At 55.4% G+C, this 56,625-nt stretch carries 56 protein-coding genes and 5 pseudogenes (1 of these 61 only partly in view); 20 read left to right on the forward strand and 41 right to left on the reverse strand.

Annotated elements, in window-relative coordinates; translation table 11 throughout:
- Window positions 1-225 precede the first annotated feature (225 nt).
- Complete coding sequence (locus ACP96_RS12700; RefSeq protein ID WP_050033564.1) at window positions 226-1,482, forward strand: RNA-guided endonuclease InsQ/TnpB family protein; 1,257 nt, start codon at window positions 226-228, stop codon at window positions 1,480-1,482.
- 764 nt (window positions 1,483-2,246) lie between these two features.
- On the opposite strand, the gene ACP96_RS12710 is transcribed toward ACP96_RS12700, so the two are convergent.
- Window positions 2,247-2,927, reverse strand: coding sequence for a winged helix-turn-helix domain-containing protein (locus ACP96_RS12710; RefSeq protein WP_237561648.1), 681 nt, complete (start codon window positions 2,925-2,927; stop codon window positions 2,247-2,249).
- A gap of 464 nt (window positions 2,928-3,391) precedes the next feature.
- Here ACP96_RS12710 and ACP96_RS19750 point away from each other — a divergent pair, with 464 nt between their 5' ends.
- Window positions 3,392-3,514: a hypothetical protein gene (locus ACP96_RS19750; protein ID WP_272913229.1), complete on the forward strand. Its 123-nt coding sequence runs from the start codon at window positions 3,392-3,394 to the stop codon at window positions 3,512-3,514.
- A 135-nt stretch (window positions 3,515-3,649) separates the two neighbouring features.
- On the opposite strand, the gene hepT is transcribed toward ACP96_RS19750, so the two are convergent.
- From hepT to ACP96_RS19550, 7 genes are all read right to left on the reverse strand, one after another.
- Window positions 3,650-4,108, reverse strand: a complete 459-nt coding sequence (hepT, locus tag ACP96_RS12720; protein WP_050033567.1) for a type VII toxin-antitoxin system HepT family RNase toxin — start codon at window positions 4,106-4,108, stop codon at window positions 3,650-3,652.
- Window positions 4,105-4,593: a type VII toxin-antitoxin system MntA family adenylyltransferase antitoxin gene (gene mntA, locus ACP96_RS12725; RefSeq protein WP_050033568.1), complete on the reverse strand. Its 489-nt coding sequence runs from the start codon at window positions 4,591-4,593 to the stop codon at window positions 4,105-4,107. The genes hepT and mntA overlap by 4 nt, the downstream gene beginning before the upstream one ends.
- Window positions 4,594-5,678: 1,085 nt before the next feature.
- Window positions 5,679-6,134 carry a hypothetical protein gene (locus ACP96_RS17810; protein ID WP_082222524.1) on the reverse strand — a complete coding sequence of 152 codons (456 nt, stop codon included), beginning with the start codon at window positions 6,132-6,134 and terminating at the stop codon, window positions 5,679-5,681.
- On the reverse strand, window positions 6,135-6,755 hold the full coding sequence (locus ACP96_RS19545; protein WP_050033570.1) for a DUF7342 family protein: 621 nt from the start codon (window positions 6,753-6,755) through the stop codon (window positions 6,135-6,137).
- Window positions 6,756-6,994: 239 nt separating this feature from the next.
- The gene (locus tag ACP96_RS12740; protein ID WP_050033571.1) at window positions 6,995-7,477 is read right to left on the reverse strand and encodes a hypothetical protein; all 483 of its coding nucleotides are present in this window, start codon (window positions 7,475-7,477) and stop codon (window positions 6,995-6,997) included.
- A 3-nt stretch (window positions 7,478-7,480) separates the two neighbouring features.
- Entirely contained in the window at window positions 7,481-8,071 is a 591-nt protein-coding gene (locus ACP96_RS12745; RefSeq protein WP_050033572.1) for a DUF7342 family protein, read from the reverse strand.
- A 449-nt stretch (window positions 8,072-8,520) separates the two neighbouring features.
- Window positions 8,521-8,739 (reverse strand): HepT-like ribonuclease domain-containing protein, encoded by a 219-nt coding sequence (locus ACP96_RS19550; RefSeq protein ID WP_082222525.1) that lies wholly within the window; start codon window positions 8,737-8,739, stop codon window positions 8,521-8,523.
- A gap of 181 nt (window positions 8,740-8,920) precedes the next feature.
- Between ACP96_RS19550 and ACP96_RS12750 the strand changes: the two are divergent.
- Window positions 8,921-9,751 (forward strand): annotated as a pseudogene (locus ACP96_RS12750) (RNA-guided endonuclease InsQ/TnpB family protein); the annotation flags it as partial.
- A gap of 596 nt (window positions 9,752-10,347) precedes the next feature.
- Here the strand turns inward: ACP96_RS12750 and ACP96_RS17830 are convergent.
- The 4 genes from ACP96_RS17830 to ACP96_RS12755 all read right to left on the reverse strand — a co-directional run bounded on the left by ACP96_RS17830 (window position 10,348) and on the right by ACP96_RS12755 (window position 12,091).
- Window positions 10,348-10,884 carry a DUF7342 family protein gene (locus tag ACP96_RS17830; protein WP_082222527.1) on the reverse strand — a complete coding sequence of 179 codons (537 nt, stop codon included), beginning with the start codon at window positions 10,882-10,884 and terminating at the stop codon, window positions 10,348-10,350.
- A 104-nt stretch (window positions 10,885-10,988) separates the two neighbouring features.
- On the reverse strand, window positions 10,989-11,156 hold the full coding sequence (locus ACP96_RS18725) for a hypothetical protein (RefSeq protein ID WP_154020467.1): 168 nt from the start codon (window positions 11,154-11,156) through the stop codon (window positions 10,989-10,991).
- A 138-nt stretch (window positions 11,157-11,294) separates the two neighbouring features.
- Window positions 11,295-11,762, reverse strand: coding sequence for a hypothetical protein (locus ACP96_RS17835; protein ID WP_082222528.1), 468 nt, complete (start codon window positions 11,760-11,762; stop codon window positions 11,295-11,297).
- Window positions 11,759-12,091, reverse strand: a complete 333-nt coding sequence (locus tag ACP96_RS12755; protein ID WP_050033573.1) for a ribbon-helix-helix domain-containing protein — start codon at window positions 12,089-12,091, stop codon at window positions 11,759-11,761. The genes ACP96_RS17835 and ACP96_RS12755 overlap by 4 nt, the downstream gene beginning before the upstream one ends.
- A gap of 126 nt (window positions 12,092-12,217) precedes the next feature.
- On the opposite strand from ACP96_RS12755, the gene ACP96_RS17840 reads away from it, so the two are divergent.
- Window positions 12,218-12,490, forward strand: a complete 273-nt coding sequence (locus ACP96_RS17840; protein WP_082222529.1) for an AbrB/MazE/SpoVT family DNA-binding domain-containing protein — start codon at window positions 12,218-12,220, stop codon at window positions 12,488-12,490.
- 1,190 nt (window positions 12,491-13,680) lie between these two features.
- Here ACP96_RS17840 and ACP96_RS12765 read toward each other — a convergent pair.
- The 5 genes from ACP96_RS12765 to ACP96_RS12785 form a co-directional block, all read right to left on the reverse strand.
- Entirely contained in the window at window positions 13,681-14,592 is a 912-nt protein-coding gene (locus ACP96_RS12765; protein ID WP_050033575.1) for a hypothetical protein, read from the reverse strand.
- 46 nt (window positions 14,593-14,638) lie between these two features.
- Window positions 14,639-15,403: a hypothetical protein gene (locus ACP96_RS12770; protein ID WP_050033576.1), complete on the reverse strand. Its 765-nt coding sequence runs from the start codon at window positions 15,401-15,403 to the stop codon at window positions 14,639-14,641.
- Window positions 15,400-16,257: a hypothetical protein gene (locus ACP96_RS12775; RefSeq protein WP_050033577.1), complete on the reverse strand. Its 858-nt coding sequence runs from the start codon at window positions 16,255-16,257 to the stop codon at window positions 15,400-15,402. The genes ACP96_RS12770 and ACP96_RS12775 overlap by 4 nt, the downstream gene beginning before the upstream one ends.
- Window positions 16,258-16,424: 167 nt before the next feature.
- Complete coding sequence (locus ACP96_RS12780; protein ID WP_050033578.1) at window positions 16,425-16,901, reverse strand: hypothetical protein; 477 nt, start codon at window positions 16,899-16,901, stop codon at window positions 16,425-16,427.
- Window positions 16,898-17,215 (reverse strand): hypothetical protein, encoded by a 318-nt coding sequence (locus tag ACP96_RS12785; RefSeq protein ID WP_050033579.1) that lies wholly within the window; start codon window positions 17,213-17,215, stop codon window positions 16,898-16,900. The genes ACP96_RS12780 and ACP96_RS12785 overlap by 4 nt, the downstream gene beginning before the upstream one ends.
- Window positions 17,216-17,708: 493 nt before the next feature.
- On the opposite strand from ACP96_RS12785, the gene ACP96_RS12790 reads away from it, so the two are divergent.
- Both ACP96_RS12790 and ACP96_RS12795 read left to right on the forward strand, forming a co-directional pair.
- Entirely contained in the window at window positions 17,709-17,942 is a 234-nt protein-coding gene (locus tag ACP96_RS12790) for a MarR family transcriptional regulator (protein WP_321163869.1), read from the forward strand.
- 329 nt (window positions 17,943-18,271) lie between these two features.
- Complete coding sequence (locus tag ACP96_RS12795; protein WP_050033580.1) at window positions 18,272-18,685, forward strand: winged helix-turn-helix transcriptional regulator; 414 nt, start codon at window positions 18,272-18,274, stop codon at window positions 18,683-18,685.
- Window positions 18,686-19,136: 451 nt separating this feature from the next.
- On the opposite strand, the gene aglF is transcribed toward ACP96_RS12795, so the two are convergent.
- Together aglF and ACP96_RS12805 are read right to left on the reverse strand one after the other, a co-directional pair.
- Window positions 19,137-19,916, reverse strand: a complete 780-nt coding sequence (gene aglF / locus ACP96_RS12800) for a UTP--glucose-1-phosphate uridylyltransferase AglF (protein WP_050033581.1) — start codon at window positions 19,914-19,916, stop codon at window positions 19,137-19,139.
- Between the two features lie 117 nt (window positions 19,917-20,033).
- Window positions 20,034-20,408: pseudogene (locus ACP96_RS12805) on the reverse strand (GDP-mannose 4,6-dehydratase); the annotation flags it as partial.
- Window positions 20,409-20,503: 95 nt separating this feature from the next.
- Between ACP96_RS12805 and ACP96_RS12810 the strand changes: the two are divergent.
- Window positions 20,504-21,733 carry a glycosyltransferase family 2 protein gene (locus tag ACP96_RS12810; protein WP_202593951.1) on the forward strand — a complete coding sequence of 410 codons (1,230 nt, stop codon included), beginning with the start codon at window positions 20,504-20,506 and terminating at the stop codon, window positions 21,731-21,733.
- Window positions 21,734-22,295: 562 nt separating this feature from the next.
- Here the strand turns inward: ACP96_RS12810 and ACP96_RS17855 are convergent.
- Window positions 22,296-23,435: a glycosyltransferase gene (locus ACP96_RS17855; protein WP_161785362.1), complete on the reverse strand. Its 1,140-nt coding sequence runs from the start codon at window positions 23,433-23,435 to the stop codon at window positions 22,296-22,298.
- Between the two features lie 112 nt (window positions 23,436-23,547).
- On the reverse strand, window positions 23,548-24,498 hold the full coding sequence (locus ACP96_RS17860; protein WP_082222532.1) for a glycosyltransferase family 2 protein: 951 nt from the start codon (window positions 24,496-24,498) through the stop codon (window positions 23,548-23,550).
- 307 nt (window positions 24,499-24,805) lie between these two features.
- Here ACP96_RS17860 and ACP96_RS20030 point away from each other — a divergent pair.
- Window positions 24,806-24,983, forward strand: a pseudogene (locus ACP96_RS20030) (ISH3 family transposase); the annotation flags it as partial.
- A gap of 228 nt (window positions 24,984-25,211) precedes the next feature.
- A pseudogene (locus ACP96_RS17870) lies at window positions 25,212-25,942 on the forward strand (ISH3 family transposase); the annotation flags it as partial.
- 53 nt (window positions 25,943-25,995) lie between these two features.
- On the opposite strand, the pseudogene ACP96_RS12815 reads toward ACP96_RS17870, so the two are convergent.
- Window positions 25,996-26,820, reverse strand: a pseudogene (locus tag ACP96_RS12815) (IS5-like element ISHla3 family transposase).
- A gap of 335 nt (window positions 26,821-27,155) precedes the next feature.
- Between ACP96_RS12815 and ACP96_RS17875 the strand changes: the two are divergent.
- Both ACP96_RS17875 and ACP96_RS12820 read left to right on the forward strand, forming a co-directional pair.
- Window positions 27,156-28,055, forward strand: coding sequence for a hypothetical protein (locus ACP96_RS17875; RefSeq protein ID WP_082222533.1), 900 nt, complete (start codon window positions 27,156-27,158; stop codon window positions 28,053-28,055).
- Window positions 28,056-28,118: 63 nt separating this feature from the next.
- Window positions 28,119-29,330, forward strand: coding sequence for an O-antigen ligase family protein (locus ACP96_RS12820; RefSeq protein WP_050033582.1), 1,212 nt, complete (start codon window positions 28,119-28,121; stop codon window positions 29,328-29,330).
- A 561-nt stretch (window positions 29,331-29,891) separates the two neighbouring features.
- On the opposite strand, the gene ACP96_RS19565 is transcribed toward ACP96_RS12820, so the two are convergent.
- Window positions 29,892-31,298, reverse strand: coding sequence for a hypothetical protein (locus ACP96_RS19565; RefSeq protein WP_237561653.1), 1,407 nt, complete (start codon window positions 31,296-31,298; stop codon window positions 29,892-29,894).
- A 186-nt stretch (window positions 31,299-31,484) separates the two neighbouring features.
- Between ACP96_RS19565 and ACP96_RS18730 the strand changes: the two genes are divergently transcribed.
- From ACP96_RS18730 to ACP96_RS17880, 5 genes are all read left to right on the forward strand, one after another.
- Window positions 31,485-32,441, forward strand: coding sequence for a hypothetical protein (locus tag ACP96_RS18730; RefSeq protein ID WP_154020468.1), 957 nt, complete (start codon window positions 31,485-31,487; stop codon window positions 32,439-32,441).
- Between the two features lie 118 nt (window positions 32,442-32,559).
- Window positions 32,560-33,270 carry a phytanoyl-CoA dioxygenase family protein gene (locus ACP96_RS12830; RefSeq protein WP_050033583.1) on the forward strand — a complete coding sequence of 237 codons (711 nt, stop codon included), beginning with the start codon at window positions 32,560-32,562 and terminating at the stop codon, window positions 33,268-33,270.
- A gap of 163 nt (window positions 33,271-33,433) precedes the next feature.
- Window positions 33,434-34,183 carry a cytidylyltransferase domain-containing protein gene (locus ACP96_RS12835; protein ID WP_050033584.1) on the forward strand — a complete coding sequence of 250 codons (750 nt, stop codon included), beginning with the start codon at window positions 33,434-33,436 and terminating at the stop codon, window positions 34,181-34,183.
- The gene (locus ACP96_RS12840; protein ID WP_050033585.1) at window positions 34,183-35,187 is read left to right on the forward strand and encodes a PseG/SpsG family protein; all 1,005 of its coding nucleotides are present in this window, start codon (window positions 34,183-34,185) and stop codon (window positions 35,185-35,187) included. The genes ACP96_RS12835 and ACP96_RS12840 overlap by 1 nt, the downstream gene beginning before the upstream one ends.
- Window positions 35,188-35,255: 68 nt before the next feature.
- Window positions 35,256-36,512 carry a methionyl-tRNA formyltransferase gene (locus ACP96_RS17880; RefSeq protein ID WP_082222534.1) on the forward strand — a complete coding sequence of 419 codons (1,257 nt, stop codon included), beginning with the start codon at window positions 35,256-35,258 and terminating at the stop codon, window positions 36,510-36,512.
- Window positions 36,513-36,517: 5 nt separating this feature from the next.
- On the opposite strand, the gene ACP96_RS17885 is transcribed toward ACP96_RS17880, so the two are convergent.
- Window positions 36,518-37,195, reverse strand: a complete 678-nt coding sequence (locus tag ACP96_RS17885) for a PIG-L deacetylase family protein (protein ID WP_082222535.1) — start codon at window positions 37,193-37,195, stop codon at window positions 36,518-36,520.
- Between the two features lie 92 nt (window positions 37,196-37,287).
- On the opposite strand from ACP96_RS17885, the gene ACP96_RS19915 reads away from it, so the two are divergent.
- Window positions 37,288-37,827 (forward strand): GNAT family N-acetyltransferase, encoded by a 540-nt coding sequence (locus ACP96_RS19915; protein ID WP_082222536.1) that lies wholly within the window; start codon window positions 37,288-37,290, stop codon window positions 37,825-37,827.
- On the opposite strand, the gene ACP96_RS12850 is transcribed toward ACP96_RS19915, so the two are convergent.
- The 9 genes from ACP96_RS12850 to ACP96_RS19920 form a co-directional block, all read right to left on the reverse strand.
- Window positions 37,824-38,819: an N-acetylneuraminate synthase family protein gene (locus ACP96_RS12850; RefSeq protein WP_237561654.1), complete on the reverse strand. Its 996-nt coding sequence runs from the start codon at window positions 38,817-38,819 to the stop codon at window positions 37,824-37,826. The two genes, ACP96_RS19915 and ACP96_RS12850, sit on opposite strands and share 4 nt — an antisense overlap.
- Before the next feature lie 163 nt (window positions 38,820-38,982).
- On the reverse strand, window positions 38,983-40,170 hold the full coding sequence (locus tag ACP96_RS12855) for a DegT/DnrJ/EryC1/StrS family aminotransferase (protein ID WP_050033588.1): 1,188 nt from the start codon (window positions 40,168-40,170) through the stop codon (window positions 38,983-38,985).
- Entirely contained in the window at window positions 40,167-41,120 is a 954-nt protein-coding gene (locus ACP96_RS12860; protein ID WP_050033589.1) for a dTDP-glucose 4,6-dehydratase, read from the reverse strand. The genes ACP96_RS12855 and ACP96_RS12860 overlap by 4 nt, the downstream gene beginning before the upstream one ends.
- Window positions 41,113-42,135, reverse strand: a complete 1,023-nt coding sequence (locus ACP96_RS12865) for a polysaccharide biosynthesis protein (protein WP_050033590.1) — start codon at window positions 42,133-42,135, stop codon at window positions 41,113-41,115. The genes ACP96_RS12860 and ACP96_RS12865 overlap by 8 nt, the downstream gene beginning before the upstream one ends.
- A 100-nt stretch (window positions 42,136-42,235) precedes the next feature.
- Window positions 42,236-44,041 (reverse strand): ABC transporter ATP-binding protein, encoded by a 1,806-nt coding sequence (locus ACP96_RS12870; RefSeq protein ID WP_050033591.1) that lies wholly within the window; start codon window positions 44,039-44,041, stop codon window positions 42,236-42,238.
- 368 nt (window positions 44,042-44,409) lie between these two features.
- Complete coding sequence (locus ACP96_RS19570; protein ID WP_237561655.1) at window positions 44,410-44,742, reverse strand: hypothetical protein; 333 nt, start codon at window positions 44,740-44,742, stop codon at window positions 44,410-44,412.
- Window positions 44,743-45,069: 327 nt separating this feature from the next.
- On the reverse strand, window positions 45,070-46,329 hold the full coding sequence (locus ACP96_RS12880) for an RNA-guided endonuclease InsQ/TnpB family protein (protein ID WP_050033592.1): 1,260 nt from the start codon (window positions 46,327-46,329) through the stop codon (window positions 45,070-45,072).
- 1 nt (window position 46,330) lies between these two features.
- Window positions 46,331-46,723: an IS200/IS605 family transposase gene (gene tnpA / locus ACP96_RS12885; protein WP_050033593.1), complete on the reverse strand. Its 393-nt coding sequence runs from the start codon at window positions 46,721-46,723 to the stop codon at window positions 46,331-46,333.
- 482 nt (window positions 46,724-47,205) lie between these two features.
- Window positions 47,206-47,568: a hypothetical protein gene (locus ACP96_RS19920; protein ID WP_394296551.1), complete on the reverse strand. Its 363-nt coding sequence runs from the start codon at window positions 47,566-47,568 to the stop codon at window positions 47,206-47,208.
- Window positions 47,569-48,173: 605 nt separating this feature from the next.
- On the opposite strand from ACP96_RS19920, the gene ACP96_RS12900 reads away from it, so the two are divergent.
- The gene (locus ACP96_RS12900) at window positions 48,174-49,370 is read left to right on the forward strand and encodes a Cdc6/Cdc18 family protein (RefSeq protein WP_050033596.1); all 1,197 of its coding nucleotides are present in this window, start codon (window positions 48,174-48,176) and stop codon (window positions 49,368-49,370) included.
- Between the two features lie 365 nt (window positions 49,371-49,735).
- Window positions 49,736-50,986, forward strand: a complete 1,251-nt coding sequence (locus ACP96_RS12905; protein ID WP_050033597.1) for an RNA-guided endonuclease InsQ/TnpB family protein — start codon at window positions 49,736-49,738, stop codon at window positions 50,984-50,986.
- Between the two features lie 1,036 nt (window positions 50,987-52,022).
- On the opposite strand, the gene ACP96_RS12920 is transcribed toward ACP96_RS12905, so the two are convergent.
- From ACP96_RS12920 to ACP96_RS19580, 5 genes are all read right to left on the reverse strand, one after another.
- On the reverse strand, window positions 52,023-52,361 hold the full coding sequence (locus ACP96_RS12920; protein ID WP_202593952.1) for a hypothetical protein: 339 nt from the start codon (window positions 52,359-52,361) through the stop codon (window positions 52,023-52,025).
- 232 nt (window positions 52,362-52,593) lie between these two features.
- On the reverse strand, window positions 52,594-53,049 hold the full coding sequence (locus ACP96_RS12925; protein WP_050033601.1) for a hypothetical protein: 456 nt from the start codon (window positions 53,047-53,049) through the stop codon (window positions 52,594-52,596).
- An 11-nt stretch (window positions 53,050-53,060) separates the two neighbouring features.
- Window positions 53,061-53,621, reverse strand: coding sequence for a DUF7342 family protein (locus ACP96_RS17910; RefSeq protein ID WP_082222537.1), 561 nt, complete (start codon window positions 53,619-53,621; stop codon window positions 53,061-53,063).
- A gap of 152 nt (window positions 53,622-53,773) precedes the next feature.
- Window positions 53,774-54,208, reverse strand: coding sequence for a sugar phosphate nucleotidyltransferase (locus tag ACP96_RS17915; protein WP_082222538.1), 435 nt, complete (start codon window positions 54,206-54,208; stop codon window positions 53,774-53,776).
- Between the two features lie 221 nt (window positions 54,209-54,429).
- Complete coding sequence (locus ACP96_RS19580) at window positions 54,430-54,735, reverse strand: hypothetical protein (RefSeq protein WP_154020470.1); 306 nt, start codon at window positions 54,733-54,735, stop codon at window positions 54,430-54,432.
- A 268-nt stretch (window positions 54,736-55,003) separates the two neighbouring features.
- Between ACP96_RS19580 and ACP96_RS12945 the strand changes: the two genes are divergently transcribed.
- Window positions 55,004-55,252, forward strand: a complete 249-nt coding sequence (locus ACP96_RS12945) for a nucleotidyltransferase domain-containing protein (RefSeq protein ID WP_050033603.1) — start codon at window positions 55,004-55,006, stop codon at window positions 55,250-55,252.
- Between the two features lie 194 nt (window positions 55,253-55,446).
- Here ACP96_RS12945 and ACP96_RS12950 read toward each other — a convergent pair whose 3' ends face one another.
- The 3 genes in view from ACP96_RS12950 to ACP96_RS19585 are tightly spaced (at most 60 nt apart) and all read right to left on the reverse strand, a layout consistent with a single transcriptional unit that may run on beyond the window.
- The gene (locus ACP96_RS12950) at window positions 55,447-55,950 is read right to left on the reverse strand and encodes a metal-dependent hydrolase (protein ID WP_050033667.1); all 504 of its coding nucleotides are present in this window, start codon (window positions 55,948-55,950) and stop codon (window positions 55,447-55,449) included.
- Complete coding sequence (locus ACP96_RS12955; protein WP_050033604.1) at window positions 55,943-56,458, reverse strand: hypothetical protein; 516 nt, start codon at window positions 56,456-56,458, stop codon at window positions 55,943-55,945. The genes ACP96_RS12950 and ACP96_RS12955 overlap by 8 nt, the downstream gene beginning before the upstream one ends.
- Window positions 56,459-56,518: 60 nt before the next feature.
- A protein-coding gene (locus ACP96_RS19585; RefSeq protein WP_237561656.1) for a hypothetical protein crosses the window boundary here: on the reverse strand, window positions 56,519-56,625 show its 3' portion. It continues 88 nt past the right edge of the window; 107 of the gene's 195 nt are visible here — the last part of the coding sequence; its start codon lies beyond the right edge, outside the window — the gene reads right to left on this strand; it ends in the stop codon at window positions 56,519-56,521.

A 56,625-nucleotide genomic window follows, 5' to 3' on the forward strand; every position in this document is an offset into this window, starting at 1 on the left:
CTTTTGTTTTTGGTGTGGCGGGGAGCAACAGCTGTCTTCTGAGAGCGGTTTGAGCGATGGCCACAGCGGAAAGCAACCAGATCTTTGACTCTTTTCCCAGTCTCTGTAGTGCCAAAAGTGTCCTTCGTCTCGTTTCGGCGCTCTCACCATGTCAGACCAGCCTCTTGCTGCCGCCGCTATCGAGAGAGTGGACAACTAGCGATAATGTATTATGAAGTCAGTTCGATGCTGGAGACAACCCGCACCTACGTCGCCCGAATCACGAACCACTCACAGGTTCGTGACGACCTTGACCAGTGCGGGTTCTCTGCATCCAAACTGTGGAACGTCGGCCGCTACTACATCCAACAACGGTGGGACGAAACCGGTGAGATACCCGACGAAGCCGAGCTGAAGTCGGAGTTGAAAGACCACGAACGCTACAGTGACCTGCATTCTCAGTCAAGTCAGCGAGTTCTCGAAGAACTTGCTGAGGCGTTCACGGGCTGGTACAACTCTGACGACAGCAACAACCCACCGGGCTACCGGAAACGTGGCGACGACCATCCACGCTCGACCGTCACATGGAAGAAACGAGCCATCAAGCACGACGACAAACACGACCAACTTCGGCTCTCAAAAGGTTTCAACCTGAAAGAGAGTCGGTCTGACTTTATCCTCGCCGAGTACGAAACCCGCCCTGACGTAGAAGTTGAGAACATCCAGCAGGTGCGTGCCGTCTGGAACGGTGACAAGTGGGAACTCCACCTCGTCTGTAAGAAAGAGATTCCCGTCGAGGACGCCCCGGGTGACAAGACAGCGGGTATCGACCTCGGAATCAGCAACTATCTCGCCATCGACTACGAAGACGGCGCGGGTGAGTTGTATCCGGGGAACACGCTGAAAGAGGACAAACACTACTTCACTCGTGAGGAGTACCAGACTGAAGGTGAGAATGGCCCGTCGAAGCGAGCGCGGAAGGCTCGGAAGAAACTCTCTCGACGCAAAGACCACTTCCTCCACACCCTTAGCAAACACATCGTTCAGCGGTGTGTCGAAGAGGGCGTGGAGAAGATAGCGGTTGGCGATCTTAGTGACATCCGCGAGGATGAGGACGGTGACTCGCGGAGCTGGGGTGCGTCGGGGAACAAGAAGTTGCACGGCTGGGAGTTCGACCGATTCGCCCGCCTCCTTGAATACAAGGCCGAGGAACACGGCATCCTCGTTGATCGTGTAGACGAGGAGAACACCTCGAAGATGTGTTCGTGTTGCGGGCAGATTCGAGATAGCAACCGTGTGGAGCGTGGTCTGTACGTCTGTGAGTCGTGCGAGACGACGATGAACGCGGACGTGAATGGTGCGGTGAACATCCGGCGAAAGATAACTCAGAGTCCCCCGACGGGGGATATGAGTAACGGCTGGTTGGCACAGCCCGGAGTCTTCCTGTTCGACCGCGAGAGCGGACGGTTCACACCGAGAGAGCAGGGAGACTGTAAACCCTAATATCCCAACGCTCGGGATTCCTCCGGCTTTAGCCGGAGGAGGATGTCAATGAGCTATAGATGCTTCGACACCGTGAGAAGAGCGCACCAGCGCAGATGTCGCTCACGGCCTACGAGGAGTCGAAATCCTCTACCAGCGACGACAAACTGGTATTCCCCATGCGTGGGAAGCCTCGCCGTTTACGGCGAGGAGAATGTCACTGACCAACACAGCCCAGCGTGAAGAGCCTCAGTCAGGTTCGGCAACTACTGTTCAGGGCTGGGAGGAAGTCAATGCGTCTGCTTTCCTAGACTACGGCAAGCCATTCTGCGCGTTCACCAAGCTCTCATCACCGTTCTGGACCGCTGTCCACCACGTCTTCAGTACAGCAATTGTGACAAGCTTAGGCGGTTGTTCAATCCCGATACTGGATTGCGTATGTGCGTCGAGATTGCTTGGCGGATGAAAATGCCGTACCGGCTTCTTGGTGGTTTCATTCGCTGCCTCGCGCCCGAACCTGAATTCCAGTCCGTCCTCTCGATAGTGGTATTTGTAGTCTCCATTCTCCCACCACTGAATATCGAAATACCCACCTCGCCCATGGATTCCTGGGGTGACAGTGACCCGTGCTGCTCTGAGATCTTCTCCGTCCCGCTGTTTGAACGGGTGACCTTTCTGATACCGGAATCGGACTGTGACGACTCCGTTGCCGAGTTGTTGGCACATCTGATCCACGCTCTCATCAATCGCTTCCGAATCAATTGGAGAGCCGTTCCCCATCCCCATTACTGGAGTGGGGGCTGATTGCCAGCGGGGGTCGTTGTCTGATTACCCGTCTGTCTGTCTCCCGGTTCAGTTACGGTGGATACCTGTTCTTTTGCCTCTTTGAGGCGGTATGCCGCTCTGAGGTGGCTGAGTTCTCGTTTTGCTGTCCGCCAGTGAGAGACGTCATCGAGTTCATTCTGGGTGAGTTCCGTGTCTGAAATCAGGAGTTCCTCTGGATCGGTTGTGTCATATTTGGCCCTGTACTCTGCGAGTTCCTGTTTTACCCGCTGAATTTGATCGACGAGCGTGTCGCTCCCGGCGAGTTTCCTAATCTGCTTGAGAAGATGCCACTCTGGGTCTCGAGCGTACAGCTTTCCAGAGTCTGTCTGCTGACTTCTCACGATACCTTCTTCAGCAAGCTTGTTGAGTGTGGCTCTGGCTTTTGTTTCTGAGACGAGCGCGGTCTCCGCGATGTCGGCCGCCGATTTCGGAGTCGTCGTTCTGTCGATCACCGTGCGAATTCGCTCGTTCGCAGTGGTCTCGTTTTTCCACTCTGCGCCTGCGAAGTCATCGATGTCCTCGAAGTCATCGTCATCAACAGTAAATGGGTCAATATCATCCACGGTTACCGGTTCGTCCGGTAGTTCCGCTTCGGTGGGGAACTCGTCAGGGCCGTCAGGAGATGGTGGCTCGTCGGTCATACACTACGCTATACTCTGGGCACACATATATTTTACTGGCTCGCATATGTGTGCTATAGGTTTTTGATCTCGATAGTCTTGACAGTACCTGACCGAGACCGACTCGACGAGAAGTCGTCTGGTCGCCACACGCCTGATCGCGGGCGATGGTCGATCATCGGTGTCCACGGCTGGTGGGTGTACGTGGCTTCGTGGTCGGTGCTGGGGTGGTCTGTGAGGGATCTGTCGCTGGGGACTCGACGTGTCGGTGTGTGCGCTGTCCAGGTTGTTGACCGGGTATTCGCGCTTGCCATACGATCTGTTGTGAATTCGGTTCCAGATTCATCAGAAGTGGAGTCTGGTGAACTGTATCACCGTCGAGTGCTGTGGCTGTCGCTATTCGCACCTGAACACGCCACCAGTTCGCTGTGTCGTCGTGGCTACACCTGCTACGGACGGTGGTCGGAGCGCTGTTTCGGCCGGGTGTGATCGGGTGTCGAGGCGTCACCAGCGGGGCGGTGGTGTGTCTCCTGTTCGACGGCTTCGACTCTGGTGGCACCCACGCCGTGGTCCGCGTGGAGGCGTCGTCGACGATCCATCGCCGATGACCGTCTACGTGAACGGCGCTCACACGCTCGAGGGCACGGACGTCGCTTATCCGACGGTCATAACAGGCCTCTCGAAGAGCCAGCGTGGGGTTCGATCTTTGTTTGAGCGCCTGTAGATCGTTTCGCGACACAGCGTCAGCCATCGAGTACGTCGCTGGATTCAAGATATACTCGAACCGCCTCCACGAAGCTTCGATACCGCTCCAAATCTTGTAGCGCATTGTACACCACGTCGTGTTTGATAATATGCCCGTAAGTGTGAGACAGCACGTTCCGAAATCGAGCTCCCTGTGCCATCTCCTCGGCCAGTGATCCTGACAGAATGCCCATTTCACCGAGTCGACGCATTGACGCCGGGTTGCTTGCTGGTGGAGTGCCCTGTTCGTGTTTGACTATCTCTTCGGCGATATCGATAGCTGCTTCTGTCATCTTCACAAAGCGTCGTTCGACGATATCGCGTGTGTCCGAGTCTGTTTTGTAGTCCGCACGATTCACGGCCTGTTTGCGAGCAAGAACACCAAGACTCTCTTCGATTGTTTCGATAGCAGTGAGTATCTTGTTGAGCCTATCTGCCGGGAGGTCCTCATCCGTCATCCGTCGCTCTCCACCTCACCAGTGGCAGGGAGTCCAGAATCATCAGTATCAAGATGATCGTTAATTCGATCAAGAGCCGTATCAAGCCGCTCACGAGGCGTTTGCTGGTCGTTCTCATCCGTTGTAAGTTCACGGCGTCGTTCAGCGGCGTGGTCGCTGTTTCCGATCAAGAGGATCCCATTCTCGAATATCGCAGTTGCGAGTGGTGGTGAGACTGCGTGGAGGTCAACGAGATCGATGTCATCCGTGTTCAGTTCGTCACTAAGATCGACGCTTAGCCCAAGGAAGATTTCGTTGTATCCTTGATCTGCTGGTTCGTGTCCGTCAAACTCGACCGCAATATCGATATCGCTCGTATCGTGGGTCGTCTCGGTGGCGTGCGAACCGAACAAAATCGCGAGCCGGACTGGATGCTCTCGGAGAACAGCCCGGACCGCCTCAATATCGAAGTGGCTCTTGAGAGAGGTCGACTCAACGGTTCTCATTACTCCGAGGTACATTCTCAGATAACATAAAACGCAGGTGGAATCCCCGCAGTCTTGTCTGAATGCGGGTGATAGCCTCGAAACCCACGACCTCGCCGGGCATGAGGACGACCCTGCGTTCACTGAGGACGCCTAACTGGCAGACCTGACAACGACGCACCGTTTGCGTCACCATGCGCTTGATCGCGGGTAATATTCGATCATCGGTGCCCACCGCGAGTCGGCGTACATGGCTTCGTGATCGATGCTGCCGTGGTCTAGAGAACTCTGTCGCTGGGGACTCGACGTGTCGGTATGTGCGCTGTCCGGGTTGTTGACCGGGTATTCGCGCTGACCACACGATCTGTTGTGAATCTGGTTCCATCGGAAGTGGGGTGTGGTGCGCTGTATCGCCGTCAAGTGCTGTGGCTGTCGCTATTCGCACCTGAATCTGCCACCAGTTCGCTGTGTCGTTGTGGCTACACCCGCTACGGACGGTGGTTGAAGTACTGTTTCGGACAGGTGTGTTTTGGTGTCGAGGCATCACCAGCGGGGCGGAGGTGTGTCTCCTGTTCGACGGCACCGTCGCTGGTGGCACCCACGCCGTGGCCCGCGTGGACGCGTCGTCGACGATCCACCGTCGGTGACCGTCAACGTGAACGGCGCTCACACACTCGAGAGCGTGGACAGCACTCAGGCGACGGTCATAGCTGCTCGCGGAGATACCGGCCCGGTCGATCAGCGCTGAGCGGCCGAGTGGCTGGTCCGCTTTGAGGAGCGTTGCGTACAGCTTCGTCGCTGTCGGGGTGAGGTCGGGTCGGAAGCGCTCACTCGGGAGGGTGGCCGCCGCCCGTTCGACCGCGGCTGGTGTCGGTGTTTGCACCTCGGTCAGCGCTCGACGGAGGCTTGTCACGACATCGTACGGACACGCCCTTCGTGAGGTGTCCGATGGGCCGAACGAGTGGAGACATAGCCGCACGAGCCGCTGTCGCTCGCTGGGCGACCACTGGGCGTCGTGGGCCGTCGCGATGTTGTCGATCACCCGGGATGAAGCCGACAACTACCACCGATGATGGAGCTGGTCGCGGCGATCGGTCACGAGGATGTCAAGGTGGGTTTTCTGCTTCGTTCAACTGTGTAAGCGAGTTCTGCTCGTATGCACGCCGCCAGAGAAAGTGTACCGCACGTGTCACCAGTCTGGGCTCTATCGCAGTGATACAGGAACGTTGCGGGCGCTCTGACAGTGCTTCGGGTGGAGAATGAAAATGCTTGTTCGGAGCGTCCGGCTTGGGATGGAAGTCAAATCGGAAATTAACATCCTGCTCGTCGGTATGGTGAAAATTGTAGTATCCTGTTTGGTACCATCGAACATCGAACCGACACGACTCCGCACCTCCGATGCCGTCATCGAGTCGTACGACGAGTTTGGTTGGATCCAGTAAACTGTCGAACCCTGCTTCGATGACGAGCCCATCCAGCGTGGTGAACTCATCTCGAATCTGCTCTAATGCGGTCTCATCTAATGGCCCGACTTCTCCCTCGACATCTGTATCAGGCTCCATCTACGCTGTTGATCGTTCGCTATCATCGCTGAGTGCTCCGTGCTCATCCGATCCAATAACACGGCTGGAGTCAGCAACACGAGCCGCAGCAGCGTGGCTATCATCAGGATCGAAATCGTAGAGAGAGAGCGCCGCCTGTGCAACTTCGAGATTCTGTTCGATCTGTTGCCAGCGGGTGATATCTTGCCAGCCATCATCCCCAGGTTCCAGCTCGAGAGTGAGTTCATCAACGTCAGCAACGTCGTACTGCTCTCGGAAGCTGTTCAGTTCCGTCTTGAGGTCTCGAATTGTGTCTCGTATTTCGTTCTTGGTATGTTCGCGATGAATCGCTGCGATACGCTTCATTGCCAGCATTTGGGGAGCACGCATATACCGGGTTCCGGAATCCGTGTTAATTACTTTGACGCGGCCAGTCTCCGCCAGCATGGAGAGGTATTTTCGCGCAGTCGGTTCACTCACATGTGCTCGTTCGGCTATTGTACTGACAGCCTGCGGCTCGGTGGTGACGTCACTGACGTGCCGGACGCGGTCGAACGTGGTTGTATCCGCCTTCCACTCCTCAATAGCGGCCTCATTCACGTCTCCCTCCCACAGTTCGTAGGGAGCGTCAGTTGTGGTCATGTGTATCAGCGACTACCGTCTCCAACGATAAAATACTTTCCTAGAAAAAATTAATATTTGTCTCGGTCTCCCCGGCACGAGCGGGAGGATGCCAAGCCGATGGTATCGTGGGAGTCTCGTAGCCAACCGGATGTTTCGGGATCCGCGGGTTTACCCTGTTCTCCGATCCTGTGTCTGGAAATTCTGAGCTTCTACAGGCGGTTCGAGGCGAGTGCCTCGGGGGGTTGCCCCGAGGCGGTTCACGGCGGGTTTTGACTCGCATTGAGCGGCGCATACGAGTCCGTGTGGTAGGCGACCCGCCAGAGTTTGCAGACGGCGCGAGTGACCAACTCTTCGGGAGGTTGTGTGATACAGGACTCTTCGACCTCGTCCGGATCTGATCTCGCAGTCGGCGGCGGATGATAGTGTTCGAACCCACTGACGTTGCTGTAGTCTCCCGCATGTGGATGTTTTCCCCACCGGAAATTCACCCCCTCCGTGTCTGTGTAGTGAAATTTGTAGTCAGCCCGTGTCGTCCACTGGATGTCAATCCGAGCCTCGTCTGCCGTACACAACCCGTCGTCGAGTGCAACTTCGAGGACAGATGGATGAAGATAGTCGTCGAGTTCGGCTGTCGCAAGCGGTTCCATCTTCTCGATAACGTCGCGAATCGTCAGGAGTGCCGGACGGTCCGTTGCCCCGCGAAGCGTATGGCGTTCTGCTCGATCAGGCGCATCCTCCATCGCTCAGGCCGGAACGTTCTCGTCAGTCGAACGACGATCACTGTCGACGAACTGCTCGGCGTTGCCGATCGAGAGGGCAGCGTTCGCGAACGCGAGGTTCCGACGGAGCGTCTTCCACTCACGAATCCTCTCTCGATCGATTTTGTCCGGTAGGGATCCGGACTCGGCGAGAGCCTGATTCGTTTGGTTGACGGCCAACTCTTCAGGGGACTCGACACCGAATTCAGCCTGATACTCGGTGAGCTGCTCGCGCATCTCCTGGATACGTGTGGCCAGTTCGTCAGTCGAGACGTGTGCAAGGATGTCGGCAGCCTGTTCGACGACGAGCGATTCGGGTGAGCGACGATAGAGCGTGCTACCGTGTTCGCCGGGTGTCGTCTCGACGAATCCCTCGTCTGCGAGTGTGTTCAGATGCTTTCGAGCGGTCTTCGGAGCGGTCCGTGCATCGTCAGCGACCGCATCAGCTGAGAGAGGGCTATACGTATGCGCAATGACGTGTCGAATGCGTTCGTAGGGCGTCGTTTCCGATTCCCATTCCTCCCCAACCGCCTCGTTGACATCTGTAAACTCTTCTGGTGGGCTTCGGTCGTTCATGTGGACATGCACGACTTAGAGGACTATAGTATTTTGGTGTAGTACTATACTCTCCTATTTCCTGATCGAGATAGACTCGACGACGAGAGGTCGTCTGAGTCGCCACACGTCTGATGCGGGCGATAGTCGATCATCGGTTCCCACCGCGAGTCGGTGTGTGGCTTCGTGGTCGATACTGCGGTGGTCTGGGAGGGTGATTCTGTCGCTGGGGGCTCGACGTGTCGGTGTGTGCGTTGTCCGACTTGTTGGCCGGGTATTCGCGTTTGCCACCCGATCTGTCGTGTATCCGGTTCCATCGGAGGTGCGGGGTGGTGTGTCGCTGTAGCTGTCGCCATACGTGGCTGAACACGCCACCAGTTCGCTGTGTCGTCGTGGCTACACCCGCTACGGGCGGCGATCAGTCGAATCCCGAACTGTCTCGCTGTGAGCCCACCGTTCGAGGGATGTATTCAGCTTGTCTTCCGCATCCATTGTGCGACCTGTTGGATAAATGTATCGTACACGGACAGACCTGTTTGGAGGGATTCATACACTTCGTCGTGGTTGACATGTCCGTACTCGTGTGCGAGCACATTCCGAAAGCCGATCGCAGCGACGAGCGTCCCAGCCGTCTCCCCGCCGATAACCGTTCCTATTTTCGGCAGTAAACAGCAGTCGCTCTCGTGAATTGAGAGGTGCTGTGTGTCGCTGGTCTTGACACTGAATCTTTACCGAAATTGAGGCGAGAATGCCCCTTCCTCCACGAGCGAGTACCGCGAGCGAGTAGGGAGGGGATGAATCGCCGCACACCAGTATAAACCATTAAATCGACACATCTCGAATCAAGAGACAGCGATGGAGTACAGTCACCGCTACCACCGTGAGATCCCCGACGAAGCAGCCATCAAAGAAGTCACCATCAAAAAAGAGACGACCGGCGAGTGGTTCGTCTCGTTCGGCCTCGAAACTGACGAGGCAGACCTACCCAAGAAACCGGACGTGGAGACGCTCGATACGAGTAACAGCGTAGGTATCGACCTCGGCATCCTAAACTACATCCACACGTCGGACGGCAAAACCGTGGACTGGCTCGACCTCGAAGACGAGTACGATCGCCTCCGTCGAGAGCAGCGAAAGCTCTCGCAGAAGGAACACGGGTCGAACAACTACGAGAGCCAGCGCGAAACGGTTGCGAAGGTCAACCGCCACATCCGCCAGAAGGTGCTGGACTACCAGCACAAGCTCACGACGTGGCTCGTCACAGAGTACGATGCGGTGTTCGTGGAAGATCTGAACGTTGCTGAGATGCTTCAGGCCGACGAGAATGCGCGGAACAAGCAAGATGCTGCGTGGCGACAGTTCATCACCTTGCTCGAATACAAGGGTGAGCTGTACGGGACACACGTGGTGCAAGTCGAAGCGAGAGGAACGACGAAAGAGTGTGCGAAGTGTGGTGTGGAGACGGCCAAACCCATCTGGGTACGAGAACACTCGTGTCCCAGTTGTGGATTTGAATGTGGCCGTGACGCGAACGCGGCGATGAACGTCCTGCAACGCGGATTTTCTGAACTAGGGCTGGGATGGCCCAAATCTACGCCTGTGGAGACTGCGCTCCCTACGGACACTATTTCGGTGTCTGCAAAGCGCGTCATCGAAACAGGAAGCCCCACCCTCAACGAAGCCACGCCAGTGGCTGAGTAGGGTGGGGTAGTTCACTGACGTGAATTTTGCGGTGGACATCCATGAGCGGACGATTGCGGACGCACCGTACCAGCACGATGAGTGAGGAGCACCCGTCGCCGTTTCCGAGTGCCCTTGTGCTTGATTCGTTGGTGAGGTCGTTAATGGAGATTCTTTGCTACCGGCCAGATGTATCCCACAGATCCTCGATCCGGGCTCGGATGTTGGCGAACGTTCGTGCGAACATCGCCGAAGGATGGTGATCGGAGGGAGAATCGGGAATCGCATCACTTGACTGGGCTGCTGGCGGCGGGTGAAAATGCGTTCGGGACGTATGCGGATTCGGGTGCCGATCCCATCGACAGTGCCAACTCTCCCCAGAAGCGTGCGTCTCTGTGTAATGGAAGTTGTAGTCTCCGTTCGTATACCACCGGATTTCTAGCTTCGCCTCTTGTATTCGATCAGGATACTGATCGAGATCGAATGTCACACGGACTACAGTGAGTGTTCCACCAGTCCGGTCTCCGGTGACTGTCTCGACCAACGGATGGGTCTGGGATCGTTCAAAGAAGCGTTCGACAACGGGTTCGTCGATGGGTGCTGCTGGACCCATCGATTCAGGCCGTGAGCCGGTCGTCTGTTCGACGGGCGATCCGAATCGCCTCCTTGTGCCGGTCCATTTCTTCACGCACCGTTGCCCACTCTGAGAGCGTCTCCAGTTGTGCTTCTATCTCGGCGTGTGTTGCCTCAGATGGCAGATAAACATCGGAAGGTGCCGAAGCGTTGAACTGTTCTTGGAACTGGTCGTGTGTTGTTTCTAGGCTGGCGAGTTCATCGAGGAGTTCCTCAAGACTGTGTGAGACGGCAAGTTCGTTTGCTCGCCGCCAGTGAACGTACGCTTCGTTGCGTGCGTATCGTGTTCCAGCCGATTGTTCGTGTTTTCGAATGATTCCAAGAGTCACAAACTCCTCGAGATGAGTCCGTGCAGCGTTCGCCGAACACTGTGCGCGATCGGCGATTGTCGCCACCGTAGCGGGCTCATGGAGTCCCAAGACGACAGTTCGGATTCGGCTTCGCGTATTCGTCGTTTCCGTCCACACCTCTTGCTCTTTTGTGAGTGCGTCGTCGGGCGGCGCAGGATCGAATGTAGGCATATTGGTTATTTGAGTCGCTACCGCAAATATGTTTGGGGAAGTTATGTTGTACGCGCTTCATGACAGCGACGTGATGAAGTAGATCACCAAGCTGGCACCCAATCTTACTCGAAGTCGTAGTCGCTGTGGTATGCACTGACGTACTTGTCGTTGCCCTCTCGATCCGGCACGTAACACGGAACCTGCCCACTAGCGGAGAACTCCGGTACCTCGATGTTGAGATCACTCCGTCGGTCCAACAGCGGTGGAATGTCATCTCGAAATTCGCTCACACGCGGCTCTCGGCGGGTGCGGAACGTTCCCCCCCAGTGGTCGATGCTCCGTGAGCGGTGGGAGCGACTCTTTGGTGAAGTCGCCGATGGTGACGATTCGGACATCGAGTAGTTGGACGAGAGACCACACGGGAGTGGTCACGAAATATGAGTAATAGTAATCTCAGGAAGTGAGTGTGCTGCCGGCTCAAATTCGGCGAAGGACTCGTCGTTCGTGAAGATGGTTGGTTCGCGATCACGATGCTCAAACGCCAACACAAGGATTGGAACGTCTTTCGGCTGGATCCCACAGACACGGGCCAGTGTTCGTACTGTGGGCGCCGACCGTTGTTCTCGGAGGAGCGCATCGCTCGTATCACGACTTGATGGCGCTTCGATGAGACCCGTCATCCGGGTGAGCCGCGTCACAAAATTGGTTTTGACGGTGTCTCGTTCTGTCGCAGAGAGGCCCTTCGTGCGATCGAATGCGGCCAACGCCTCTTGGAGCATATACGCGCTGATCGCCGATGTTGTCTCACCGCGATCGATTGCTGTAAGCAATTCGGTTGCCTCCTTGTTGGTTCGCAGTGTCCCGAATACCCACAGATTTGTATCGAGAATTTTCACGAATCAGATCCATACACTTGCGTGGCTGTCTCTTCACGGGCCTCTTCGACGGCCTGTTCAAGATCGTCTGGATCGACTTTCTCGCCGAGTGCGGTAAGCTCAGCGTTGATCTCCTTATCTGATTGGTGGCTCTGTTCAGCCTGTGCGAGCAGTTGCTCTAGGCGAAGCGCAGTGATTGCCGCGTCGTCATTAAGTTCGCGAAGATGTGATCGGCAGGCTTCCTTGATGAACTCGCTTTTGTTGGTGTAAATACCCGTCTCATCGAGGAACCGCTCGATCTCGGTGTCCAACTCAACCGGGAATTTGACACTGACACTCGCGTACTTCATGGTAGTACGATCGTACTACAATAACATAAGTCTATGGCCGACAGGGGTTTGACCCCTTCAGCATCGCTGGTATCCGACTGAATATGTGGCACAACAGCTACCATTCCACGGTGGGTACTGCTGCGTATGTCACCCGAAATCCCGCCCGAAGAAACAACGGTCAGCGATGGGGGGATGGTCACGATCCCGGCAGCACTCCGCCGCCGGCTTGATATTGAGGCTGGCGACAAACTCCGCTGGACCGTCACCGACAGCGGGGATCTCACCGTTGAGGTCGTCCGACAACGCTACGGCGCGTTCGAAGATGACGACCGCAAGGCCCCGATGGGTGGTGATAGTCTCGAAACCCACGACCTCGCCGGGCAGGAGGAATATCCTGCGTTCAACGAGGACGCCTAACTGGCAGACCTGACGATACCGCATCGTCTGAGCCACCATGCGCTTGATCACGGGCGATGGTCGATCATCGGTGTCCACCGCTGGTGGGTGTACGTGGCTTCGTGGTCGGTGCTGCCGTGGTCTGTGAGGATGATTTTGTCGCTGGGGACTCGACGTGTCGGTGTGTGCGCTGTCCAGGTTGTTGACCGGGTATTCGCGCTGACCACACGATCTGTTGTGAATTCGGTTCCATCGGAAGTGGGGTGTGGTGCGCTGTATCGCTGTCGAGTGCTGTGGCTGTCGCTATGCGTGTCTGAACACGCCACCAGTTCGCTGTGTCGTTGTGGCTACACCCGCTACGGACGGTGGTCGGAGCGCTGTTTCGGCCGGATGTTGTGGGCTGTCGAGGCATCACCACTGGGGCGGTGGTGTGTCTCCTGTTGGACGGCCACGCCGCTGGTGGCGCCCACGCCGTGGCCCGCGTGGAGGCGTCGTCGACGATCCACTGTCGGTGGCCGTCAACGTGAACGGCGGTCACGTGCTCGAGAGTCTGGACATCGCTCAGCCGGCGATCGTAACTACTCGCGGAGATACCGGCCCGGTCGATCAGTGCTGAGCGGCCGAGTGGCTGGTCCGCTCTGAGGAGCGTTGCGTACAGCTTCGTTGCTGTCGGGGTGAGGTCGGGCCGGAAACGCTCACTTGGGAGGGTGGCCGCTGCCCGTTCGATCGCGGCTGGTGTCGGCGTTTGTCCCTCGGTCAGCGCTCGACGGAGGCTTGCCACGACGTCATAGGGACACGCACGCTGGGAGGTCTCGGACGGACCGAACGAGTGGAGACACAATCGCACGAGTCGCTGTCGCTCACGCGGCGACCACTGAGCGTCGTGGGCCGTCGCGACTTCGTCGATCACCCGCCGGATGGCGGGGTACGTCGTGCCGTCTCGGACGGGGATCGCGAGAGTGGGCACCTGTTCGGTGCCGTCGGCGATCGCTTCCCGTACTGTGGCGAGTTCCTCGGTGAGCGCTGCGGTGATCTCGTCGTTGAGGGCAGTAACTGTCGGGCCAGCAAGCACCCACGACATCGTGAGATCGAACTGTGACTGTGCGTCGACCTCGTAGCAGTTGTTGGTAATACGATTTCTTTAATCAGTCTGCCCCGCGAACATTTGTCAGGCGATTCATCGTCGTTCATGGATTGATTCACCAGTGTAGTCAGCGCTCTTCCGCTGATTCTTGATACTGATCGGTGAGGGGCTTCAGCCGCAGTTCCCCGAAGCCGTATCGAGAGTGCGATCCGACTCGGTGGAGGCCGTTCTTTGCGGTCTCCACCGGGCGGTCTCCGAGGTACTTCACGACTTGTCCGTGGTCCACCGTCTCCAACCTGAATACCTCGCACTGTTCGAGGAGCTTCTCCTCACGGAGCCGGAGATCGTCGCGGTTCTCCGCCCACCACCACGGAATAACGCAGTCGTCCGCGTCGGGATACTCCGTCTCCACCACGAACGGTGTTACGAGCTCGATCAAGTACGTCTCCGCGTCTTCGAGCCGGGAGTAGTCAAGGTCATCCAGATCCACCATCTGCGTGTCCTTCAGCTGAACCTCGCCGTAGCCGTAGTTCCGTTTGCCACCGAACTGAAGACCCTCAAGCATGTCCTCGCCGAGCGGGAGCACCGCCGGGTCATCAGCGTGGAGGTAGGCGTGAACGTACCACTTGGTTGTCTGCTGTTGCTTCCATTGGTCTTCCTGGCGGCCCATGATGGTTTCGTGGGCGAGCGCCGGATGGCCGCCGTGGACGCGAATACCGTGCGTGTTCAGCGCGTCTCGAGCGCGGGTGTCGAGAAGCCACGGGTGAATGGCTTCCCGCTGGAGGAAGAGGTCGTCGTAGGCCTCGACGTCTGGCAGACCACTCCCAAGGTACGGGCGGACGCCCGACTGTGTGTGTTCTTCTGGGAACGCCCCGAACTGACCAGGGACGAACACACCGTGGCTGGCCGATACTGCCGCGTGCGTCTCGGGATCGAGTCGCTGGCCAAGCGCGTGTAAGATGGCGTTTCCACTCACGTAGTACGGGTGGCCGATGTAGTCCATCCGCAGTTCCCACAGGACTTGCTGAATCGCCATCATCGGTCGGGCCTCCAATTCTCGAAGTCCTCGATGTAATTCATATTGGTTATGCGATTTCTTCAGTAGGTTTGTGTGGTCTGTAGCTCCAGTCCGCGAAGTCCTCGATGTATTGGAGTGCGGTACTCCACGACTGTATCCGCCGAAGATTGGCATCGAGCGTCATGTCGTACTTGTCGCGGTCGGTATCGAGCGGGTGCGCAGTCAGGCGGTTCCACGTCGATGCCCACGACCGCCACGGGCGACTCCCGAGACGCGCCGACGGATTCCCGTCTGTGCTCACGTCGATCCGGAGCGCGAAGCGGTCGCCGTCGAAGACGGTTCGGAACGGAACAACGTCACCGGCTGTGTCAACAATGAGCCGAAGGTTGCCGAACTCGTGATCGGCACGGTAGTTGTCCAAGAGGGCTGCCACGAGCAGCGTGTGGAACTTCAGCGAGGTGTATGGATGATACACCGACTCGTTGAACGCGGCGGCGACGTCACTTTTGATCCACCGTTCGTGGGCCGTCTCTGCGTCCTCGATGCCGAGGAGGTTCGATACCTCACTCTCGGTGGTTGCCCGAGAGAACCCACCGGGGTTGTAGGCAGTCTCACCGGTCAGCAACGAGAGTCGATAGTGGTCGTCGTGTGTCGGGACCGTCTGTTCTTGCTTCTGTTGTGGCCGCGAGAGCGCCGCCGCATCGCCGTCCGCGCCCTGCGGGACCGTCTGGTTCACGGACACGCCAGCGAACTCCTGACGAGCATCGTCGTGACTCTCGCCCGTGAACTTGTGAGCGTCGTGGCGGAACGCCGTGAGCATCACGTCGTTCATACTTCCTCCACGCGCTCTGCGAGCGCCGCCTGAAACTCTGGTAGGTACTCGGTTTCCCACTTCTCGTCTTTCTTGCCCATCTTGTGCGTGCTGTCTTTGCTCCGATCGAAGACGCGACGGAATTCGTGTTCCTCGTAGAGTGGGTTCACCAACTCACAATCCACAATCCCGCCGCCGAAGTTCCGCGCGCCACCGAGCTGGTGTATGAACTCGGTGTTGTGCGCGTTGAGATACTCGATGGCCTCAGCGAGCAGCGCGACGAATTCGGGTTTCGTCTCCCGGAAAGAGAGGTGCCACGAGCCGTCGAGGTTCCCGACAGCGTCAAGTTCGGCGTTCCGAAGCGGTTCTCGGTTGTCGTGTTTGTTCCGCGAGACGACGTTCCGGTTGAGCCGGCGGTAGTGGCCCTCGGCCTGTCCTCGCGTGTAGTCTACGCTGGACCGAACTGGCGAGAACTTGATCGGGCGACGCATCACTTTCCCAGGGCGATTCTCGAACCCACCGAAGAGATCGAGAATCACACACCCGGTGCCGTCATCGTCGTCAAGGCACTCGCCTTTCGGGTGATACCCGGCATCGAGGTCGCGGTTATAGACACCGTCTTTCCGGAAGTTCGCGTTGGCCTCTCCGGGGTGACAGGCAGTACCGCCACGCTTCTGAACGACCTTCTCCATCCCGTGACGAAGCCATCCCGACAGTGAGAATGCCGGGATGATGCCGCCAATCTGGTTCTGCGGGTCGGTGTCCTCGTAGTTGCCGTTCGAGGCGTGGTGACGATCGGTCATGATGCTGTCACCGACCACTAACAAGTCGGTGCGAATCCGAACGAAAACGTCGGAATCGATATCTTCAATCATGGGTTACTTGATCACCTGCGGGCTGGTCGTCGGACAGACGAGTCCCGCAGTGGAGCTACCGGTATTGTGGCTGCTGAGCTGGATCGCTCGCTCATGAGCTGTAGGCTGACGGTGTATCACGAGCGATTGCCGTAGACTGAGGTCTTGATGGATTAGATTGCCCGCCATTACTCAGACTCCGCTTGGAGTGCGCCCCCGACCGAGCGAGTGTGCTCCCGGATCGCGGTCAGCAAGGGTGTGGGTTCCTGCTGTTGGGTATTGGTTGGCGAACGCTCTGTGGGGGTGTCTGGACGGACGTGTGGCTCCCTGCTTGTCATCGGGCTGGTAACCACTGCCTCCGGACCAAGCAGAACATACGTCATCGATTGGGTACGCACGTCAGCGCATGTCCCGATGTGGCCCGTCAGGACGTACTCGCGAACACCGCGGGTGAAGACAGTGGGGTGTTCGTGAACATCTGAACCGCACATGATGTAGCCGATCGCGTACGCGGGTTCGCCGGCCGCGCGGTAGGCGTAGGCGGTGATGTCGTCGCCTTCGTGGAGCGGTTGGCTACAGACTTGGCAGATCGGGTGGTTGGTGTTGAGTAAGATGCGTGAAAGCTGGGAGAGATCTGCGGCTTGCGGATCGTCGGGGCGGGTCATTCGTGCCCTCCCTCGGCGTTGCGAGTGCCAGCTTGCCACGCCTGGCGCGCGGAGAGTGCGCGGCGGGTCGATTCGGTGAGTCGGTACTTGGTCGTGTCGTGGGTTTGTTTCGTGACGTAGTCGTGTTCGATGAGCTCCTCGAGGGTGTCACAGACCCGGGCTTGGTCGATACCGTTAGTGTAGTAGTCGTCGAGTGCGTGGTGGAGTGGACCGCTCTCGCTGGGGCCAGTCTGAGAGAGTACCCAGAGCAGGTCGCGGTGGGTGGCTGAGAGATCGGCAAGCGAGATGCCGTCGTTCTCGCTGGGGCTAGGCATTGTGCCCCTCCACGGTGTCCTCGTCGACGCTGCGTGTCGTAGCGCACGGTGTACAGAGTGGGCCGTCGAAGGCAGCGTAGTACCCGTCGGCTGTGTTTTCACACAGACGACAGCTGGAGGAATTCCCGTTCGATCCGTCAGTCGTCTCGCAGGGCTTAAGCCCCGCAGTTGCCAGCATTAGCATGGTTCTGTGTCACCGCACAGAACCCGTCCCGGCCGGGTGCTGGAACACCGCGGCCGGGATTTCGACACTCTCTCACGAGCCAAGGGTTCGTCACTCGGGTTCCGTATAACAATGATTGACTTCTGGTAACATATACTTGACGGTGGTATCTGATATGTGCTTTAGCTAGTCTATAAGTGCTATTCATCCGTAATATAGACTATGACATTGAATATGTGCTCTATGAGGCATTCAGGCAAGTGGATGACTTCTCTTGATGATCGAATTTTAGAGTTTCTTTATGAAAATAAACCGACAACACCCACGAAAATGACTACAGAGGCATCTCTACCTTACTCTAGACAGCACGTCGACAGGAGATGCAAAAAACTGGATGAAGAAGGCCTCCTCGAAAGCTTAGGGAATGGTGTCTACATGATCACTGAAGCCGGTGAGGCATATCTCGAAGGTCGTTTGGACACTGAAGATTGGCGGTATATTGACGAAGAGACTGATGAGGACGCCCATGATGATTCGGCTGAAGACGTTGTTACTGACGACTGAACGGTAGTTTGCTTAGTATGTATGGATTACTCTAGATTGGGCGAGTACTCTTAACCAACAGAGAATGTGTTTGAGAGCGACTGTTGGTTAACAAAATCCTTTGGTGTACTCCTGAAAACTAGATCTCTGTCAATTAGATTCACGCACTTCATTATCGGTGCTCAGATGAGGTTTATCGGGTGCGTGCCCGCGCCACGCTTCTCTGTCTTCCGTGCCAAGTTGGTCGGTCAACATGGCGGTCACCTACTGTATCTGTGTGGAATTGGATCGCTAATGTGTGTACGCTGACCGAAATAGTTTTGACACAACTAACTACATTCGAATACATTATGCCAGTACTGCTTGAGAACCACGACTCCGAACTTGCCCTTCGACCGGGGACAACGAAGTTAGATATCGTGAAATACCTCTATCAACACCCCGAGTGGGGGTACTCTCCAAAAGACGTTACAGAAGCCCTTGACATCCCTCGGAGGACTGCAACGACCACGCTCAAACGGCTCTACGACGACGGCTATCTGGGTAAAACCGACGACGGCTACTACCACGCACTCGGTGACCGTGAAGACATCCGGCGGTACGTCTCCAGTCTCAATCAAACTCACCGAATGTTCGGCCACCACCGTGACGGGAATGTTACGCCCGAGATACCGGAGAAACAGATCGGTGAGAACCGCACCGACGAGGAACTTGATGCAGAACTCGAAGCGCTAGCGGACGAGATGAACGAGTTTGCTGAGTAAGCTATCAGCAGGGGACGTTTGCTGGGCCCGAGACCCGACAGGTGCCCATCCTCAGAGACCGATCGTCCCTCGCTCACGAAACCCACCCGTTCAGTGCTACCGACTGTACCGTGATGTGTGTCGGAACGAGCGCCGGAACGTACCAGCAAACCACACCGGAACTCAAAGACGAGCATCTCGAAAAATCTCTTTCAACGATACGTCGTATCTCATGCCGTGGGCACTCTACACGACCGCTCCCGGGACGATCATGAATGGGAAGACAAAAGGTGAACTCACGGAATCGGGGCGACGACTCCTGAAAAAGTCGCTGATCTCTCTTATCCCCTAACATCCTTCGCGCTTCAGCGCAAGGATTCTCACGTTGGGAACTGTGGGCTTACACACGCTCTCGCGGACGGCGGCCAATACGACTCGAATTCCGGTCAGGATAACTCCCGTCGTGGACGCGCTATGCGTTGGACTCGACGATATCTTCGGTACTGTCGTCGGAGTCGGTGTCCTCGTCGAACTCGACCTCGTCGCCAGCGAGGCGATGTTCTGCCTCGTCACGGTCCTCGGGATACCCGACGTCGATACGCCAGCCGTCGAGCCCGATGGCGTCGATGGTGCGGCCCGACTGGATGAGTAGATCCACCGCGTCACTGATCTCGTACTCACCGCGGTTCGAGGGCTGGACGAGGTGACACGCGTGGAAGATTGCGGGCGAGAACGTGTAAAAGCCGGTCATCACCAAGTTGCTCGGCGGGTCCTCGGGTTTCTCGACGACATCTGTGATCTCGCCGTACTGGTTCGTGTCACAGACGCCGTAGCGGCTCGCCTCTTCCCAGGGGACCTCCTCAACGAGGAACGCGGCGTCGGCGCGCTCCTCGCGCTGGCGACGCACCACGTCTTGGAGGTTCGCCTGAAAGATGTTGTCGCCGAGGATGAGCATGAAGTCGTCGTTGATGTGTTCCTCGACGGTAAGCAGCGCGTGGGCGAGCCCCTTCTGTTCACGCTGGTGCGTGTAGGTGATTGGGACGCCCTCGTAGGCGTCGCCGTAGTGGTCGGTGATCACCTCCTTCATGTAGCCGACGACGACGATGAGTTCGTCTGCGCCGAGGTCGATCAGCTGATCGAAGCAGTGGGTGATGAGGGGTTTTTCGTCGACCTCGACCATGCCCTTGGGCTTGTCTTCTGTGAGGGGCCGGAGCCGCGTGCCTTCCCCGGCCGCGAGTACGACTGCTTTCATGGTTTGCGTATACCTCTCACTGCAGTATAAGGATTCTGTATTCGTGAGGTTTGCTAGCTATTCCCACTGAAGCTCTGGGATGCTATCTGTCCAATAGCCCTTGTGTCACCTACTAGTTCACGTTGTAGTACGCTCGCAGACGCGTTCGACGCCCTCCTTGAAGCTGATTTCGGGCTCCCAGCCGGTGGCTTCGTGGAAGTTCGAGTAGTCGGCCATGGTGTCATGGACGTAGCCGCCGAAGGGGTACTCGATGTACTCGGGATCGGTGTCGATGCCGAGCGCGTCGTTGATCAACTCGTCCATCTCGTTGAACGAGTAGGCCTCTTGGGTACCGACGTTGTAGACGCCGGTCAGCTCGTGGTCGGCGGCGAGCTCGCAGGCGCGGGCCACGTCCGAGATGCGGGTGAAATCGCGGGTCTGGGTGTCGTCGCCGAACAGTTCTTGGACCTCATCGTACACGATCCTGAACTGCACGACTGTGTTCGCGTAGTGCTCGGCGTAGCGCTCAATCGTAAGTGATGACCCCCGGGCATCGGAGAACAGATATCAGCATCTTCTTGAATCCAGATACGGCTATACGGATCCATGTGGTTCTCGCAGCCGTACGGTCTATCCTGCTTCAAGGGGTTCGCGAATGGAGGGGCTTGGCTGTGATTCTGGAAGTCGTGCTTATAGTGATGTTTCTCTTGAGTGGATTTGCGTTGGTTCATACGTACTTCCTCTATCCGATAACCCTTCAGCTTTGGACGCGCTTCGTTTCGGATCGAAGAGCGCTAACGAGTGGTGACCGGCCGAGCGTCGCTTTGATCATCGCTGCGTACAACGAGGAGGAAGTCATCGCTGAGAAGATCGAAAATAGCCTCCAGTTGGAGTATCCGAAGAACGAACTCAACATCGTCGTGTTCTCCGACGCATCTGACGATCGGACCGACGAGATCGTGGAGGGATACGAGGATGAGGGTGTGTCTCTCGTGCGGATCGAGGGGCGGGTTGGTAAAACCGAATGTCAGAACCGTGTCGCCGATCTCGTCGATGAGGAGATACTCGTGTTCTCGGACGCCAACAGCATGTACGAGCCCGACGCTATCTCCGAACTCGTGTCGAGATTCACTTCTGAGGTCGGTTGCGTGGTCGGCGAACTTCAGTATCAGAAGTCGAGCGATGTGGAAGGAGAGTCGGTGTACTGGCGATACGAATCTTGGATCAAACGGCTCGAATCACGGTTCTACTCGCTCGTCACGGGAAACGGATCGATCTACGCGGTGAAGGCGGACTCGTACGTGCCACAACCGGCCGACGCGATCAGCGATTTCACCGAACCGCTCTCGATCGTTCGAAACGGAGGGCGCGTCGTTTACGCTCCCGGTGCGGTCGCGTGGGAGGAGACCGAGAGTTCGACGGCCGACGAACTCCAGCGACGCGTTCGGATCGTCACTCGTTCTTGGAACAGTATCGTTCGATTTCGTGATTTGCTTAGTCCATTTCGGAACACACGATTCGCGTATCAACTGTGGTCACACAAGGTAATTCGGTGGCTCTCTCCTATGTTTTTGTTTGGGGTTCTCGTTGCAAATATTGGACTTGTATTGCTGGCACCCTTTGCGGTTTTTGAGGTGATGCTCGCAGGACAACTCTTATTCTACTTGTTTGCGACAGCAGGCTGGGCTGCAGATCGATTCGGTATTGAGGATTCGATCGCTACTCATGTACCCTTCTATTTTCTTCAGGCAAATTACGGACTATTTTTGGGATTTGTGGACTTCATACGTGGAAATAACATTGTAACTTGGGAAACATCTGACAGAGCTAAGGAGTAGGCGAACAAGTCTGTCTTACATAGTGGCAGAAATGATTGCTGTCGGGTTGAGCGAACCTCCTAATTTCGGCCATGGACAATACTCGATCAAGATCTCGTTGAAATCTACTTGATACCATTCTATGGTTTGTCGATAGTCATAACCACGGTGCTCCTCGTTGGATTCGAGTAGTGGGTCTCCCATGGTTGCCTTCCATAATTCTTGGATCGATTCGGTATGGCGGCGTTTTCCATCTACGAAACGGCCCTTCTCGTATAATGGCTGGAAGACCGACTTCTATTGGAGCGAGACAATAGCACTACCACCCTCTGCGGTCAAACGTGACATCTCGGAGAGTGCAGCCGCTCAACTGATTTACCCTTAGCTACTGTACCACTTGTGAAGAAACGGACTTCGGATTTCACACCGATCTGTCTCTTTGCTTTCTACCCAAATAACAGACCCGTCAGAATCATATTGTCGAAATTATAGTTCTGTATGTAACGCGAATTGGACACAATTTTAACCTAATAATGAAAAATTTAGTAATATCTGGAAAGATATTTAAGACTTCATTCTTGTGTTATTGATCGCTGATCAGAGATTGGTAGATGCGCTCTATCTCCTGTACATTTGCCTCCCAAGAATACTTCTCTGCGACATTTCTTCCAGAAGTTCCTAGGTCGTCTCGAAGTGACTCATTGCGCGATAATTTCAATAAGTAATATCTCAACTGTTTGTGATCTTGTTTATCAATTAAATATCCATTTTGCCTGTGTGTAATATATTCTTCCGGACCTTCCCCCCGACAGGCGATTACTGGTACTTCACATGCCATCGCCTCTAAATAAGCAATACCAAATGCTTCACGGTAACTCGGGAGTACAAATATTTGAGAATTCCAGAGATATTCAAAAACCTTCTCATTTAGGATCTCACCAAGAAACAGTACGTCTTCCATGTCCATTTCCTCGACGTATTCTTCTAGGGTTTGTCGGTATGGTCCATCGCCAATAAGAATATATTGATAATCAATATCAAGCTGAGAGAGCGCCTTGAGAACAGTCAACTGATCCTTGGATCGTATTAAGTCACCAACTGATATGATGGTCAATTTATCCTGCTTAATTTCTGCAGGAATGTCTCTGGACTTCACTTCGTCTATTTTTGAGACTGGAATTCCGTTTGCAACTACGTGGATATCTGTTTTACGTGCTATACGATCCGGGATTTGTTGTTTGATTTTCTGGCTATTTACAAGAACAGCATCCGACTCTGACAGACACTTATTTATTATATATCGATTAAAATATTGTCTGTACAGAAGGTTTAAATCTGCACCATGAATCGTTGTGATAAGAGGAACATCAAAATGTTTACTTATAGGAATAGATGCGTACCCGTTTGGGTTCGCAACATGTGCGTTGATCAAATCGGGTGTGAAGCCATCGTTCTCTAAGGCTGAGATCCATTTACTGGAAAGAACACGTGATATAATTGCTGTTAATGCTTGTGTACGCTCGTTCGGTAGCGAGATCGTTCGCGGATATCGAACCGTTATGCCATTCTTTTGTGATTTATAGGGAACGTCTTTATGAAGTGATTTGTATTTTTCAGAAATTCCAGGAAAAGGCGGGATATAAGGATGTGGTGAGATAACTTCAGGTTTATGACCAATCCGCTGTAGGGCTTCCACCTGATACTGAACGAAGATGCCGTACACGGATCGACATTCGTCTGGATACAAATTTGATATGATTAGTGGTTGCATTGATCACTATGACAAACAAATTGTCGGAATGATTTGAAATTGTTGATCGATACATCAGATCGCATTAGCGGAGTGAGAACCAATCAAGTAATAATCTATATTGATTTCTAACATACTTTCCTAGCCGATATGAGGTATGCCCACCCAGGGAAACGACGAACAGCAATATTGCCTCACTTGAAACAGGATTATACAGAATTGATCTGAATAGGTACCGTCTGGCTTCTGCATAATCTCCACGGTTCATTGCGGATCTTCCAATCCGTTTTAAAAACATGGATTTAAAATTATACATTACTCTTAGACTGTTACTCCTTGCTAACTCCTTATGTTTATCATATACTTTGGGATATGCGATATCACGTAATTCCTCATGTCGATCGCCGACCTGCTCATAGTCCCCAAATCTCCGGATCACTAACGGCTCCGGAACAGACGCAAAGTGAGTAACGGATGATAAACGAATCCACCACTCTCTATCTTGCATGATCGGAAGATCGGGATCCGGCTTACCAACAGAAGCGATCACATCTTTTTCAACAATTACTGCAGAAAAACCGCCGATTACGCCCCCAGAAAACAGGTACTGTTGTACGTTGCCGGTCTCCGTTGGAATTAAAGAGCGGATTTCATTCCTATTTTTATCAATGAATCTTTGCCCAGTGTAGACAACCTGTACTGATGGATTTTGACGGAGTTCATCAACTTGTTTTTTGATCTTTGTTGATTCCCATCGGTCATCATCATCAAGAAATGCAATATACCTTCCGTTTGATTTCTCTATCCCTAAGTTACGGGCAACATTGGCACCATGATTTTCTTTGAGTCGTATGTATTTAACCTGGTTATCTTGTCTGTCTGCTATCCCAGGCTGTTGGGGTGATCCATCATCAACGATGAGTATTTCTATATTCGAATAGGTTTGATTTAGTGCACTTTCTACCGCTTGGTTGAGCATCTTGGGTCGGTTATAGGTTGGGATAACAACACTAACTAAAGGAGGCTCTGAAGTCATTTGTCTATGATGGTATCATAAGTTGAACAGGCGTGTTATATATCTGTTTGGCTACTCACCTTCTAATATGAATCTTAGTAATTCACAAATCTGGTTCGTTAGAACGTCTGCTTGCTGATGGTGTGCTTAGAACCAAGCAAGAAGACAGTGAGATTCACGAGGACCAGCTTCTTAACTTTCTCGTCACCTGGCTTGACGAGGAAGTTCCGCTCTCCTTAGCAAACAATGCTCAAACCATTTCTGAGGACCTCTGTCTCTACTCTCTGTGCTTCGAGTCAAGACGACCCTGCTGCTAACAATAGAGAATCCTGCTGCAAACATGATTCTCTACCATCTGCGACGAAGTTCGATCCGAAACGGCTCGAACGAGTCGTTAAAACGCTTTTTCGGAGGGACATCGATGAACTGCTTCCTGGGCAGATGGAAGTCTACATAGACCTCTACCTGTGACCCTACATGGTGACGAAGACGATACGAATGGACTGCTCTGTTGAATCCGTAGACAGCGCGGAGATCAGGGCTGAATACACGGCCATCAGACCCAGTAGTAACGGCTTCCCAGACGTAGACTTCGAACGATGGGTTGGTTTTAGGGAGCGAAAGCCGATTCAGACCCGCCAATTGTCGCTGACTCCTAGTCAAACGCCGATGCTAGTCTCCCGATTCGGCCGCAGTCCTCGGATTCAACACAGCAGTAATGGATCTTCCACTTGGTAGCAATGCGTGGAACAACCGCGTTCTACGTCCACATGACATTCTTCGCGCGTGTAAAGAACAAACTCTACACGCTGGGATACGCCGTCTCGAAGACGCCGATACCGTCAGCAGTGTCCTCTTGAGTTCCTCGGTGCGCTCGACGGCCTTGCCACCGGGGTCAAAGAAGTCTACCTTGATCGCAGATTCTACGATGGTAAGTGTATCACACTGCTTCAAGAGTATAACTATGCGTACGTGATCCCGATCATCCGTGGGGTGAGACGATTCAGCAAGAGCTCTTAGAATGGGTAATCGCGTCATTCAGCATGATTTGACGGGAAACTCGACGGGTCAACCTGGACCGTTGAGTTTCCCGTCTACGTCGACTGTACGTACCTGAACGTGAAGTATGATGACAACGACGTGGCGCGATACGGCTACGCCGCTGGCCTGCCGTTCATAGAGACTCCGCGAGACGCTCGATACCATTACCGCAAGCGATAGCGACGACAACAATGTGAGATTCAACGGTAAGAGTTGTTGCACGTCGTGGTGAGTCTGCTGTTACAGAATATCTGGCGGTACTTACACCACGAATATGTGGCGACGCCCCGCTGAGGCGTGCATCGCTCTATGGTGACTATACAAGGAGTTCGTCAATATGGCTCGACGGGCTGCGTGGACGACTCTCGCGGTACGTTGGGTCGTCCCCGCGAACCGGCTATCTGACGACCGGTTCCACCGGTAGTTACCAGCCAGAACCCTTCTCGATTGCTGTGTTGAATAGATACTGAGTCACGGTTACAGCGGCTCACATAGTGGTTCTATGTTGGTAATGGCGAACATCAAGACGATTTCACGGAACTGCCGATACCAGCCCAGCGCTCGCACGGCATCGCCGAGCGAGCGCTTGGTTGTCGAGTAGGATGTTTCGGCCATCCACCGCTGAGAGTAGTCCTTTGCCCGGTTCAGAGCGTTTTTCGCGGCTGCGTTCGCTGACGAGCCGCGATAATGAACGAGGTAATCGATGTCGTGTGCGGCGATTTCGTACTCGGTGTGCCAGTCTTGGAAGCCGTTATCGGCGGCGACGGACTGCAGGTCGTCCGCGTTTCGGCGGACGACCTGCGGTCCGGTCTTCGTGTCATGCTTCCACCGCGCTGTGATGTGAACGTCGAGAACAGCTAGTGATTCCACATCAGTCAATGTCGTCACTTTCAGCGTCTGTATCGTCCGTCCTGCCCGCTGGCGAAAGTACGAGGAGGCACGTCGCCGGTCGAAGAACGTGCTGTCGAGCGCAGCGTGTCCGGACTGCGGGTGCTGCTGCGCGGAAACGCGCAGCAGCGCCCGCTATACCCACATTTTCAGCCGATCAAACGACTTGTAGATCGTGCTGTAGTCTGGGAGATCGTCTGGATCTAAGCCGAGTGCGTCACGAATCTCGGCCATATACTTCAGCCGATTCGGCGTTTCTCGGTAGCTGTGGCCGTCTTCGAGCCGAAGACAGTGTAGCACAACGTGTTTCCAGCGGGCGAACCCGCCGCTGGCGGGCTCGCCCGCGTGCTTTCCCAACGCTTGTTTGACTAGGCGACGACACTGCTCAACGAAGTCGAGGAGATCGACTTCCATGGACAGAATCGATTTCCTCGGCTTCGTCCTTCTACTCCGTGATAACAGCTGATTAGATCGCTATTCAACACAGCATTCTCGATGGTTAGCAACTCTGTCGCGTCGCGGCTGACTGCCGCCAACAGCGACAGCTCTCGGTCGACTCATCCTAGATTCCTTCGTCGAGACCGTCAGTACAACTGCTCCAATACAGAATTATGTTTCAGAAACAGCCAGCCGAGGATGCTTTGTGAGGTACTGACTTTTGTCTCAGCTATCAGCCTCAACTGCACAAGACACCTGACCGTCCCAGCGTATAGTACAGTTTTTGTCCTTGCTCTCAATAAACTCTGAATATGAGATTCAAAGATAGAATACAAAGAACAATAAGAACACCTCAACTCCTTGGACGAGGTCTGAACCGCCTCTTCCACCGACGTGGTGGCTGGCGAAATCATAACACAAACGGAATTGACCTATTCAGCGAAGACTGGGATAATTGTCTTCTACTTGATGCTTGCCCCTACGATTTATTCCAGTCTCACAACACCATCCCTGGAAAACTAGACTCTCGCACATCCCGGGCATCCGCAACTGTCGAATTTCTTGAATCAACCGTAGCAGGTCGTGATCTCCGCGATACCGTCTATGTTACGGCGAATCCCCTGTATGAACGGAAAAACGATCGCGTTGCTTCGGAATTCCATCGTGTTGTGAAGGTTTATGACGAAGATGGGTGGGATAGCGATATTCGGACTGTACTCCCAGAAACAATGACAGATCGTGTGCTATCTGTCGCAGAAAACTATCCCCACAAGCGCTTGTTAGCACACTATATTCAGCCACACTATCCATTTTTAGGGCCAACCGCAGACGAACACTTTGATCAAGACAGCCTCAATATCTGGGACTCGATAATGGAGGGTAATAGTGATTACTCAGACGATCTCCTCAAGAAAGCGTTTGGAGAAACACTTGATGCTGTTCTGCCTGAAGTCGAACGTGCGGTAGACAATTTAACTGGGAAGACCGTTGTATCTGCTGACCATGGCCAAATTATCGGTGACCGAGCATCTCCTATCCCAATTAAAGAATACGGTCACCCTCGTGGGATCTACATTCCAGAGTTAGTAGAGGTACCATGGTTAGTTCGCGATGGGGAGCGGCGAGAGATTGTTGCTGAAGACAGCCAGGAAGTAGAGACAGATTCAGAGGTTGCTGCCGAGCGCCTTCGAGCGTTAGGCTATGCCGAATAACGTATATGGATAGCTCAATCTCAATTCAGTACGTTTACGCACCTGCTGTCAATTCCTGATATAATGACTACCGCAAGGCGATACCGACACCACGACCCAAAACTACTTGCAGTCGCTACTGTCTTCTTCATAGGATTATTCCTCCCGAATTCCAGTCTTCCCCTCATCATTGGCTACCTTGCCGCCGCTTTCGCGTACACTACTATTCTGCTCTACACGCTTACCTGCGACACAACCATCACATTCCCTCGCTGGCTGCTGATTCTCACTATCCCCTTGATTGTTGGATGCTATCATGTCGCTAGCAACCCAACGCTCGGTATGCTTGTCCGGACTCTCGCGTTTGTCTCCCTCGCTTTCATTAACATTACGTACCTTCCCCAGGTCCTTCCAGAGCGATATTTCTATAGTGTATTCGCTCGTCTCGCCGCAGTAGTTGTCTGTATTGGCCTGCTGCCAATCACTGGTCTCCCCACGACTGGAGTTGGGTTTGACCTCTCACTCTGGGATGGCCAGCCGTCGTTACTCGGCGTCCAGTTCCATCCGATAACGAGTATCTTCGACAACCCGAACTCCCTCGGGTTTGTCGCTCTCATCGGTACAATCTGTGCCGCAGCAGAACGCCGCCTCTACCAGACCCAGATCTCGCTTGGGTTGTTCGGCGTTTCGCTCTTCGGACTCGCCGCGAGCTACTATCGTACAGGATGGATCGCACTCGCTGCTGTTGCTGTCCTCTGGATCGCCTACAGCGTACGGGGCCGCGTGTTCGTAGTGTGCTTGACGCTGCTAGGCGGCATAGCCGCACTCGTAGGACTGGCAATTACGTTCAAGCTACTTCCCGGCCCCGAAGTGCTCCAGTCACATGATTTGGGTAATCGGCGGGTACTCTGGTTAGCCGGTGTTGCCGTATTTGAGCAACGGCCAGTCCTTGGTTCGGGTTGGGGAATGGCGCAACCCCTGATTCAGCCGTATTTTACTGGCTTTGAGGGGTATGGTGTCCACAACTCGTTCCTGCGGCTTTTCATCGAGACGGGACTAGTTGGTGGGGGAGCGTACCTCCTATTCCATGTGCTTGCGGCGACCCAGGCCGCTCGGTTTGTAACTGACGAGCGATCGGTGTTCCTGCTCGGGTTTGTCGTTGCCGCTGTAGGGACTCAGATGTTTGCCGGATTTACCCTGTTCGGGCTGTCGATGCGGTCCGCAATTGTCTCACTCACAATTGGATATGCACTTCGCAATACTGTTTCTGCATCGAATCAAGAACTAGGAGCGTAAAGCGAGTGAACTTACCTAGGCTCATCATCGTGATGTTGCCAAATACACCACACGGTTGGCAGCGACAGTTCGGTAATGGTAGATATCATCTAATTACAACCCAAATGTACCGACAAACTTGGTGTATACCGATTCGATTAGAGTTAGTTCGAGAAATGTTGGATCTATCTACTGATAACTTTCTCGTCAGGTTGTTAGGGGTACTGTGAAAGTCACGACCTCGTAAACGGTCTTTGGATCTCGAACGTCGTCTTCGATGAATCGGTGCTCCGAGTCCTTTTTGTCGGCACCTCGTGGTGGACATCGAAGGTGTGGCGCTTGATCCCTTCTGCGTAGAAGGGTTCGACATCGGCCGGCACGGATACTGGATCGGTAAATCGTCTTCCGAGCGGTTCCGTACGTGTTCATTGACCATATTTACGATATCGCCGATCTGCTGTCCGGCCTGTCGGACGTAGCTCTCCATCTGTGTGGTTCTCTCTAGCCTTCTCGAGTGAGGATCATCGTCGAACTCATCCAGCACCGTGCTCAGCCGCCGTCTGTATCTGCCGCTTATGACGGTCATCCCTCGCTGTGCGCGTCACGGATGCACTCCAGTTCCTCGAGGATATTCCTCACTGAGTTCGACTCGAAGAACCACTCGCGATCGAACTGACTTGCAGTTGTCGATCGCAACCCCCCGGCCAGCTCGTCGACGCTCTCGACTGTCGACGCCGCTCCGTCTTCCACAAGCGGTCGGAGTACGTCTGCTCCATCGGTTTCAAACACAAACGTTTTCAGATCGAAACAGAGCCCCTCGTAGACAGCAGTCGATCCGACACCTATCTGCGCGCTCGACTCCGCGAAGAGTTGGTAGAGGGGTGGCTCGGACTCCTCGATCACCCGTATATCTGACTCCGCGAGCCAGGGATACTCGTCCTCCCATCGATCGTACTCGCCCGGGTGGAGCTTGTAGACGACCTCGTGATCGATCCGCTCGTCCTCATGTACCTCAAGGGCAAACCGCGATAGCTCGCGGCCGATCGTTCCCTGTGAGATGAACAGAAGCTGCTGTGAGCGTTCGACGTCGTCGTACGCATCGAGTCGCTCCTCGAGGTACGGGTAGCCGACGGGGATCACGCGGTTGTCGGGGATCGGAAACCGAGCGTTTTCGTTCCAGAACTCCCCGAACGTCAGGAGGTAATCGGGGAACGTGGTCTTGGTTTCGCCTTCTGGGTAGGAGTAGCCGAAGTGGTGATTGTAGATTATACCGTGTTGGAGTTCGACGACCGGGATCCCCTTTCGCTTACACGCCTCGATGAGCGTCTCCTTCCCGTACGAGACGACCAAAACGACGACCTCGGGATCAACTCGGTCCAACAGGCGTTCGTACAACGAGAGTGTCGTGTTCCGGACGTGGAGTGCTCTTCGAGCTTTTGAGACAACGTCGACATCGACGTCGAATCGCCGTCGGATCTCCGCTTCGGCTTCCCGAAGTCGTGAGGCGACATCGTCGGGGAGCGACGGTGACCGTAGTCCGAGTTTCCGTTGGAGGGTTCCCCCGTATTCGATGAGGTCGAGATACCGGAGGTTCTCCGTCTTCGCGGGGCTCCGATGGGACAGAAGGTGTGGCGTCTCCATATGGATGTAATCGAAGTTGCTCTGCTCGTGGATCGGATCGCAGTACAGATCCCACCAGTAGCCGTCCTCCTCGAGCTTTCGGCGTTGATGGCCGAAGAAGAGAAAATTGTGTTCGTCGGCGAAATATGGGTTTCTGTAAACGGCGTTTTTTAGCCACATCGAGAAGCCATGGAGGTAGTCTTTGACTCCTCCACTCTCCGTGTGAGCTTGTCCTCGGCCATTTTTACGATCGATCTCTCGGAAGACGTCGAAACGTATTCGTTCCCATATTGGGATCCTATCTACATGTATTGAGAATAGATCCAACGTTTTTTCAAATTCCTTATAATCTTTAGGTGCCACACTCATCGATTGATTTGTACTTCATTCTACGACGTAAATCTGTGACTATTCTCGCTCACTCTTCCTCTAGTGATTCAGTCTCTCTGGATAGATGTGATCACATTCACATTTGCTTTTTGGTATCTGGAGCGTATTCTTCTCGCATAACGACACGTAAGGTTAATCCGAGTAGTTGTATTCTCTTCCTATATCATGCGATCTGATCGTGCCATAGACCTACTAACCGAGGGGTTCCGTTCACCGGATAAAATAATACCTTACTTGGAAAAACGGTATTCTGCCTTTAAATATGGCGCATCAATATTGAACCGTCCGCATCAGAAGAAATCTCTTCATGAGTTCATACAGCAAGACGAGTTTGCGATACTCATACTCGATTCCTGCAGATTTGACTACTTCCAACAGGAAGTCGGTGATTTCCTCGACGGTGATTTAAAGACAGTATACACTTCCGCTACTGCTACGAAAAATTATATTCAAACTGTTTGGGATGGTTCTTATCCTGACTTAACATATTTAACGGCGCTATCAGCTCCGACAGATCATACCTTTGAGCGTGACGGAGACGACTATCGACCGAGTGAACATTTCGATAACTTTGTACACGTCTGGCAGAACTATGAGAATAAAGAACTCGGTGCTGTTCCTCCTGAGGAGATGACAAAGGCTGCTTTACGCCAGAACGACGATCGAATGATCGTCCACTACGTACAACCACATGCGCCGTATATTGGAGACTACCGACTACGGGAGGATAGCGACGATACGACATGGGGTGAAAGTCTTCAGGATATCTATGAGCGAATCGGCCGGTATGATTTAAATGACAAAACGATCTCTGATGAGGAGTTGAAAAAAGCATATCGTAGCAACTTATGTCGTGTACTTTCCTCGGTTCGTGAACTCGTTAGTCAATTGGATAGACCGGTCGTCGTCACCGCAGATCATGGTGAAATGTTGGGAGAAGGGGGACGATACATTCACGGCGGATCTCCGACTGAACAGTTATGTACGCTCCCGTGGTTTGAAGTCGATGAATCGATAATCGGTACCACTTCATCAGATAATATCGAACAGGTTGATCAAACCGGGTCGGATTTCACGGAACAGGACGTGGAAGAACAATTAAAAGATCTAGGATATTTATAGTTTTCAATATATTCTACACGTATCCTATTTAGACTATAATTATTGTTGACAAACGGTACTACACGTTGATTTTGGAATAGTCGAAGCGTTTATTTATTTACCATCTGATCCGTGCTACATGGCCTTCACGCCTTCCCAGAGCCAGATCACCGAACTCGAAGAGCGAGGGATCGTGATTATCGATGACTATTTATCGGCTGAGAGGTGTAACGCTCTAAAAAAAGACATCGACGAATTACTCGAACGTGACTCAGTCGCCTGGGAAACGGGTAGTGTTGGCTACAGTGAACTCGCAGGGCGTGGTGAAGTCGTTGTCAATGAAAGAGCCGGTGAGAATGACGATGGTATGTTGGACATCTTTAATATTGATCTCGAGATTCAAGCAGTCGAGGATGTCAAAACCGATTCAGGGATCAATGAGCTCATTAATGAAGCGGCTTCTGAACCGTTCTCGCCGGATAACATCAATGTCTACTATAACAAGGAAGTGACCGATACGCGTGATTTCCACGCGGATACATACGGTGGAAAGTTCAAGGCATTTGTCTACCTCACCGACGTTCCAGACAAAAGCTACGGTCCATTTTCGTATATTCCGGGAACACATAAGACGTCTACTGTGAAGCAAAAATCGACATCTCTGCTAAATAAGGTGAAAGGCGATCCTTCGACTGATGCCGTGTTCTACGACGAGGACGAGGCGATCTACTGTACTGCTCCCAAAGGAACCTTGATCGTCGCAAATCAGGCGGGATACCATCGTGGTACTCCCCAAGAGAAGGGACATACTCGTGTGTTGGTGAACACTTCGTATACGCCTGATAACTAATTACTCTCTCGTTATCTGTAGATCAGCATGATTTCTAGAATTTATACTCTATCTGTGCGAAATCGATCTCCCTATATGACAAGTTAATTGTGGAGTCAATTGACGTTGAATAGTGTGTCTCTCTATCGCAAAACATTCACGGCTTGAATTTGATCTCAGATTAATGAGCCAGCAGGTCGTCGCGATTATTCAAGCCCGAATGGGTTCGACTCGCCTTCCTGGGAAAGTTATGCTTCCATTGGCTGCGGAGCATGCCCTCTCACACACGATCCGACGTGTGAAATCGACTGAATACGTGACGAAGACGATGGTCGCAACCTCGAAACGGACGGCAGACGACATCGTCGCGAGATATGCCGTTCGATCCGGGGCGGACGTGTTTCGTGGTAGCGAATCGGACGTTCTCGGACGGATCCATGATGCTGCTTGCTCCGCAAACGCTGACGTTATCGTCCGGATTACTGGGGACTGTCCCCTCATTGACCCGGTGACGATTGATACAGCCGTCCAAGAAATCCTTGACGGCGACACACAATACGCGGCCAACATCTTCGATCGCACCTTTCCTCGGGGTCTCGATGTCGAGGTGTTCACCTTCGAGAGTTTCGAGCGGGTACACGAGGAGGCGACCGAACCACACCACCGCGAGCACGTGACCCCGTACTATCGAGAACAGGAAGACGTGTTCTCCACTGAAAGCGTCACGTCCGAGGACGTGTTCGACGAGCCCCAGTTCCAGAACCGTGGCGACCTTCGTTTGACCCTCGACGAAGCCGACGATTACGAGGTATTGCGGACGATTTACGAGAACGTTCCGTTCGACGATATTCTCCCGACCAGAGAAGCGATCCGCTACGTCGACGAGAACGATCTCATGGAGCTGAACGCGGACGTTGAGCAGAAATCCCACTGATGTACGTCGTCATACGTGCCGACGGCGGTCCGGAGATCGGCTACGGCCACCTCGTCAGAACTGGCGCACTCGCCAGCGAACTCCTCGATCGCGGCCACCAGGTCACGTACGCGACGACGAAACCGGAACACGTCCGGGAAGTCTGTCCAGCTGGTGTAGACACGCTGACCATCCCTTCTCGGGAGGATCCCGAGCAAGTTCGAGAGTTCATCCGCGATCACGCGGGCGTCACAGTCGTGGATTCATACCTTGCGGACGGGACGTACCAGAAGAGACTCGGAGAAGTCTCGCCGCTCGTCGTCATCGCTGACGACACTCGCCATCGGATCGCCGCCGACGTGCTCGTGAACGGGAATCTCTATGCACCCGATCTGGAGTACGACGTGATCGATGCGGAACCGACGTGGTGTCTCGGCCCGGAGTACCTCCTCCTTCGACAGGCGATCGCGGAGTACGCCTCGATGGATCCGCCGTGGCGCGATCCGCCGACCCGTGCGATCGTCACGATGGGCGGTAGCGACATCGTGGGGCTGACTCCGACCGTGATTCGGGCTTTCGACGGGTTCGATCTCCGTGTGGATGCTGTCGTCGGACCGGGATTTTCGACCGAACAGGAGATGGAGATCGGAGATACAGCTGACGACGTGAGTGCAGATGTCCATGTCGTTCGTGATCCTGACGATCTTCCGAAGCGTATGTATCAGGCGGATTTCGCCGTGACCACCGCCAGCACGACTACCTACGAACTTCTTGCACTTGGGACGCCGATCGTGAGTGTTCCAGTCATCGATAATCAAGAACTCATCGCAGAAGCCCTTCGTCAGCAGAATCTAGCAATCGTTTTGAGTCGTGATGCTGAGTGTAGATCTTTCCGAACTGCGATCGAGAAGTACTGCTCTGATTCCTCGCTTCGCCATGCTCGGCAAAATACTGGACAGGAATTAATAACTGGGAATGGAATCAAACGAGTTGCGAATATGATTTATAAGAAATCTAAATATTAAATACTTGAGCAATACTGATACTGTGTGGATCGGTGGTATTAGGTTTCATCTCAGAGAATGATTGCCTGATGCGTACTGTCATCGTAGGTAATCGGAAATTAGCTCGCCATCTCCTACGTCATCTGCTCGAACACGATTGGAACGTCGTTGGAGTACTCGTCCCAGAAGGGGATCTAGCGACGGAACAAGCGAACTTTACACCAGTCGATGACCTTGTTGTAGACACTGATTGTGAACTGTACAAGGTAGAGGATATTAACAACCAAGAGAGTTTAACTTGGTTAAATGCGATTGATCCAGATATCTGTTTATGTGGTGGTTGGTCGCAGATAATCAAAAAACGGATATTGAATGTTCCAAATCAGGGCTTCTTTGGATTTCACTCTAGTCGGCTTCCAAAAGGTAGGGGAGGTGCTCCAGTTAATTGGAGTCTCATTAACGGTGATGAGGAAGTTTGGATATCACTGTTCGAATACGTCTCAGATGTTGATGCTGGTGACATCCTTGCGCAGGGATCTGTTCCAGTTCAGACACGAGACAATGTTAAGACAATTTTTGACGCTCTTGCTTCTGAAGCGTGTCGTCTCGTTTCATCCATTCGGTCGGAACTCACACAGAAGAGCGCGAAACGGATTCCACAGGAAATCGAAAACGCAACATACCGTCCGCGACGTCAACCGAAAGATGGACTGATTGACTGGCAAAACAACCCGGAAACTCTGTATAATTGGATCCGGAGTCAAACGAACCCTTATCCTGGGGCATATACATTTTATGATAACGAACGTCTGACTGTCTGGCATAGCGAACCGGTCTCGAGAGCATCGTCAAACGATCCAGAACCAGGTGAAGTTCTTGAGATCGTCGATGGTGAGGGTGTAGAGGTACAAGGCCAAGGAGGTGTCATTCGATTGACTCGTGTTCAACGTGGAGATCGGCCGCCTTCTTGGGCTGATAACTATGCTCGGAAAATGGGTGTATCTCCTGGAGATCGATTTAGTCAAGAGTGGGCACCCGATGATTGGATTTACACTGGCTTTCGTGGTCTATTGGGATCGTCTGGATTCGATACCAATCTTGGAGTAGATGAGATCGGTTCATTAGATCTCGTTGCTTTTTCTGGTTCCAGTCACGAGGTCTCCATCTCTGTCTCTATAGATAGTAAACAGGTTCTTCACGAGTCAGTCGTGGTTGATGATGTCTATTGTGACGAAGTTAGATATCAATTTGTCGAACCAGGTACTCACTCGATCTCGGTCGTCTTCAATACATTTGAGGACACGGACACCCGCCATCTCAAAATATTCGTTCATGATAGCAACTAGGTTAGCTAGCGGCGAACTTCCCGAAGAACTTCGAATGGTTCGGCTGCTTGTACTCCCGCTTTTGCTCCCCATACCTCTGCGTTCTTTTTGATCGTATCTGTCGTCCGTGGATGTGGTGGATCTTTGAGTTCGTTCTCGTATACCGACAGCGCTTGGAGTTTCACGTCAAGATATGAGGAGATGTCCACGAAAGAGGTCGGCTGAAATGCGTTACTCGGTTCCGGTGTTGACCATTCCGAAGCTGAAAGCGTTTCGTAGGCGAGCACACGAGTTATATGACTATCTTTCAGGGGGCGGGTAGCAGTGATAGTGGCACGACAGGTGAGTTCGTGATCAATATTAAGATCCCCGTAGTGGTGGGTGTAGATCACGTCCGGCTCATGTTTCTCGATCTCCGTTTCGATAGTCTGTACGATATCCAGTAATGGAACTGTATCGAAACTGTTGTCTGGAAATCTATGAAGACTTACGGTCGCACCGAGAATACGACCTGATTTCTGAGCGCGATCACGTCGTCGTTTGATTTCTGTGGTCGCAGTATCTCTATTTTCATATCGGGATGTCACACCATCAGAGAGAATACAGACATGTACGTCGTCTCCCTCGTCGGCATGGCGAACAAGAGTTCCGCCAACACCGAGGATCTCATCATCCGGATGAGCAGCGATACAGAGGACGGACATAGTACGTTTTCAATGAACTGAGTATATAAAATACAGGATTAGAGATTCTAATACTCCCCAAGTATTTGAGAGAGATTATACTATGTGCTAATATGACCGTGTGTAAACGATGTGGATTAGAGATTCGCACCAATAAGTCACAGAAAGACGCTGAACACAAACGCATTTGTCAGCCATGTGTGGATCTCGCTGAAAATGACGATCAATTATACGTCTCTCCACTAGAACGAGACGATCTAGAGATCGTACTAGCGTGGCGATCGAATCCGAAAATATACCGCTACTTTCGGGAACAGAATAATCCTCTTTCTTGGAAGGAACATGTCGAATGGTTTGAATCGCGTAATTCAGACCGATATGATTTCATGATCCATTATCAGGATCGAAGAGTGGGTGTGATAAGTCTTGGTTCCGATCGTGAGGTAACGATATACCTCGGTGACTTTTCAGTTCATGGTGAAGGCATTGCGACTCGTTCACTCAATTGGCTCTGTGAACGATTAAACGATAAATCACCAATTTATGCGGAAGTTCATAAAGACAATATGAACTCAATACATCTGTTTCAGTCATGTGGATTTCGGTTAGATGCTGAAACAGAATCATGGAAGAGATACAAATATTCTGATTAATCCATTATGTCTGACCAGTTAATTCCATCCCCGATAGAAATCGATTGTTCAGCTTTTTGTCCAAGTATTTCAGTATAAAATTTCGGATACAATCCGGTATCCTGATCTCCAGAACGTAAAATATCGATGTTTTCCTCGGTCAACTCCTCGCCTGCCTCGATATCCTCGACCGCATGGATTGCACGGCGTGCTTTCTCGTGGAGTTCCTGTTCGACCTCCAGCACTTGCTTTTCTCCGGTTCCAAGCGCGGCCTTGGTGTCGCGGATCGCTGTCACCATCCGGTCCAGTTCGTCGGGTTCCAGCGCGAATTCGTGGTCTGGTCCCTCCATCGATTTGTCGAGCGTGAAGTGCTTCTCGACGACGCAGGCTCCGAGTGCGACCGCCGCCGACGGGGCAGTCACGGGATCGAGAGTGTGATCGGAGAGTCCGGTCGGAACATTAAACTCCTCGTGAAGCGTCTCGACGACGCCAACGTTGATCTCAGAGATCGGCGTCGGATACGCGGCGACACACTGTAATAGGACGAGATCGGAAGCTCCTGCCTCGCGAAGCGCCGCGACCGATTCTCCCACCTCCGCTAACTCGTGAGCACCCGTGGACATGATGATCGGCTTGTCGGTCTTCGCGAGGTGCTCGAGGAAGGGGATGTGACTGCTCGTGTAGGAGGCGACCTTCCACGCGGGAACGTACTCGGCGAGTTCCGCTGCGGACCGCTCGTCGAACGGCGTCGACATGAACTGGATCCCACGCTCGAGACAGTAGTCGTGTAGTTCGGGGATCCACTCGTAGGGCATCTCCATCGACTCGATGATTTCGTAGATGCTCCGGTCGTCGTCAAGGTACTCGACCTCGCCGCTCTCCTCGACGTACAGGTCTTCCGCCCGGAACGTCTGGAACTTCACCGCGTCTGCACCGACATCGGCGGCAACATCGATGAGTTCCTTCGCGATATTGAGATCCCCGTTGTGATTCGATCCCGCCTCCGCAATCACGAATGCTGGCTCGTCCGGTCCGACGGGTCGGTCTCCGATGTAAAATTCGGCCATACCGTTTCTCCAACGAGCGAACGAATAAAATCATCCGATCGAACCATGACGCCTCGATATCGCGATCCTTGAGAACCGACGATCTATCGAGAAACTGCTTCTAGAGGCGTTACGCGTGGTACTTGTGTAGTCGGCGCATGGCAGAGATCACGTCCTCGACATCTTCGTCATCCATCTCCGCGTGGAGCGGGAGACTTACCAATCCCTCGTACACCCTCTCCGTCTCGGGGAACTCCCCTCGTTCGAATCCGAACTCCTCCTGGAAGTACGGGTGGTAGTGGAGCGGAACGTAGTGGACTTGTACGCCCAGGTTCTCAGCATGTAGCGCGTTGACGAACTCTTTCCGGTCACACCCGAACCCCTCTCCGATCTCGACGGCGTACAGGTGATACATCGGGTCCGCGTTCGTCGTCTCTGGTGGCGTTCGGAGTCCAGGCACGTCCGCGAACGCCGCATCGTATGCCGAGATGATCTCGTCGCGACGCGTCTTGAACGTCTCGAGCCGATCCAGTTGTGCGAGCCCGAGCGCCGCCTGGATGTCCGTCACGTTGTAATTGTAGCCGACGCCGTCTGAAACCTGGTACCAGGGCTCGTCCTCGTGGCCCTCCGGACAGTAGTCCATTTCGAACGACCGCAGTCGTCGAAGCCGTTCCGCGAGCTCGTCGTTGTCCGTGACGACCGTCCCCCCCTCGCCGGTGGTGACGTTCTTCACCGGATGGAAACTGAAGACCGCCATGTCGCGCTGTGCGCCGATCGGCTCGCCGTTCCAGGTCCCACCGAACGCGTGACACGCGTCCCAGATCACGGTCAAGTCGTGTTTGTCGGCGACCTCGAGGAGTCCCTCGATGTCCGCCGGATGACCACCGTAGTGCATCGGAACGATCGCTTCCGTCTCAGGAGAGATCCGCTCGCGAACCGCGTCCGGATCGAGCGTTCGTCGATGCGGGTCGATATCAGCGAGCACCGGCGTCGCCCCGCAGTACGTCGCCGCGTGTGCCGTCGAAACGAACGTGAGGGGTGTCGTGATCACTTCGTCGCCGGAGTCGAACCCGGCCGCACGCCCCGCGAGGTGAAGCGCCGTCGTCCCCGACGTCGCCGCGATCGCGTGGTCCACGCCGACGAGATCGGCCACTCGCTCCTCGAACGCCTCGACGGTTGGCCCGCGCGTGATGTAATCGCCCTCCAGGGCTTCCGCGACCGCCTCCTTCTCCGCTTCGCTGATACTCTGTGAGCCGTACCCCAACACGTCCTCGCGGATCGGCTCGCCGCCGTAGTGTGCTGGAAGGTCGCCCGTCATCCTGCGATGTCCTCGCGATCACGGAGCCACGTCCGGAGGCGGGAGACTCCCTCCTCGAGCGTGACCACCGGCTCCCAATCGAGCATCTCCTTCGCCTTCGTCGGGTCACAGAGCAGCTTCTGAACCTCGCTTTGCGGGTGGTGGTGTTCCACGTGCGTGATCTCCGTTCCGTCGGTCGCGATCAGCTCCGCGAGATCGTTGATCGACACGTCGGTTCCCGTCCCCGCGTTGATCACCTCGCCGACGGTCTCGTCGCTGAACGTTCCCTCGACGATGAACCGAGCACAGTCCGTCGCGTACAACAGGTCCCGCGTCTGGGTTCCGTCACCGAAGATCTTCAGCGGATTCCCTTGGATGTCGCGGCTCGTGAAGATCGACACGACGCCGCCCGCCATGCCGGTCTTCTGGTACGGGCCGTACGTGTTGAACGGGCGCAGTATCGTGACCGGGAGGTCGTACCCGTGGTAGTAGCCTTCGGCCAAGTCCTCGGCAGCCAGTTTCGACCCGGCGTACGGCGAGGCGGGTTTCGTCGGGTGGTCCTCGCTGATCCCGGCCCCCGAGTCGACCATGTCGTACACCATACAGGTTCCAATGAGTCCGAGTCGCGTGTCGTCCTCCCGGCACGCCTCGAGGACGTTCTGGGTACCAATCACGTTCGATTCGAAGTGTGCCCCCGGATCCTCCAGACTCTCTTGAACGTCGATCTCGGCGGCGAGGTGGATACACGCGTCCACGTCGTGTTCGAAGAGTCGGCCGATGTCCTCGCGAGATCGAACGTCCCCTTCGTAGATGTGGAACGCGTCGTCGTCTCGGAATTCCTCGATGTTCCGTTCCGAACCGTTCGAGAAGTCGTCGAGCCCGTAGACGGTGTGTCCTCGATCGAGGAGCTCTGCTACGACCCAGCGACCGATGAATCCCGCAGCGCCGGTGATCGCGACTGTTTCACTCATTGATCGTCTCGAGAGAATCTTTCGTCTCCAAGAGTGAGACGATTTCGCTTTTCGAAAGCTTCTCCGCGTCCTTCGAGGACAACACGATATCGTCCACTTTCTCGAACCCCTCCGGCGGGTCCGGCGTCCGGGTTTCGGTCGCCTCCGGAAGGATCGCGTACATCGAGCCGTTCTCGTAGGCTCGGAGAGACTCGCGGTTGGTCATGATCTCCTCGTGGAACGTCTCTCCCGGACGGGGACCGATGACTTCGATCTCGATGTCGCTCGGCCCGTATCCGTACTGCGGTGCGAGCGTCTCGATCATCGCATCCGCCAAGTCAGGGATCCGGATGGCCGGCATTTTGTAGACGAACACCTCACCGCCGGTGGTCTTTTTGGCGGCCCCGGTAACGAGATCGAACACGTCTTCGTACGTGAGGAAAAATCGAGTCATCCGTTCATCTGTCAGGGTGACCGGTCCACCTTCAGCAATCTGTTCGGTAAAGAGCGGGATTACAGATTGCGAGGACTTGATTACGTTCCCGAACCGGACGGACGCGAGGTCGATGTCGCTCCCCCCGCTGTAGGTGTTTCCGGCCGTGACGAGCTTTTCTCCGAGCAGTTTCGTGGTACCCATCGTGTTGGCCGGATCGACCGCTTTGTCGCTGCTCGTGAAGACGAAGCGATCGACGTTCGCGTCGATGGCCGTATCGACGACGTTCTGGAGGCCGAGCGCGTTCGTCTTCACCGCCTCAAACGGGTTGTACTCACAGATGTCGACGTGTTTCATCGCTGCCGTGTGGAAGACGACATCCACGCCAGCCATCGCTCGTGAGAGACGGTCACTGTCCCGGATGTTCCCAGCGAAGAATCGACAGCGCTCGTCGGAAATATCCGATTTCAACGATGCTAGCCCGGATTCGCTGTTGTCGAGGATCCGAAGGGTTTGGGGATCCCGATCGAGTAACCGAGGAACGAGGGATCGACCGACCGATCCTGCCCCACCGGTCAATAGTACGGTGTTTCCGTTAATCATCTACCCTGTATCTTCTAGAGGGTACCAATCAAGCTATTGAATCCGATCGATACCTCTACTGAGAAATCAAGACCGTCCTTCGCATCAAAAACTCAATTCGCTACCGACTCGCTTGGATTCCGTACAGCTCCGCGTACTTTCCGTCCTTCTCAACCAGTTCGGCGTGCTGTCCGGTCTCTGTGACTCGCCCCTCCTCTATCGTATAGATCCGATCAGCGTTCTTCACCGTCGACAACCGGTGAGCGATCGTTACGATGGCGTAGTCTCGATCCATCTCTTCGATCGCTTGTTGAACCTGCTTTTCCAGATTTGAGTCGAGGTCGCTCGTTGCCTCGTCAAGGATCAACACGTCGGCATCCTCGAGGAGCGCTCGCGCGAGCGCAACGCGTTGCTGTTGTCCACCCGACAGCCGAACTCCGTCGTCACCTAACAACGAATCGTACCCATCCGGAAGTTCGTCAATGAACTCGTCAACCTTCGCGATCGAACACACGCGGTCGAGTTCTTCATCCGACACCTCTCGGTTCCCGAGCGTTAGGTTGTACCGGAGCGTGTCGTTGAAGATGAACGGATCCTGTCTGACCATCGAGAGCCGGTCGCGCCACTCCGCGATGTCCATCTCGTCGATCGGGATCCCGTTCGCTCTGATTTCGCCTTTATCGACTGGGTACAGCCGAGCGAGAAGTGAGACAATCGTCGACTTCCCTGCCCCTGACTGACCGACAAAGCCGACGAAATCGCCCTTCTCGACGGTGAAGTCGATCCCACGGAGCACTTCCTCTTCATTGCCGTACGAGAAGTGAACACCGTCAAACTCGACTTCACGGACCTCCTCAGGGACTTCTCGACTCGAGCCGGTCGGTTCGTTGTACGTCGCCAGCTCGTCGGTGAACTGAACGGTACGGACGAGATGCGGCAGATTGTTCTCGACCTTGTAGTACAGCGTGTTCACCTGGCTCGCCTTCGGCCCGAGTCGGAACATCGCGAAGAGGAAGACGCCGAGTTCACCGACTGAGAGATTCGCGAACGTCAATGCGAGATAGATGAGCACGAACACCGACACCGCAACGACGAGGTTGTAGAAGTTGTTGATCGCCGCCTCGTTGCGCCGGAGGACGATCCGTGACTCGGTGAATTGCTCAATTGCATCCGTGAAGTCCTCGAATAGCTCCTCGGCAAGCCCGAAGATCCGCACGTCACGGATGCCTTGGGTCCCAGCCTGTGCGGCCTCCTGTCGCATCTCGTTCGCTTCGGCGACCTTCTCTCCAACATCATATCCCGAGTCAAGGACTCGTCGGAAGAAGACTGAGAACCCTCCAAGGACAACTCCTGTAATAACTGTTAGAACCGGCGCGATAATGAGCGCGACAGCGAAGTACACGCCGGCGAGAAAGAGTTGCTGAGTGAACTTGATTCCCTGATCGATCACTCGTCCCGCATAATTCGTCTGCGTGACGATCGCGTTCAGAATGTCGTCGGAGCCCTCCTGATCGAAGTACACCACCCGCGCGTTCAGCGCGTTCCGAAACGCTCGCGTCTGGAGGTCCCGGATGTAGTAGGTTCGCAGTGCCTCCCGGAACCACGCGACCGCGAAGCTGGTCGTGTATCGCGCAACCATTACGGCAGACACGCCGACAACGACGTAGCCCAGCGTGAAGGGGATCCCGAGTGCCTGATAGCCCGTGACGAACACCGCGAGGATTCCTTCCGCCTCTGCAGCGGGGTCTTCGAGCTGGACGAGTTCGACGATTGGGAGGATGAAGCTCAGGCCGACGCCCTCCAGCACCGCAGCGATGATTCCAAGCACGACCACTGCCGCCGTGTACGTCGGATTGTACTTCGCAACATCGCGGAGGGCGTCGAGTTTCTCGCGTCTGGAGACCGGTTCGGGATCTGACGATGACATAACGGTAAGTTGTTCGATTTCTGGCGGCGATCCGAATAATGTCGTCGGTCTCGTCTCGCGATCCATCCCGACGCTTGACCGAGATTTCTCGCTCTTCACGTACTAACTCGGCCGTCAACTCCACGTCTTCAGGCGTGTTCACGTTCACGCGCTCAGCGAGCCGGACGGTTTCAACGTCATACCCGCATGAACCAACAGGCCGACGGCTGGAACAGCACACAGGTGTGAAAGCCGTCTCCGGCAGAATGTAACAGCTGATTGTGACCAGCGTCGACGGCGGGTCCGCCGGCCTCTCGACGATTCTCGTCGTGCCCCGCTTTGTCCGTCCGGCTCGTGCCCGTCGTCGCCGCGATCGCAGCTGAGACCCCTCAACCGCGAGGACAGCATCGGAATCGGTCGTAGCCTCGCCCACAGGCTGAACACCCTCGCAAAACACGGTCGCCGTTCGCGGGCAGGAATATCCCGTCGACGTGCGGCTCTGCCTGCAACATGGCGTGCCCGATCCCCAGCCGCTCGCGCTGGTGGACGTACGTGATCGGAACACCCTCGAAGGCGGCGTCGAACCGGTCGACGATCTGTGCCGCCTCGTACCCGACGACGACCAGGTCGTCGCTCTCGGCGTCGACCGTCGTCGTTGGGTACGTGGGGAGGGGCTGCCCCGCCACGTCGACGAACCGCTTCTCGCTCGTCGGTGAGATCACCGAACCGCGTCCTACGCCCGGCCACCGGATCTGCCTGTATACGAGAATGCGTACCACCAACGTCCGTGGAACGACCGGCACGTCACGACTGTCGTCATGTAGCGTGCTCGCGTTCTGTGTATGGTCGGTACATGCCGTGGGGAACCACAGGCTGTCCCGACCGCTCGTCTACTGTCTGTGAAGATAGCAACATCCTAGTCATGTCTCCTCTCAAAGTCCTCGATTACGCTTACAACCTCCGTCGCGATGACACCACCTCGGAGGACAGTGATCGTGACATCCTCCTCGCCGTAAACGGCGAGGCTTCCCATGCATGGGGAATACCAGTCAGTCGTCGCTGGCAGAGGGTTTCGACTCTTCGTAGGCCGTGAGCGTCATCTGCGCTGGTACGCTCTTCTCACGGTGAGTCGTGGCGGTGTCACAACCGCTCCCATCCCGAGGTGAGTCATCGCGTTCCGCCTTGTCAAGCGAGACGCTCTCTCCCCACGGGTCAACCCGTCGTGCGATATTCGCGGAAGCGTTGATGTCCGCCTGAAACGTCGAAACGTGGCAGTCCTCGTGCGGACACCGGAACTCGGCTTGGGAGTCTCGCCGACCGATGCGTTGGCACGACTGGCACGTTTGCGAGGTGTACGCCGGATTCACGTACTCGACTGGGATGCCTGCTTCCGTTGCCTTGTCCTCGATGCGTCCTTGCAGTCGGGCAAACGCCCACGAGTGAAGCCGACGGTTCATGTACTTCCCGTAGTCGAGACGCTCACGGATGTACGTCAAGTCCTCCATCACCAACACCGGATTCTCGAACTGTCGGGCGTACTCAACGGCTTGCCGAGACGCTTTCTCCACGATGTCGGTGAGCGCGTTCTGGTAGTGCGAGAAGCGGTCTTCAATCCGCCACTCGGATGCGTCACGCTCTTGGAGTCGTTTCAGGGTCGTGTGCATCTCTTTGCGGAGATGCTTCGCTCTGCTTCCGCTACACACGAACGGGTCAGTCGGAGAACCGTCCTTGAGGGCACAGCCCGTGATGAGGGCGGTTTCTCCGATGTCTAAGCCGATGTGCGTGGCGTCACCGTCTGTCGCTGGTTCTTCAACCGGGTACTCGACGGTGACGTGCAGTACCCAGTTCTGCCGGTGCTTCTGAAGCCGTATCTCACCAGCCTTCGCATCCTCCGATACGAGATCGTGCCAGAGGTCTTCCTGTTCGGGGTTGATGCGGAGCGGTATCCAGAAATTCGTCCCCCGGCCCGCCCGTGGAACCCACCACGTAAACTCGTAGTCGCGGTCTTCAGAGTGGTCGAACTTCGCGGCTTGGTTGGTGAGCCGTATCGGGTGGCCGTCGTCCAACTCCTTGGCGTTGTACGTCTTGCGAAGTTTCGGGACGTAGTTGCAGAGAGCGGCTTTGGCCTGATACGGCAGGTCGTAGGGCGTCACGATGTCGCTCACCGCCGACATGGTACTCGCCCCGGCGTCGAACGCTTCTTGTAGGCCGTCACGGTACGTTTCGAGCAGGTCGTTGAGTTTCGACTGCTTGTGTGCGGTGGGTGGCGCGAACGTCGCCTGCAACGTCTTCGTGACAGTCGGAGACACGCTACTGCTCCTCGACGTACTTCATGAGTACGTCGATGCTCACTTGACCGGTGGTGGCGAGGAAGTACCCCGGTTGCCAGAACGCTTTGTCGAGTGCCTGCCGAACCTCGGGGTTCTCGTCACGGATTTTGCGGGACGTGACGCCCTTGAGCGAGTTGATGAACTTGGTGAGGTCGGTCGTTGGCTTCGCCGTGAACAGGATGTGAACGTGGTCGGAACCGCCGTTGACGTCCTGGATGTTCACGCCGAAGTCTTCTGAGATGTCGCTGGCAATCTCCCCGACGCGTTCTGCGATTTCGTCGGTGAGGAGGTCTGCGCGGTACTTCGTAACGGTCACGAAGTGGTATTGGAGCGCGTGGACCGTGTGCGACCCGGTTTCGAGGTTGTACTTCATTTGGTCACACTGATTTCCATACACCCAATTCTAATAAAAGTTTGCAGTCGTGGGGTATTCGGCCTGCAACCGACGATGGTTCGTGTAGGGGTTGTCGGCTTCACGCCCGCCCTAAAGGGCGGGATTCTCGCCTTGAAAAAAGATAGGTTGAGGTCGTCAGTGTCGAACCCGAACACCTCCAGCCTGAACGCGATGGCATCAGGGCAGTCGTCGAACCGAGAACACACCCGCCACCAACGCTTCCCCCGTGTTCCCGACTGCTGCCGATCGGAAGGGTCCAAGATGTTCTTCTGCGTCTCCGCTGTCGACGCGGCATGTGAGTCGACAACCCGCTCGTACATTCGCCGGATCGCCTTCGATCGTGCCCGAACCTCTACGCTGGTCTGGAAGATCGCGATCGCTTCCAGGATGTACAGGCGACCGAGGCGACTGCCCCGGGGCTTGACCCCGGGGTGCGTTCACTGCACCTGTTCGGTTTGGTCTCAGATCTTGTTCGCCATCCAACTACGCTGTACTCGTTCTCGCGCGGTCTCGATGTGCTCATCCCTGACCGGCGCCACATCATTCTGTTCGGCCAGCTCCACTCCGACACGGAGCAGGTTGAGTGCCTGCCGTGCGTTCCCCATGTCCTGTGTGGTCAGCGCGGCCACCTTCGCAATCTCCGATGTGTCACACGCTCCGTCCACGAAGGCGCGGTCCGCCCGATGCTCCAGAATCGTTCGCAGTTCCGCGGGATCGGACGGACTGAAGACCGACCGCACCCTGTCGCATTCATCGCCACCCCCACCCCACCGTGTCAAGTGTTCTTTCCGAGACTGAGTAGACGCGCTCTTCTGAGACCCCACCGTGTCGAATGTTCGAGCAGAATCACCCGGGACCGTCCGAACAAGCGCTAACCGAACTCACTGGGTCACGTGATCCGTGTCGCCACGCCCGTCGGGAGCCCGATAGAATCGAAATCCCGAACGACGTCGCCGACAATATCGAGGTCGACGTCGAACTCGTACTGACAACGTCGGGCTCTTCGGGTGGGCAGTACGAGGGACACACCGTATACCGAGTGAAATTAAGAGATGAAACCCCGTCAAACCGTCGTCACACACGTCGCACCGAGTGACACCTGCTGAAACAGTAGAGCGCAGCCAGCGTGACCTCGTTCAGTTAGAACGATACCCCAACCAGATTTCAGGTTCGCAGACACACCTTCTACCGAGTGAGTTCCCCCGAATTTGAACAGACCGCAAACGTCCATACTCTTCACTAAGACCCAAATTGCTCGGCCAGTAGCACGACGTTTGCGAATATCACTCGGTTTCTGGTGTGTAGAACCAATCAATATAGTATATATACATAACTCAAAGACAGCGTAGAAAACTCAAAGTACCTATTCTGTATATCTCACTCGGTACGAGGTCGGTAGTATTTTATGAGTTGAAGATCAGATCCCTGTATGACGAATCGCGGCGATATCTTCGAGACCGGGGAGATCTTTCGGGATCGAAAACTGGTCCGGGTCGGGCACGTTCCTGATCTCGAGCGTGTGGTTGGCAGAGACGATGAGATCGATGCGATCGGCAGTGCCCTCGCTCCGGCAATCCGAGGTGGGCCTCCGGAAACGACGATCGTCTATGGGAAGACTGGAACCGGAAAATCACTCGTTACGAGGTGTGTCTGTCGTGAGGCCACGAGACGAGCTAAACAAAATGACGTCACGTTCGCTCACGCCTACATCGACTGTTCGGATTACGGCACGGAAACACAGGCGAGCCGCCAAATGGCTCGTGATCTACACAGTACAGTCGAGAACTCGGTTGGCGAACGGTCGATCCCCCGCAAGGGAATTGGCGCAGCAGATTATCGCGATATCGTGTGGGAGATGATTGATGACGCCAACGTTGATGCCTTTCTCGTGATACTCGACGAAATCGACAAGCTGGACGGCGATGAACTGCTACGGAGCATCTCGCGCGCCCAAGAAAGCGGGAAAGCTGACGCATTCATCGGAGCGATCTGTATCAGCAACAAGATCGAATACCGAGAACGGTTGAGCGAACGGGTCGATTCCTCGCTCCAGGATAACGAACTCGTGTTCGATCCGTACGATGCCCGCCAGTTGGAGGCCATTTTGACACGGCGTCGGGACGCCTTCGCCGAGGATGTGCTTGAAGACGAGGTTATTCCGAAAACGTCGGCCTTGTCCGCACGCGAGCACGGAGATGCACGAAAAGCGATCGATATGTTGTATGAAGCAGGGCGGCTCGCTGAGAAGGAGCGGGCCGAACACGTCACTGAAGCGCATGTGGATGCCGCGCTTGAGAAAGCAGAAATCAATCGCTTCCAGAAACTCGTGAGCGGACAACCACCCCATGTCAAGCATATACTCCGCGCGCTTGCGCTCCTCACTGAACAGACTGATCGTCAGCAGTTCCGGACGGCGGAAGTGTATGATATGTATACGAATATCGCCGACGAGGTCGATACTTCTCCGCTGAGCTATGATCGTGTCCAGCGACTTCTCAAAGAGCAGGCGTTTCTCGGTGTGACCGAAAGCGAACATACCGGCGGTGGGCATAAGGAGGGAAGCTATCGCGTCCACCGGCTTCTGCGTTCACCTGAAATCGTCACGAAGGGCCTCGATCGGCAGTAACGGATCAAGTATCCACACTCGGTACGAGGTGTGTGACATCCATACGCTGTGGGCTCAAACAATCAGTTTCACTCGGTGCGTGGTGTGTCTCTCGGTGGCGCCAGCGACGATCAACCCACGTGACCGACACCAAACGGACAATCAACGGTCATCTAAGGACGAGATGTACGACTGCCGAAGGAATCAACGGTCGAGACCAGCAATCTCACTCGGTACCGAGTGTGTCTATCTTTCTACGAGGAGAGAATCCCGGCGTTTACGCCGGGAGTGAATCCGACAACGCTGACACGATCCATTATGGACGGCAGGTCGGATATTCCACGCTCATCCACACCATTAAGTAAATTTGTCTACATAGACTATGTATGGCGATTAAGGCCACACGCACCTACGTTGGTTCCATCCAGAACCACTACCAGGTCTGCGATGGTCTTGATTCGCTCGGAGACTCCGCCTCCAAAATATGGAACGTCGCACGATGGACCGCTGACCGTGTCTGGGACGAGACTGGCGAAATTCCCGATTCAGGAACGCTGAAATCGTACATGAAGAACCAGCCGTGCTGGAAAGACTTGAACGCACAATCCAGTCAGAAAGTCATCGAAGAACTTTCTGACGCTTTCCAGTCTTGGTTCGATCTGCGACACAACTCCAGTGAGGCGAATCCCCCCGGCTACCGCAAGCGCGGAGACACTCGACCACGTTCCACGGTGACGTTCAAAGAAGACGGGTTCAAACACGACCCTGAGAACGACCGGGTCCGACTCTCGAAAGGCTCGAATCTGAAAGAACACTTCTCAGATTTCCTGCTTTGTGAGTACCAGACCCGGCCAGACGTTGACCTCTCAGAGGTCAACAGCGTACAGAACGTTCGTGCTGTCTGGAACGGTGACGAATGGGAACTCCACTTCGTTTGTAAAGTCGAGCTCGAATCTGCCGACACAGCAGGCGACGGTGTTGCGGGGATCGACCTCGGAATTACGAATATCGCCACGATCGCCTTCCCCGACGAATACGTCCTGTACCCCGGCAACTCGCTCAAAGAAGACAAGCACTACTTCACACGCGCAGAGTACGGCACAGAGGGTGAGAACGGTCCATCAGAGAAGTCAATGTGGGCGCGTCAGAAACTCGCAGAGCGTGAAACTCACTTCTACCACGTTCTCACGGACACGATCATCACGGAGTGTGTCGAACGCGGTGTCGGCACGCTCGCGGTGAGTTGGCCTGAAGACGTCCGAGAATCGGACTGGGGCAAAACCGGGAATAAGAAACTACACTCATGGGCGTTCGACCGCATCTACCAGTACCTCGAATACAAAGGCGAGATGCGCGGTGTGGAGGTGCTGAAAGAAAACGAGTGGAACACCTCGAAAACGTGTTCCCGCTGTGGAGACGAGACGAAATCGAACCGCGTCGAACGTGGCCTGTACGTCTGCTCGTCGTGCGAGTTGGTAGCCAACGCGGACTGTAACGGGGCGGAGAATATGCGTCAGAAGATAACTCCGAGTCCTCACGGCGAGGATAGGAGTAACGGCTGTGTGGCACAGCCATCGACACACTTGTTCGACCGCGAGAGCGGGACGTTTCACACGAGAGAACAGGTCGTGTCGTAGACCAGCAAATATCCCACCTGCGGTACGGGAAGCCTCGCCGTTTACGGCGAGGAGGATGTCACATCCGTGCCAAATGAATCGAAGTAACACTCGACACAGTGGGGTGTCGAGCGCTCATCCCACCGACTCGCTCGCTTGCTCTCTCCTCAGAGCCGGCAGCGAAGTGACGAAGCAGCGCGGCGACGACGCTATCGACGACTCGCACATCGTCGAGGCCCAGGACCTCGTCCAGCGCGGTCGGTTGCGCAACCGAATTCGAGACCGGACCCAGTACGCCCACCTGCTGCTCGAAACGCTCGCGTCCCTCGAACAACGAGGCGCGACGCCAGCCCGGTCGAAGACGATCAAAACGGTACGAGCGCGTGACGAACGCACACGCCGTGGACCCACTCACGACGCTGAAACGCATCCACCTCTCGGATCGCCACATGCTCGGGTTCCTCTAACGGACCGACCGGAATCGCGGCGAGAGCGGCGGCCGGTACGACGAATACGGCCTCGATTTCGCCCCCGAGATCGTCCTCGACAGCAGCGACGAGATCGAAACGGACTCTCTCGCTTTGCTGGTGAGCGAGTGGGAATCGAGAGAATCCTACCGGGGTCCTCCCGGGACAGACGAAACGAGGTGTGTCCCTCGTCACCGCCACCGCACGCGATCTAACTCGGAAGCGTCCGCGATACGTCGATACAGCGGGTACACATCGCGGATCCGCTCCGGGGTCTCCTGTTCGAACGCGAGCGTCACTCCGGTCGAACACCTGACGCAGTGGGGTGTGATGTGACCGTTCGCTCACGTTCGTGCCAGACTCGTACAGCAGCGTGTTCGCGTCCTCCAGATGGTCGATCTCGTCGCACACGACGCGGTGCGTCCCCCCGATGCGATCGAACTGTTGGTACAGCTCGTCGAACGCGTCTCCGGTCCCGAGTCTCCGCCCCGGGAATCGACTGGCGCGCTCCGGAAGCACCCGTTAACGAGGCTGCGAACCACGGCTCCGAACACCGGCGTGAGTATCGGAGTGCTCCTCGTGGGCAGCGACTACTCGCCGACGCTGTTGAGCGCACTATTCAACTCGAAGAGCTCACGGACGACATCGCTGTCCGCGACCCGATACCGGCGTGGTGACGTGTTCGGAACTTCCTCGATGAGTTCGACCTCACACAAGAGGTCGGTGTAGTTGCCAACGGTCTGGCGCGTGACGCCGGCGTGTTCTGCGAGTTCGGTTTTGTTGAACTCGCGGTTCGGCGGAAGATCGAGCAACGCGTCGACGAGAATCGGGATCGCATCGTGCTGCGTGAGGTAGAGCCACCCGCTCGGGTGTTCCTTCCGGAGTTCCTTCTTCGCCCCGCGGTCATCCGCGTGCTCCATACTGCTCATACAGAGAGACACCATCTGTGTGTGTATAAGTGTTCCCACCACCGTTAACAGCTATTAACAGTCTTTCCCCGTCACGCGCCCCGTCTCGTTCGCCCGGATCACGCCGGAGGCTTCCGCTCTGCCGTCGGTTCGCGATCGCTTCTGGGACGTACGTGAGTAGTACTGCTCCGACTTTCTCCTCGATCCACGGGCAGAGCAGGCCGAGTGTTTCGGGGCGTGACCCGGAGGGAATTCACGCGGAGTGATCCACGTCGTCATGGAGCGTCTCGACGCGTTCGGTGACGTGGTCGAGAACCGTGAACAACACGTCGAGGTGGTGGGCGCCAAGCGCTGATGGTTCCGCATCGCCGGCGTCCGGGGGTGGATGAACGTGTGTTCTGGGTGCGTCCGTCTTCGGATGGCGGTCCCACCGGCATTGGTAGCGAGACGTGCCACGAGTCTCAACGTAGTGGACGTAGTAGTCATTCGTGACGAACCAGTGGATATCGATCCGTGCGGTGTCGACCGCGTCAGGATACGCGGTCGAGTCGAGCGAGATCACGAGTGAGCGCGGCGAGATCGAGTCGGGTTCGAACGCCCACGAATCGACGAGCGGATGTGTCGCTGCCCGTCGGCCGAGCGTCCGCATCGTCGTCCGGTCGAGTCGACCACCGGCAGGCACGTCATCGGGGAGTGTTTCGTCCGGCATGTCCTTCCGGATCAGGCAGACGCACCGAGGTCGCCACCATCACGTTGCCGATCGGCTGCCCGCGAGACGGCCCGCTGGAGGAGTTCGATATCGTGTCGGACCGTTCGCCACCGAGACAGCGACTCGAGTCGATCATGGACCGCTGCGTGATCGCCGTCCTCTATCCGAGCGACCTCGACGGAATCCGGGGAGGGAACACCGAAGGAACGCTGGAGGTCAGCGTCCTCCTCGAGGAGCTGATCCAAGCGCTCCCGGAGTTCCGCATGAGTATGTTCGTCGGCTAGCCGTTCGACGCGCTTCCACTGAAAATACGACTCGTTGCGTCGATACTCCGCCGGACGGCTCCCACGTCGGTCGACGATGCCCATCTCCACCAGTTGGGTGAGCGCGTCTCGAGCCCCGTCAGTAGAGCAGTCCGCACGATCGGCGATCGCGCTCGCTTTCGTATAGTCCGTGACGCCGGTTATGATGTCGTACACCCGCTGAAACGTGGTTCGCTCACGCTTCCACTGTTGTCGCGTCTCCTCGCGCCCGTTCGACGACGCCGGGTCCCACGTAGAGTCCCCTGACATACTCTCGGAGACGACCTCAACAGATATATATCTTTGGCAGTAGAAATATATCTACTTCTTCAGCGAGACCATCCGAGAACGACCGAGTCAGTGACACAGCGAGCAGTCGGACGAACGCTGATGAATCGGAGGTCGTGAGACGTAGTCTGCGCTCACTCGATCAACTCGCTCTCCCGTGCCACGTCTTCGAGCGTGTTCACGTTCACACACTCACCCACCCGAACCGTCGCCACCTCGTACCCCGCCCGCACCAACAACCCCACGGCCTCGCTCAACTGGTACTCGCCCTCGGCCGATGGTCGAAGCAACGCACAGGCGTGAAACACGTCCTCGGGGAGGACGTAACACCCGGTCGTGACCAGTGTCGACGGCGGGCCCGTCGGCTTCTCGACGATCCCCGTCACACGTCCCGTCTTATCCGTCCGGATCACACCGGTCGTCGCCGCAACTTCGACTGAAACCTCTTCAACCGCCAAGACGGCGTCTGCGCCCGCCACAGCCTCAACCGCGAGCCGGACGTCCTCGCGAAATACGTTATCCCCAATAAGGAGGAACGTCCCGTTGACGTGCGGTTCCGCCTTTGACATCCTCTCCGCCCTGAAGGGCGAAGATTCCCACGGCACCGCACCGCTGGGTTGGGATGGTTACGGTTTGTAGCGGCCTCGAAAGGCGGCTACTGGCTGTGCCAACCAGCCGTTACTCCTATCCCGGTATGGGATTCAGAGATACTTGTACTGCCTGCATCCCGAACTCCAAGCACAGAAAGGATGCTTTCTGTGTGGAATCGAGGAATCCCGATATTGTCCAATTAGGTGGGCGGACAGGCCGCCTCGGTTACCTCTTCGGACGACAACCACTCACTTAAAATACCCGTCCGAACGTCAAACGTGGTTCGTGTGGAGGTTGTCGGATTCATCCCCACGCTGAAGCGCCAGGCTTTCTCCTCGAACTTCCGTAACACGGCATGTCCAAGCCCTAGCCGATCACGCTGGTGAACGTACGTGATTGGGACGCCCTCGAAGGCGTCGTCGAACCGATCGACGATCTGCGCCGCCTCGTACCCGACAACGACGATCAGATCGTCGTCCCCGGCCTCAACCGCCGTCTCGAACACGTGCGCGAGTATCGGTCGCCCCGCCACTCGACGAGCCCCTTCGGTCGGTCGTCGGTGAACTCGCCGAGTCGACTCCCCCGACCCGCGGCGGGTATCACGGCGTCTATGTCGGGAAACGCCACACGCCGATCACCTACCCCCATCGACGGGACTGTCGCTTCCCGTGACCCTCCCACAGTTCGCGGCTCGACGGACGATCGATTCCGAGCCGACGGCCGACCGTACCGTTCACCAAACGGTTTTGTCGCCCGGCACGTAGGTACCTGACATGGCCGGATCGAATCACGGTGGGTCGGCGATCGGCGGCGTGGACGTGGCGGCGATCCGCCAGTATCTCGCGGAGACGGACGTCCGCTTCGCGATCCTGTTCGGCTCCCGAGTCCGGGGGGACACCCACGACTCGTCCGACGTCGACGTCTACCGCGAGCGGATAGACGCCGAATACGAGCGAACTGCCGCCGATTGGGAACGGGACCGTCGCGAGTTCATCGACCGGCTTGCGAAAGGAGACATCTAGCTGGTGGACGAGGCGGTGGTCGCAACGAAACTGGAGCAGGCACACGAGTACACGAACGATCCCACACCGATCCGGTCCTTCGAGCTGGACGTCACAGATACTGGATCGATGGAGCGTCTTCCGAACGGTTCTGTAGGTGCTCGTCGACGACTTTCACGACATCACCGATCCACCGTCCAGCCTGTCGGACATAATCACGCGTCTGGATCTGTGTGCATCAAGCGACGATCGACGACCCAAACGAGACTAGCAAGCACCGCCGCAGCGATGACCGGCCACCGATCGGTGCTAAGATACAACCCATCGACCACAAGGCCATGTGTGACGAACGGCCACAACAACGGACTCGTGATCCCGGAGGGCTTGTACAACAGCAAATCGAGCACGTAGTGAGAACTGGCACCAACACTCAAGAGAACGAACACGACACGCCGATACGCGTTCGGGACGAGGAGTGCGCCAATACACACAATGAGGAGCGTGCCACCGACACGGTGGAGCGGGCTCCACGTGAACGGCAGCCCCAAGAGTACTGAAATCGTTTCCTCAGGGAGTACCAGATCAATCCGATTGAGATCGGGGAGCGTCGATCCGATCATCACCGCCGTGACGAACGGATAGGAGATCCACTCGTACCGCCACGAGAATACGATCGCGAGGGTGTACCCAATCAAAATATGGGTGAAGAGATCAGCCACTGGCTTCATCCTCCGACAGATAGCGGGTGTGAAGTGGTGTGTCCCGAGGTGAGAAGGTGACTGTCTCCGGATCGAATCGCCACCCATCGGCGATCCGGAGCGCAACGAACAGTGCGCCAAGCACCGAGATCGCGTACATATACGTCGTCTCCCACGGCTCTCGAACGACTGTCCGGTCCCGATCTGCGGCAAGCGTCCCGTCGGTCGTGAGCGTGCCATCGACAATGATGTCTTGCCCAACGGCGACGTCCGGCGCATTCTCGACAGGAAGGCGTTGTGTGGTGGTGCCGTCGGTGACCTCAATAATGACAGGATCAGTTGCGATCACGACGCCACCGGTCTCAACATGGTCGCCGGCCAAATCGGCTGGTGTTACATCAGACTCCGCGAGGTCAGGCCCCGGACTTGTGGGTGCTGGATATCCTCCGCCAGCAAGCACAAAGAGCCCACTGAGAAGGACGACACAGACTCCGAGTGCGACGAGTCGGGACCCGACAGCAGAAGCCATCTAGAGAGCTATCCGTCGGTAACCGATAAAGATCCATCGGTGGACCGGTCTACAGACAAGTCATTGACCTCCTGCAGAGAAGAAATCGTAGTTTCTGAAATCACGATTTCTATTTAGGTGAGTCCGTTGTTCGAACGCCTCTGTTAGCGAGCACTCCCGAATCTCGT

The organism is Halorubrum halophilum, from assembly GCF_000739595.1.
GTDB lineage: Archaea > Halobacteriota > Halobacteria > Halobacteriales > Haloferacaceae > Halorubrum > Halorubrum halophilum.

What these genes read in the sequence shown, in the direction of transcription:
- ACP96_RS12700 (WP_050033564.1), top strand. Translation starts at nt 226, where the DNA reads ATGCTGGAGACAACCCGCACCTACGTCGCCCGAATCACGAACCACTCA.
- ACP96_RS12710 (WP_237561648.1), bottom strand. Translation starts at nt 2,927, where the DNA reads ATGACCGACGAGCCACCATCTCCTGACGGCCCTGACGAGTTCCCCACC.
- hepT (WP_050033567.1), bottom strand. Translation starts at nt 4,108, where the DNA reads ATGACGGATGAGGACCTCCCGGCAGATAGGCTCAACAAGATACTCACT.
- mntA (WP_050033568.1), bottom strand. Translation starts at nt 4,593, where the DNA reads ATGAGAACCGTTGAGTCGACCTCTCTCAAGAGCCACTTCGATATTGAG.
- ACP96_RS17810 (WP_082222524.1), bottom strand. Translation starts at nt 6,134, where the DNA reads ATGGAGCCTGATACAGATGTCGAGGGAGAAGTCGGGCCATTAGATGAG.
- ACP96_RS19545 (WP_050033570.1), bottom strand. Translation starts at nt 6,755, where the DNA reads ATGACCACAACTGACGCTCCCTACGAACTGTGGGAGGGAGACGTGAAT.
- ACP96_RS12740 (WP_050033571.1), bottom strand. Translation starts at nt 7,477, where the DNA reads ATGGAGGATGCGCCTGATCGAGCAGAACGCCATACGCTTCGCGGGGCA.
- ACP96_RS12745 (WP_050033572.1), bottom strand. Translation starts at nt 8,071, where the DNA reads ATGAACGACCGAAGCCCACCAGAAGAGTTTACAGATGTCAACGAGGCG.
- ACP96_RS17830 (WP_082222527.1), bottom strand. Translation starts at nt 10,884, where the DNA reads ATGCCTACATTCGATCCTGCGCCGCCCGACGACGCACTCACAAAAGAG.
- ACP96_RS12755 (WP_050033573.1), bottom strand. Translation starts at nt 12,091, where the DNA reads ATGAAGTACGCGAGTGTCAGTGTCAAATTCCCGGTTGAGTTGGACACC.
- ACP96_RS17840 (WP_082222529.1), top strand. Translation starts at nt 12,218, where the DNA reads ATGTCACCCGAAATCCCGCCCGAAGAAACAACGGTCAGCGATGGGGGG.
- ACP96_RS12765 (WP_050033575.1), bottom strand. Translation starts at nt 14,592, where the DNA reads ATGATGGCGATTCAGCAAGTCCTGTGGGAACTGCGGATGGACTACATC.
- ACP96_RS12770 (WP_050033576.1), bottom strand. Translation starts at nt 15,403, where the DNA reads ATGAACGACGTGATGCTCACGGCGTTCCGCCACGACGCTCACAAGTTC.
- ACP96_RS12775 (WP_050033577.1), bottom strand. Translation starts at nt 16,257, where the DNA reads ATGATTGAAGATATCGATTCCGACGTTTTCGTTCGGATTCGCACCGAC.
- ACP96_RS12780 (WP_050033578.1), bottom strand. Translation starts at nt 16,901, where the DNA reads ATGACCCGCCCCGACGATCCGCAAGCCGCAGATCTCTCCCAGCTTTCA.
- ACP96_RS12785 (WP_050033579.1), bottom strand. Translation starts at nt 17,215, where the DNA reads ATGCCTAGCCCCAGCGAGAACGACGGCATCTCGCTTGCCGATCTCTCA.
- ACP96_RS12790 (WP_321163869.1), top strand. Translation starts at nt 17,709, where the DNA reads ATGACTACAGAGGCATCTCTACCTTACTCTAGACAGCACGTCGACAGG.
- ACP96_RS12795 (WP_050033580.1), top strand. Translation starts at nt 18,272, where the DNA reads ATGCCAGTACTGCTTGAGAACCACGACTCCGAACTTGCCCTTCGACCG.
- aglF (WP_050033581.1), bottom strand. Translation starts at nt 19,916, where the DNA reads ATGAAAGCAGTCGTACTCGCGGCCGGGGAAGGCACGCGGCTCCGGCCC.
- ACP96_RS17860 (WP_082222532.1), bottom strand. Translation starts at nt 24,498, where the DNA reads ATGACTTCAGAGCCTCCTTTAGTTAGTGTTGTTATCCCAACCTATAAC.
- ACP96_RS17875 (WP_082222533.1), top strand. Translation starts at nt 27,156, where the DNA reads ATGAGATTCAAAGATAGAATACAAAGAACAATAAGAACACCTCAACTC.
- ACP96_RS12820 (WP_050033582.1), top strand. Translation starts at nt 28,119, where the DNA reads ATGACTACCGCAAGGCGATACCGACACCACGACCCAAAACTACTTGCA.
- ACP96_RS19565 (WP_237561653.1), bottom strand. Translation starts at nt 31,298, where the DNA reads ATGAGTGTGGCACCTAAAGATTATAAGGAATTTGAAAAAACGTTGGAT.
- ACP96_RS18730 (WP_154020468.1), top strand. Translation starts at nt 31,485, where the DNA reads ATGCGATCTGATCGTGCCATAGACCTACTAACCGAGGGGTTCCGTTCA.
- ACP96_RS12830 (WP_050033583.1), top strand. Translation starts at nt 32,560, where the DNA reads ATGGCCTTCACGCCTTCCCAGAGCCAGATCACCGAACTCGAAGAGCGA.
- ACP96_RS12835 (WP_050033584.1), top strand. Translation starts at nt 33,434, where the DNA reads ATGAGCCAGCAGGTCGTCGCGATTATTCAAGCCCGAATGGGTTCGACT.
- ACP96_RS12840 (WP_050033585.1), top strand. Translation starts at nt 34,183, where the DNA reads ATGTACGTCGTCATACGTGCCGACGGCGGTCCGGAGATCGGCTACGGC.
- ACP96_RS17880 (WP_082222534.1), top strand. Translation starts at nt 35,256, where the DNA reads ATGCGTACTGTCATCGTAGGTAATCGGAAATTAGCTCGCCATCTCCTA.
- ACP96_RS17885 (WP_082222535.1), bottom strand. Translation starts at nt 37,195, where the DNA reads ATGTCCGTCCTCTGTATCGCTGCTCATCCGGATGATGAGATCCTCGGT.
- ACP96_RS19915 (WP_082222536.1), top strand. Translation starts at nt 37,288, where the DNA reads ATGACCGTGTGTAAACGATGTGGATTAGAGATTCGCACCAATAAGTCA.
- ACP96_RS12855 (WP_050033588.1), bottom strand. Translation starts at nt 40,170, where the DNA reads ATGACGGGCGACCTTCCAGCACACTACGGCGGCGAGCCGATCCGCGAG.
- ACP96_RS12860 (WP_050033589.1), bottom strand. Translation starts at nt 41,120, where the DNA reads ATGAGTGAAACAGTCGCGATCACCGGCGCTGCGGGATTCATCGGTCGC.
- ACP96_RS12865 (WP_050033590.1), bottom strand. Translation starts at nt 42,135, where the DNA reads ATGATTAACGGAAACACCGTACTATTGACCGGTGGGGCAGGATCGGTC.
- ACP96_RS12870 (WP_050033591.1), bottom strand. Translation starts at nt 44,041, where the DNA reads ATGTCATCGTCAGATCCCGAACCGGTCTCCAGACGCGAGAAACTCGAC.
- tnpA (WP_050033593.1), bottom strand. Translation starts at nt 46,723, where the DNA reads ATGAAGTACAACCTCGAAACCGGGTCGCACACGGTCCACGCGCTCCAA.
- ACP96_RS12900 (WP_050033596.1), top strand. Translation starts at nt 48,174, where the DNA reads ATGACGAATCGCGGCGATATCTTCGAGACCGGGGAGATCTTTCGGGAT.
- ACP96_RS12905 (WP_050033597.1), top strand. Translation starts at nt 49,736, where the DNA reads ATGGCGATTAAGGCCACACGCACCTACGTTGGTTCCATCCAGAACCAC.
- ACP96_RS12920 (WP_202593952.1), bottom strand. Translation starts at nt 52,361, where the DNA reads ATGAGCAGTATGGAGCACGCGGATGACCGCGGGGCGAAGAAGGAACTC.
- ACP96_RS12925 (WP_050033601.1), bottom strand. Translation starts at nt 53,049, where the DNA reads ATGCCGGACGAAACACTCCCCGATGACGTGCCTGCCGGTGGTCGACTC.
- ACP96_RS17910 (WP_082222537.1), bottom strand. Translation starts at nt 53,621, where the DNA reads ATGTCAGGGGACTCTACGTGGGACCCGGCGTCGTCGAACGGGCGCGAG.
- ACP96_RS17915 (WP_082222538.1), bottom strand. Translation starts at nt 54,208, where the DNA reads ATGTCAAAGGCGGAACCGCACGTCAACGGGACGTTCCTCCTTATTGGG.
- ACP96_RS12945 (WP_050033603.1), top strand. Translation starts at nt 55,004, where the DNA reads ATGGCCGGATCGAATCACGGTGGGTCGGCGATCGGCGGCGTGGACGTG.
- ACP96_RS12955 (WP_050033604.1), bottom strand. Translation starts at nt 56,458, where the DNA reads ATGGCTTCTGCTGTCGGGTCCCGACTCGTCGCACTCGGAGTCTGTGTC.